53 protein-coding genes and 1 pseudogene (1 of these 54 only partly in view) are annotated in these 57,671 nt (G+C 39.7%); 41 read left to right on the plus strand and 13 right to left on the minus strand.

The features are described from left to right. The 15 genes and pseudogenes from L1611_RS12975 to L1611_RS13045 all read left to right on the plus strand — a co-directional run. Positions 1-728, plus strand: the 3' portion of a protein-coding gene (locus tag L1611_RS12975) for a helix-turn-helix domain-containing protein (protein ID WP_236313824.1). It extends 190 nt beyond the left edge of the window; the window shows 728 of its 918 coding nt (coding positions 191-918); its start codon lies off the left edge, out of view; its stop codon occupies positions 726-728. Positions 729-907: 179 nt separating this feature from the next. After that, positions 908-1,486 carry a CDP-diacylglycerol--glycerol-3-phosphate 3-phosphatidyltransferase gene (pgsA, locus tag L1611_RS12980; protein ID WP_236313825.1) on the plus strand — a complete coding sequence of 193 codons (579 nt, stop codon included), beginning with the start codon at positions 908-910 and terminating at the stop codon, positions 1,484-1,486. A gap of 70 nt (positions 1,487-1,556) precedes the next feature. Next, the gene (locus L1611_RS12985) at positions 1,557-2,819 is read left to right on the plus strand and encodes a competence/damage-inducible protein A (protein WP_236313826.1); all 1,263 of its coding nucleotides are present in this window, start codon (positions 1,557-1,559) and stop codon (positions 2,817-2,819) included. Between the two features lie 74 nt (positions 2,820-2,893). Then, a pseudogene (recA, locus tag L1611_RS12990) lies at positions 2,894-3,502 on the plus strand (recombinase RecA); the annotation flags it as partial. Between the two features lie 327 nt (positions 3,503-3,829). Continuing rightward, on the plus strand, positions 3,830-4,261 hold the full coding sequence (locus tag L1611_RS12995) for a recombinase RecA family protein (protein ID WP_407681730.1): 432 nt from the start codon (positions 3,830-3,832) through the stop codon (positions 4,259-4,261). A 275-nt stretch (positions 4,262-4,536) separates the two neighbouring features. Next, a complete protein-coding gene (rny, locus tag L1611_RS13000) occupies positions 4,537-6,105 on the plus strand; it encodes a ribonuclease Y (protein ID WP_236313827.1) in 1,569 nt (522 codons plus the stop codon). Between the two features lie 336 nt (positions 6,106-6,441). Next, the gene (locus tag L1611_RS13005; protein ID WP_236313828.1) at positions 6,442-7,236 is read left to right on the plus strand and encodes a TIGR00282 family metallophosphoesterase; all 795 of its coding nucleotides are present in this window, start codon (positions 6,442-6,444) and stop codon (positions 7,234-7,236) included. An 87-nt stretch (positions 7,237-7,323) separates the two neighbouring features. Beyond that, on the plus strand, positions 7,324-7,584 hold the full coding sequence (gene spoVS, locus L1611_RS13010) for a stage V sporulation protein SpoVS (RefSeq protein ID WP_104848942.1): 261 nt from the start codon (positions 7,324-7,326) through the stop codon (positions 7,582-7,584). Between the two features lie 630 nt (positions 7,585-8,214). Continuing rightward, a complete protein-coding gene (locus L1611_RS13015) occupies positions 8,215-9,138 on the plus strand; it encodes a dipeptidase (protein ID WP_236313829.1) in 924 nt (307 codons plus the stop codon). Positions 9,139-9,338: 200 nt separating this feature from the next. Then, entirely contained in the window at positions 9,339-11,075 is a 1,737-nt protein-coding gene (locus L1611_RS13020; RefSeq protein ID WP_322972551.1) for a 2-oxoacid:acceptor oxidoreductase subunit alpha, read from the plus strand. Next, complete coding sequence (locus tag L1611_RS13025; protein WP_236313831.1) at positions 11,076-11,942, plus strand: 2-oxoacid:ferredoxin oxidoreductase subunit beta; 867 nt, start codon at positions 11,076-11,078, stop codon at positions 11,940-11,942. 385 nt (positions 11,943-12,327) lie between these two features. Further along, positions 12,328-13,368: an L-threonine 3-dehydrogenase gene (gene tdh / locus L1611_RS13030; RefSeq protein ID WP_236313832.1), complete on the plus strand. Its 1,041-nt coding sequence runs from the start codon at positions 12,328-12,330 to the stop codon at positions 13,366-13,368. 54 nt (positions 13,369-13,422) lie between these two features. After that, entirely contained in the window at positions 13,423-14,598 is a 1,176-nt protein-coding gene (locus L1611_RS13035; protein WP_236313833.1) for a glycine C-acetyltransferase, read from the plus strand. Between the two features lie 387 nt (positions 14,599-14,985). Continuing rightward, positions 14,986-16,506, plus strand: coding sequence for a tRNA (N6-isopentenyl adenosine(37)-C2)-methylthiotransferase MiaB (gene miaB, locus L1611_RS13040; protein WP_265738447.1), 1,521 nt, complete (start codon positions 14,986-14,988; stop codon positions 16,504-16,506). Next, complete coding sequence (locus tag L1611_RS13045) at positions 16,506-16,925, plus strand: YlbF/YmcA family competence regulator (protein ID WP_236313840.1); 420 nt, start codon at positions 16,506-16,508, stop codon at positions 16,923-16,925. Before miaB ends, L1611_RS13045 begins: the two co-directional genes overlap by 1 nt. A 390-nt stretch (positions 16,926-17,315) precedes the next feature. Here L1611_RS13045 and L1611_RS13050 read toward each other — a convergent pair whose 3' ends face one another. The 5 genes from L1611_RS13050 to L1611_RS13070 are packed head-to-tail and all read right to left on the minus strand — an operon-like array spanning position 17,316 to position 22,030. Continuing rightward, entirely contained in the window at positions 17,316-17,786 is a 471-nt protein-coding gene (locus L1611_RS13050; RefSeq protein WP_236313850.1) for a CBO0543 family protein, read from the minus strand. Between the two features lie 23 nt (positions 17,787-17,809). Further along, positions 17,810-18,307: a CBO0543 family protein gene (locus tag L1611_RS13055; RefSeq protein WP_236313851.1), complete on the minus strand. Its 498-nt coding sequence runs from the start codon at positions 18,305-18,307 to the stop codon at positions 17,810-17,812. Positions 18,308-18,341: 34 nt separating this feature from the next. Further along, positions 18,342-19,427, minus strand: coding sequence for a Ger(x)C family spore germination protein (locus tag L1611_RS13060; RefSeq protein WP_236313852.1), 1,086 nt, complete (start codon positions 19,425-19,427; stop codon positions 18,342-18,344). Then, positions 19,420-20,532 (minus strand): GerAB/ArcD/ProY family transporter, encoded by a 1,113-nt coding sequence (locus tag L1611_RS13065; protein WP_236313853.1) that lies wholly within the window; start codon positions 20,530-20,532, stop codon positions 19,420-19,422. The genes L1611_RS13060 and L1611_RS13065 overlap by 8 nt, the downstream gene beginning before the upstream one ends. After that, positions 20,525-22,030, minus strand: a complete 1,506-nt coding sequence (locus L1611_RS13070; RefSeq protein WP_236313855.1) for a spore germination protein — start codon at positions 22,028-22,030, stop codon at positions 20,525-20,527. Before L1611_RS13070 ends, L1611_RS13065 begins: the two co-directional genes overlap by 8 nt. A gap of 130 nt (positions 22,031-22,160) precedes the next feature. Between L1611_RS13070 and L1611_RS13075 the strand changes: the two genes are divergently transcribed. Next, positions 22,161-22,370, plus strand: coding sequence for a hypothetical protein (locus L1611_RS13075; protein WP_236313857.1), 210 nt, complete (start codon positions 22,161-22,163; stop codon positions 22,368-22,370). A gap of 121 nt (positions 22,371-22,491) precedes the next feature. Here the strand turns inward: L1611_RS13075 and thpD are convergent, their stop codons facing one another. Further along, entirely contained in the window at positions 22,492-23,382 is an 891-nt protein-coding gene (gene thpD / locus L1611_RS13080; protein ID WP_236313859.1) for an ectoine hydroxylase, read from the minus strand. 279 nt (positions 23,383-23,661) lie between these two features. Here thpD and L1611_RS13085 point away from each other — a divergent pair, with 279 nt between their 5' ends. The 5 genes from L1611_RS13085 (at position 23,662) to hfq (ending at position 30,230) form a co-directional block, all read left to right on the plus strand. Further along, positions 23,662-24,228 carry an outer spore coat protein CotE gene (locus L1611_RS13085; RefSeq protein ID WP_225065533.1) on the plus strand — a complete coding sequence of 189 codons (567 nt, stop codon included), beginning with the start codon at positions 23,662-23,664 and terminating at the stop codon, positions 24,226-24,228. Positions 24,229-24,513: 285 nt separating this feature from the next. Beyond that, positions 24,514-27,141: a DNA mismatch repair protein MutS gene (gene mutS, locus L1611_RS13090; RefSeq protein WP_236313862.1), complete on the plus strand. Its 2,628-nt coding sequence runs from the start codon at positions 24,514-24,516 to the stop codon at positions 27,139-27,141. After that, on the plus strand, positions 27,120-28,997 hold the full coding sequence (gene mutL, locus L1611_RS13095) for a DNA mismatch repair endonuclease MutL (RefSeq protein ID WP_236313864.1): 1,878 nt from the start codon (positions 27,120-27,122) through the stop codon (positions 28,995-28,997). The genes mutS and mutL overlap by 22 nt, the downstream gene beginning before the upstream one ends. Positions 28,998-29,015: 18 nt before the next feature. Next, positions 29,016-29,954, plus strand: a complete 939-nt coding sequence (gene miaA / locus L1611_RS13100) for a tRNA (adenosine(37)-N6)-dimethylallyltransferase MiaA (RefSeq protein WP_236313866.1) — start codon at positions 29,016-29,018, stop codon at positions 29,952-29,954. Positions 29,955-29,987: 33 nt separating this feature from the next. Further along, complete coding sequence (hfq, locus tag L1611_RS13105) at positions 29,988-30,230, plus strand: RNA chaperone Hfq (RefSeq protein ID WP_236313874.1); 243 nt, start codon at positions 29,988-29,990, stop codon at positions 30,228-30,230. Between the two features lie 83 nt (positions 30,231-30,313). On the opposite strand, the gene L1611_RS13110 is transcribed toward hfq, so the two are convergent. After that, positions 30,314-31,291, minus strand: coding sequence for a tyrosine-type recombinase/integrase (locus L1611_RS13110; protein ID WP_236313951.1), 978 nt, complete (start codon positions 31,289-31,291; stop codon positions 30,314-30,316). Positions 31,292-31,411: 120 nt separating this feature from the next. Here L1611_RS13110 and L1611_RS13115 point away from each other — a divergent pair, with 120 nt between their 5' ends. The 11 genes from L1611_RS13115 to L1611_RS20950 all read left to right on the plus strand — a co-directional run bounded on the left by L1611_RS13115 (position 31,412) and on the right by L1611_RS20950 (position 42,766). Further along, on the plus strand, positions 31,412-31,987 hold the full coding sequence (locus L1611_RS13115; protein WP_236313875.1) for a YhcN/YlaJ family sporulation lipoprotein: 576 nt from the start codon (positions 31,412-31,414) through the stop codon (positions 31,985-31,987). Positions 31,988-32,200: 213 nt separating this feature from the next. Next, the gene (treP, locus tag L1611_RS13120; RefSeq protein WP_236313881.1) at positions 32,201-33,613 is read left to right on the plus strand and encodes a PTS system trehalose-specific EIIBC component; all 1,413 of its coding nucleotides are present in this window, start codon (positions 32,201-32,203) and stop codon (positions 33,611-33,613) included. A 76-nt stretch (positions 33,614-33,689) separates the two neighbouring features. After that, positions 33,690-35,378 carry an alpha,alpha-phosphotrehalase gene (gene treC, locus L1611_RS13125; RefSeq protein ID WP_236313883.1) on the plus strand — a complete coding sequence of 563 codons (1,689 nt, stop codon included), beginning with the start codon at positions 33,690-33,692 and terminating at the stop codon, positions 35,376-35,378. 20 nt (positions 35,379-35,398) lie between these two features. Continuing rightward, positions 35,399-36,118 carry a trehalose operon repressor gene (treR, locus tag L1611_RS13130; protein ID WP_236313885.1) on the plus strand — a complete coding sequence of 240 codons (720 nt, stop codon included), beginning with the start codon at positions 35,399-35,401 and terminating at the stop codon, positions 36,116-36,118. 232 nt (positions 36,119-36,350) lie between these two features. Continuing rightward, positions 36,351-37,289: a stage V sporulation protein K gene (gene spoVK / locus L1611_RS13135; protein WP_225065524.1), complete on the plus strand. Its 939-nt coding sequence runs from the start codon at positions 36,351-36,353 to the stop codon at positions 37,287-37,289. A 97-nt stretch (positions 37,290-37,386) separates the two neighbouring features. Beyond that, positions 37,387-38,640: a GTPase HflX gene (gene hflX, locus L1611_RS13140; RefSeq protein WP_236313888.1), complete on the plus strand. Its 1,254-nt coding sequence runs from the start codon at positions 37,387-37,389 to the stop codon at positions 38,638-38,640. A 16-nt stretch (positions 38,641-38,656) separates the two neighbouring features. Beyond that, positions 38,657-39,925: a methionine gamma-lyase family protein gene (locus tag L1611_RS13145; protein WP_236313896.1), complete on the plus strand. Its 1,269-nt coding sequence runs from the start codon at positions 38,657-38,659 to the stop codon at positions 39,923-39,925. A 139-nt stretch (positions 39,926-40,064) separates the two neighbouring features. Next, positions 40,065-40,454 (plus strand): MerR family transcriptional regulator, encoded by a 390-nt coding sequence (locus L1611_RS13150; RefSeq protein ID WP_236313898.1) that lies wholly within the window; start codon positions 40,065-40,067, stop codon positions 40,452-40,454. A gap of 84 nt (positions 40,455-40,538) precedes the next feature. After that, complete coding sequence (gene glnA / locus L1611_RS13155; protein ID WP_225065520.1) at positions 40,539-41,876, plus strand: type I glutamate--ammonia ligase; 1,338 nt, start codon at positions 40,539-40,541, stop codon at positions 41,874-41,876. A gap of 373 nt (positions 41,877-42,249) precedes the next feature. Next, positions 42,250-42,462, plus strand: coding sequence for a hypothetical protein (locus L1611_RS13160; RefSeq protein ID WP_236313900.1), 213 nt, complete (start codon positions 42,250-42,252; stop codon positions 42,460-42,462). After that, entirely contained in the window at positions 42,428-42,766 is a 339-nt protein-coding gene (locus tag L1611_RS20950; protein ID WP_407681731.1) for a GNAT family N-acetyltransferase, read from the plus strand. The genes L1611_RS13160 and L1611_RS20950 overlap by 35 nt, the downstream gene beginning before the upstream one ends. Before the next feature lie 63 nt (positions 42,767-42,829). On the opposite strand, the gene L1611_RS13165 is transcribed toward L1611_RS20950, so the two are convergent. Beyond that, positions 42,830-44,593, minus strand: a complete 1,764-nt coding sequence (locus tag L1611_RS13165) for an ATP-dependent nuclease (RefSeq protein ID WP_236313902.1) — start codon at positions 44,591-44,593, stop codon at positions 42,830-42,832. A 322-nt stretch (positions 44,594-44,915) separates the two neighbouring features. Here L1611_RS13165 and L1611_RS13170 point away from each other — a divergent pair, with 322 nt between their 5' ends. From L1611_RS13170 to L1611_RS13190, 5 genes are all read left to right on the plus strand, one after another. Continuing rightward, entirely contained in the window at positions 44,916-45,596 is a 681-nt protein-coding gene (locus tag L1611_RS13170; protein WP_236313904.1) for a hypothetical protein, read from the plus strand. Between the two features lie 245 nt (positions 45,597-45,841). Further along, positions 45,842-46,333: a mismatch-specific DNA-glycosylase gene (locus L1611_RS13175; RefSeq protein ID WP_236313905.1), complete on the plus strand. Its 492-nt coding sequence runs from the start codon at positions 45,842-45,844 to the stop codon at positions 46,331-46,333. Positions 46,334-46,631: 298 nt separating this feature from the next. Continuing rightward, positions 46,632-47,075: a JAB domain-containing protein gene (locus L1611_RS13180; protein WP_236313907.1), complete on the plus strand. Its 444-nt coding sequence runs from the start codon at positions 46,632-46,634 to the stop codon at positions 47,073-47,075. A gap of 716 nt (positions 47,076-47,791) precedes the next feature. Then, positions 47,792-48,043, plus strand: a complete 252-nt coding sequence (locus tag L1611_RS13185) for a hypothetical protein (RefSeq protein ID WP_236313908.1) — start codon at positions 47,792-47,794, stop codon at positions 48,041-48,043. Between the two features lie 170 nt (positions 48,044-48,213). Beyond that, entirely contained in the window at positions 48,214-48,714 is a 501-nt protein-coding gene (locus tag L1611_RS13190) for a hypothetical protein (RefSeq protein ID WP_236313909.1), read from the plus strand. Positions 48,715-49,457: 743 nt separating this feature from the next. On the opposite strand, the gene L1611_RS13195 is transcribed toward L1611_RS13190, so the two are convergent. From L1611_RS13195 to L1611_RS13210, 5 genes are all read right to left on the minus strand, one after another. After that, the gene (locus tag L1611_RS13195) at positions 49,458-49,838 is read right to left on the minus strand and encodes a DUF6262 family protein (protein ID WP_236313910.1); all 381 of its coding nucleotides are present in this window, start codon (positions 49,836-49,838) and stop codon (positions 49,458-49,460) included. Continuing rightward, positions 49,831-51,171 carry a tyrosine-type recombinase/integrase gene (locus tag L1611_RS20825; protein ID WP_322972552.1) on the minus strand — a complete coding sequence of 447 codons (1,341 nt, stop codon included), beginning with the start codon at positions 51,169-51,171 and terminating at the stop codon, positions 49,831-49,833. The genes L1611_RS13195 and L1611_RS20825 overlap by 8 nt, the downstream gene beginning before the upstream one ends. Before the next feature lie 34 nt (positions 51,172-51,205). Continuing rightward, the gene (locus tag L1611_RS20830) at positions 51,206-51,961 is read right to left on the minus strand and encodes a hypothetical protein (RefSeq protein WP_322972553.1); all 756 of its coding nucleotides are present in this window, start codon (positions 51,959-51,961) and stop codon (positions 51,206-51,208) included. Continuing rightward, complete coding sequence (locus L1611_RS13205) at positions 51,954-53,093, minus strand: tyrosine-type recombinase/integrase (protein WP_236313911.1); 1,140 nt, start codon at positions 53,091-53,093, stop codon at positions 51,954-51,956. The genes L1611_RS20830 and L1611_RS13205 overlap by 8 nt, the downstream gene beginning before the upstream one ends. 204 nt (positions 53,094-53,297) lie before the next feature. Then, on the minus strand, positions 53,298-54,092 hold the full coding sequence (locus L1611_RS13210; RefSeq protein WP_322972554.1) for an ATP-dependent DNA ligase: 795 nt from the start codon (positions 54,090-54,092) through the stop codon (positions 53,298-53,300). Positions 54,093-55,060: 968 nt separating this feature from the next. Here L1611_RS13210 and L1611_RS13215 point away from each other — a divergent pair. From L1611_RS13215 to L1611_RS13230, 4 genes are all read left to right on the plus strand, one after another. Next, positions 55,061-55,699 carry a Yip1 family protein gene (locus L1611_RS13215; protein WP_236313913.1) on the plus strand — a complete coding sequence of 213 codons (639 nt, stop codon included), beginning with the start codon at positions 55,061-55,063 and terminating at the stop codon, positions 55,697-55,699. Positions 55,700-55,879: 180 nt separating this feature from the next. Continuing rightward, positions 55,880-56,473, plus strand: a complete 594-nt coding sequence (locus L1611_RS13220; RefSeq protein WP_236313915.1) for a hypothetical protein — start codon at positions 55,880-55,882, stop codon at positions 56,471-56,473. A 94-nt stretch (positions 56,474-56,567) separates the two neighbouring features. After that, entirely contained in the window at positions 56,568-57,011 is a 444-nt protein-coding gene (locus tag L1611_RS13225; protein WP_236313917.1) for a hypothetical protein, read from the plus strand. Positions 57,012-57,183: 172 nt separating this feature from the next. After that, complete coding sequence (locus L1611_RS13230; protein WP_236313918.1) at positions 57,184-57,441, plus strand: PDDEXK family nuclease; 258 nt, start codon at positions 57,184-57,186, stop codon at positions 57,439-57,441. The last annotated feature ends 230 nt before the right edge of the window (positions 57,442-57,671 follow it).

Raw genomic sequence — 57,671 nt, forward strand, 5'->3', positions numbered from 1 at the left:
ATCCAGAAGTGCTTTTTGAAGAACATGCAAGTGAATTGCCCGTAACAAATGAAGAACCGTCGGAATTCACACCTCGATCTTCAAAAACCAAAACGAACGTCCCGAAGGACAACAAGGTGGCAAAGGTGTTTCCAGTATTCCTGACAGTCGTTTTACTAGCCGCTCTATTATTGGCCTTTTACTGGGTGATACAAAACAACGCAGGTAACAACAGCTCTGAACCGAACACCGAAAATGTAGACAAGTATGAAAGTTCTGAAGGTGATAAGCCAGAAGAGTCTACGGAGACATCCGAGGATACAGGTGGGAATGACGGCAACAGCGACACTTCTGAAGAAGAAGACACTACAGAAACTGAATCTGAGCCTGAAAAAGAATCACAAGAGCAAAAGGTGGAAGAACTCTCTTCGGAAGGGAGCATCAAATCCTATTCGCTATCCGGCACAGAGGAATTCACGGTCGAATTGAAGATGACCGGAGATGCCTATGTCGATGTGAAGGATGAATCAGGTCAATACATCGAACCTGGAAGAAAAGTTTTCAAAGAAGGCGACACACAGCAATATGATCTTGCGGATAAAACTCAGGTGACATTCAACATCGGTGCAAGCCAGCATGTCGAAGTCACTGTCAATGGTGAACCACTCACATACGCGATGGAACCTTCCAAAAGACCACATCAGAAAATCGTCATCCAATATCAAAAAGGAAACGAAGAAGCCGATTAATCCATGGATTGGCTCAGCATGCATTTTAACAAGCAGTTGAGCTGGTCCTCTTTTTATTCGTTCTATCAAGTCCTGTTCAATATCCGCATCATACTTTCTAATAAGGCTACAGTGTTTGTTTTGTGACTGATTGTGGTAAAATATACATGTTTGAGCCTGATAACCGACAGGAGGAAGTTATGAACTTACCAAATAAAATCACGTTTTCCAGAGTAATGTTGATCCCTATTTTCATGGTATTTCTCCTTGTTCCATTCAACTGGGGAAGCCTTGAATTATGGAATGGGGTAATACCTATCCACCATTTCATCGCAGCACTAATTTTCATCATTGCATCATGTACAGATTGGATTGACGGCTATTACGCAAGAAAATTGAACCTGGTTACCAATTTCGGGAAATTTTTGGATCCACTGGCTGACAAGCTTTTGATCACAGCGGCACTTGTCGGACTCGTTGAGCTCCAACTTGCGCCAGCATGGATGGTCATTTTGATTTTGAGCCGTGAATTTGCGGTGACAGGACTGCGTCTGATTGCAGCTGGTGACGGAGATGTCATTGCCGCCAGCAATATGGGGAAATTGAAAACATGGATCCAAATCGTCGCGATAGCAGCATTGTTGCTTCATAATGTTCCATTCACCTTCATTTCATTCCCTTTTGCTGACATAGCCTTATGGGCAGCGACACTCATCACTGTCTATTCTGGATGGGATTATTTTACGAAAAACAAGCACATTATGCTAAAGTCAAAATAACGACAATGGAAGAGCTGACTCAAATCCGATGGAAAGTCAGCCCTTTTATTTCGGAGGAAGAGGTGAGTTTATGAACGCAGAAATCATTGCAATAGGCTCGGAGTTGCTATTAGGCCAAATCGCAAATACGAATGGCCAATTCATTTCTAAACAGCTGGCCGATCAAGGGATCAATGTGTTCCATCATTCGGTCGTCGGAGATAACAAACAACGACTTATTTCAACGATCCAGATCGCTGAAGAACGCGCTGACCTATTGATTTTCACTGGCGGGCTTGGTCCTACAAAAGATGACCTCACGAAAGAAACGATTGCAGAGCACCTTGGTCTCCCGCTGATCGAGAATAAAGAAGCGATGGATTTCATTGAAGGATATTACGAGAAAATTCAACAACCGATGTCAGAGAACAACCGCAGGCAAGCCCTTGTATTTGAAGGAGCTGCTGTACTGCCGAATAACTATGGGATGGCTCCGGGGATCGCTTTGCAAAAAGAGAACAAGACGTATGTTCTTTTGCCTGGGCCGCCGAAGGAAATGAAGCCGATGTTCACCGATTTCGCGATTCCATACATACAGCAATGGAGAGGGGAAGATGTAGAGCTTATTCTCTCACGTGTCCTCCGTTTCTATGGTATCGGTGAATCGGCACTTGAAACGAAATTGCTGGACCTCATCGAAGGACAGACGAACCCGACGATTGCACCTCTAGCGGGCAATTACGAGGTGACCTTGAGATTGACTGCCAAGTGTCAGACCGAGGATCAAGGTAAAAGAATGATAAGTGAACTCGAAAAGGAAATTTTTGATCGAGTCGGCCGATTTTTTTATGGCTATGATGACACTACACTTTCCTCCGAAGTCTTCAATACATTGCAAAATAATAAGCTAACAGTTTCTTGTGCTGAAAGTTTGACAGGGGGGTTTTTCGGACATGAACTGACGAAGCAGCCTGGGGCAGGGCAGATTTTACAGGGCGGCATCATATGCTATCAGAATGAGATCAAAAAGAATCAATTGAAGATCCCCGAAAAAGTGTTGGATGAAGATGGCGCGGTAAGTGAATTGTGTGCGAAACTGATGGCGGAAAATGTACGGGAATTATTTAAAAGTGATTATGGCGTCAGTTTCACTGGTGTGGCAGGTCCGAATGAAATGGAAGGAAAGCCTCCCGGCACAGTATATGTCGGAATCGCCTCCCCACAGGAAACGAAGGTATATCCGCTTAAGCTTGCTGGTGGCCGAAATGCAGTAAGGACCCGTACAGTCAACTATGGATTGTTTTATTTATTGAAACAACTTACAGGACAGCAGATTTCACAAAAAGGCGAATAAATGTTCGTAAAAAGTATTGGCAAAAGGTATAAAAAAAGGTATGATGAAGTTAGTTAATTTTAAGGAGTGATTGCATGAGTGATCGTAAAGCTGCATTAGATATGGCTTTAAGACAAATAGAAAAGCAATTTGGTAAAGGATCTGTCATGAAGTTGGGAGAACAGACGGAAAGTCGTGTTTCCACAACTTCAAGCGGATCACTCGCTGTGGATATCGCACTAGGTGTAGGTGGTTATCCGCGCGGCAGGATCATTGAAGTCTACGGACCTGAATCTTCAGGTAAAACAACTGTAGCCCTGCACGCGATTGCAGAATCACAACGGAATGGCGGACAGGCAGCATTCATCGATGCTGAACATGCTCTTGACCCGGTTTATGCTGAAAAGCTTGGTGTGGATATCAATGAACTGTTGTTATCTCAACCAGATACAGGGGAGCAGGCGTTAGAAATTGCTGAAGCCCTTGTACGTAGTGGAGCTGTAGACATCCTGGTCATCGACTCTGTCGCTGCCCTGGTACCGAAAGCTGAAATCGAAGGGGAGATGGGTGACTCGCACGTCGGACTTCAGGCTCGTTTGATGTCACAGGCGCTTCGAAAACTATCGGGAGCGATCAGCAAATCAAAAACAACAGCAATCTTCATCAACCAGATTCGTGAGAAGGTCGGCGTCATGTTCGGAAATCAACGATTAGTTGCTTGATCCGTAAAGGATTGAGGGAGTTTACTATGGGTTTCCCATGCTAGTGATAGCATGTTTAAAAAACCTTGTGAACCTTATTGCCTAAGGGTGTGGCATTTTAATGCTGCTAACGGTGAAGCCCTCCAATAGATGGGTAATACCGTGCCAAGCCTATTATAGGAAGGTGTAGAGACTACCGAAAAGGGCTCTCCGAAGAGTTAACTTAGTAGGGTACGGCAGAAGATAGGCTACTGCTGGAAGTGCAAGGCTCTCAGGTAAGATTGAGATGAAGAGATAGTCCACACTATAGAGATGGAAAATCTATAGAGAATGCCAGAAACAACTCCTGGGGGACGTGCCCTCAAATTCTATTCTTCTGTACGTCTAGAAGTACGTAGAGCAGAAACCTTGAAGCAAGGCAACGACATGGTCGGAAACAAGACACGTATCAAAGTCGTCAAAAACAAGGTTGCGCCTCCGTTCAAAACAGCAGAAGTAGATATCATGTACGGCGAAGGGATTTCAAGACAGGGTGAAATCCTCGATATCGGGTCTGAAATCGATGTGGTACAGAAGAGTGGGGCTTGGTACTCCTTCAATGGCGACAGGCTCGGTCAAGGACGCGAGAACGCAAAGCAATTCTTGAAGGAAAACGAAGCGATCGGAAATGAAATCTATCAACAGATCCGCTCTTATTATCAATTGAACACTGAAACGGCTGCAGCCAAAGAAGACGCAGGAGAGCAAGATTCTCTAGTATAATATATTTTGATGCAAGATGATCCGTTGATCGAATTCCGGGTCATCTTTTTTATGCTGTGAGCTCGTCATAAAGGACATAATACGTTTTTCCTGCCAAGTAAACTCTGTATTGTAAGCTCTTGACATTAAAAATAGACAACTATACAATTGATGTATATTGTTTGATTACTTTTACAATTGTTAAACAATGAAACAGCTGTATGTGAATAGCTAGCTTGATGAAAAACTATTCAATTTTACAACCAACAATTAGATAGCAAGAGGAGGTGAAAGGTATGTATATAGAATTTATCGTCCTCATCTCCATTTTGCTTGTCTCTGCAATCGTATTTGCAGTTGTTGGATATCTTGTTCGTAAATCAATTGCTGAAGCGAAAATTTCTAGTGCCGAGCATGCGGCAAAACAGATTATCGAAGATGGAAAACGAGAAGCTGAAGCTAGCAAAAAAGAGGCTTTGCTTGAAGCGAAAGATGAGATTCATCAGCAACGGGTAGAAGCCGAAAATGAAATTCGCGAACGCAGATCAGAACTTCAAAAACAAGAACATCGATTGGTACAAAAAGAAGAGGTCCTTGACCGCAAAAGTGAAACCTTAGATAAGAAAGAGGAATCATTAGAAAAAAGGGAGGATACTCTCACCAAAAAACAACAACAAATTGAAGAGATGGAAAGCAAAGTGGAGCAGGTGTTGCAGCAACAGCAACAGGAACTCGAACGTCTGTCTGGAGTTTCACGCGATGAAGCGAAGCAGTTAATCATGGATCAAGCCCAGTCGGAAATCGGCCATGAGCTTGCAGCTATGATTAAGGATCGTGAAAACCGCGCGAAGGAAGAAGCAGACAAGAAGGCGAAGGAGATTTTATCCTTAGCCATCCAACGTTGTGCTGCTGACCATGTAGCGGAAACGACTGTTTCTGTTGTCAATCTGCCGAACGATGAGATGAAAGGTAGAATCATCGGGCGTGAAGGACGTAATATACGTACCCTTGAAACATTGACGGGGATCGATCTGATAATCGATGATACACCTGAAGCGGTCATTCTTTCGGGATTTGACCCGATCAGGAGAGAAATTGCAAGAATTGCTCTTGATAAACTCGTTTCTGATGGAAGGATCCATCCAGCCCGTATTGAAGAGATGGTGGATAAATCCAGAAGGGAAGTTGATGAGTATATCAGGGAAATCGGTGAACAGACTACCTTTGAAATCGGAGTGCATGGCTTGCATCCTGACTTGATCAAAGTATTAGGTCGCTTGAAGTACCGTACAAGTTACGGTCAGAATGTACTCAAACATTCAATGGAGGTCGCACACTTGACCGGCTTGATGGCTGCAGAACTTGGGGAAGACGTCACAGTGGCTCGCAGGGCTGGACTGCTTCATGATATCGGTAAAGCAATCGATCACGAAGTGGAAGGAAGCCACGTTGAAATTGGAGTTGAACTTGCTCAGAAATACAAGGAACATCCGATTGTCATCAACAGTATCGCTTCACACCATGGAGATACTGAACCAACGTCAATCATTGCAGTCCTTGTCGCTGCTGCAGATGCTTTATCTGCTGCTAGACCTGGTGCTCGGAGAGAAACACTTGAGACATATATCAAAAGGCTTGAGAAGCTTGAAGAGATTTCCGAATCCTTCGATGGGGTCGAAAAATCATTTGCAATCCAAGCTGGACGTGAAATCCGGATCATGGTACGACCTGACATGGTGGATGATGTTGCGTCCCACCGTTTGGCTCGTGACATCACCAAGAAAATTGAAGATGAACTCGATTATCCTGGCCATATTAAAGTTACAGTCATTCGAGAGACAAGAGCAGTTGAATATGCGAAATAAAGCGGCGTAACACGCCGCTTTATTTTTTTTCATAAGATGAGATAATATATAATTTTGGTTGTGTGTATCCAGCTCCATCGCCTAACCATTTGGATCACTTCAGCCTTCCTGCGGTGGTCGACACATTGATTAACATCAAGTGTGGGGAGCCCACACAGAACCAAACTTTGTTTGGTTCGAGCCTCCTCGTCGGACTTCCAGTGACCTTCATGGTTGAGCAGGGCGATTCCGCTTTTCTTTGATTGGACACTGTTCGCATAAAATGGCATAGTTATGGGAAGAAGCAGAATAGGTGAAAATTATAGATATACTTACATAGATAGGGGTAAAAACAATATGAGAATTTTATTTATTGGTGATATTGTCGGGTCGCCTGGAAGGTCGATGGTTGAAACGTATCTCCCAAAATTGAAAAGTAAATATCAACCTACGTTGACTATTATCAACGGCGAAAACGCTGCACATGGACGTGGGATAACGGAAAAGATCACCAAAAACTTGAAGCAATGGGGTGCTCATGCGATCACTATGGGAAACCATACTTGGGACAACAAGGAGATCTTTACATTTATTGATGATGTTCCCCAGATGGTCCGTCCCGCAAATTTTCCAGAAGGTACACCTGGCAAGGGGTACACATTTGTAAAAATCAATGAGATTGAGGTAGCTGTCATAAATCTTCAAGGGCGTACATTCATGCCGCCTCTGGATTGTCCTTTCCGAAAAGCAGATGAGATTCTTGAAATAGTGAAGAATAGAACACCTTTCATATTTGTTGATTTCCATGCAGAGGCGACAAGTGAGAAGCAAGCGCTAGCATGGTATCTAGACGGTAGGGTGTCCGCATTAGTAGGGACACATACACACGTGCAAACTTCTGATAATCGTGTTCTCCCTGGAGGTACAGCTTATATTTCTGATGCTGGGATGACTGGTCCTTATGATGGAATTCTCGGGATGAGCAAGGAAGCGGTACTCAAAAAATTCCTGACAAATTTACCAGTTAGGTTTGAAGTGGAAAATGGTCGGGAACAGTTAAGTGGAGTCATAATCGATCTTGATCGGGTAACTGGACTAGCCAAATCGATTAAACGAATCCAGATCAACGATGATCATCCTTTCACGGAATAGTCTTCGCGAGGTTATGATTTAGAGGAATACAAGCTCACATCGTGAATATAGTAAAAGTGGTAGGATATCAATAAGGAGGTACAAATCATGGAAATATTAAAAGTTTCAGCAAAGTCCAATCCAAATTCTGTAGCTGGCGCGTTAGCTGGAGTCCTCCGTGAACGAGGTGCAGCCGAAATACAGGCAATCGGCGCTGGCGCTTTGAATCAAGCTGTGAAAGCAGTAGCTATTGCACGAGGATTTGTAGCACCTAGTGGAGTTGACCTCATTTGTATCCCTGCATTTACAGATATCTTGATTGAAGGAGAAGAAAGAACCGCCATCAAGTTGATTATTGAACCAAGATAATGATGTGTGTAAGCCTGTTTGTTCATTTGAGCAAGCAGGTTTTTATTTTGGAGTTGTTATCTAAAGGTTAATGGTGAATACTTGAAATTCGCGAGACTCCTATCGGAAAAACGAACAAGAAGAGACCCCACAGCGACCTACAATTTAAGGATCTTCGACTAAAGTCTACCACGTCCTGTGGGGAACGTTAAAGCCAGCATATCCTGTGAAGAATTAGACTAAGCCTGTAAAAAAGGCTGAGAAGTGATGTCCAGCTCCATCGCCAAACCACTTGGATCACTAGCGGCGACATTGATTTACATCTATTGTATGAGACCACACAGAACCGAAAGTTGTTTGGTTCGTTTGGTTCGAGCTTCCTCGTCAGTCTTTTAGTGGCCTTGGTGACCACCACTTCCGCTTTTATTTAGCCCGCGGAAGGGAGTGAATTTCACAACTATCCAACAATGGAATATAACAGATTGGGCTAGCATAGAAGTTAAGCTATTTTAAGTATATCATTATATGTAGTAGGAACCCTGTCCAAAATGGAATGAAGGAACATACTTCGCACCTGATCAGGGGATTTGACCAGGTTATTTATCGGTTCTTGGATAGGTTCATAACTTACTGTAGAGAGGGGGGTCTTAAATGCAAGTATTCGATGCTCATTGTGATGCTTTATTGAAGCTATGGCGGGATTCCGCTTTAACATTTGACGATACTGAATACCTCCAAGTCTCTTATCCTGGTTTGAAAGCTGCAGGGGGGAAGGTGCAGTGTTTTGCTGTCTATGTTCCAGATGATATTTTCGGAGACGCAAGATTCCAAGCAGCCATTGAAATGATCGATATATTCTATGAAAAAATCCTAAAACCCTATCCAGATCTAAAGGTGATCCAAACGAAAGAAGATATCGACTTTCTAAGTGAAGGGGATATCGGTGTCATGCTTACCTTGGAAGGGTGCGGACCGATTGCGAATGATTTATCCAGATTAAGGACATTGATCCAGCTTGGTGTGCGTTCTGTCGGGCTCACTTGGAATTTTGCCAACGACCTCGCGGACGGTGTACTCGAAAAAAGACAAGCTGGTTTATCCAACTTAGGAAAAGAAGCTGTGAGATTTTTAAATGAAAATAAAATCTGGACAGATGTCTCTCACTTAAGTGAAGCGGGATTTTGGGATGTGATGGAATTGACTGACCATGTCATCGCTTCCCATTCAAACGTGAAGAGATTGTGCAACCACCCAAGGAATCTCAATGATCGGCAAATCAAAGCATTGATTGAAAAAGATGCGGTGATGGGGATTACATTCGTCCCTTATTTCCTCAATAAGCGATCTCCAGTCCGGATAACTGAAATCCTAAAGCATATCGATCATGTCGCTTCCCTGGGCGGAGTCTACAATATCGGTTTCGGTTCTGACTTCGATGGAATTTCAGAAACAGTGATCGGACTGGATTCCTATTTCGGTTATGATCGATTACGAAACGAATTGCACAAACACTTTTCAGAAGAATATGTAAAAGGCTTTTGCTTTGATAATTTCTATAAAAGAATAAATTTTTAGATTTAGATACAATAGATGACTGAATATAGGAAATTTTCCTAAGAGAATACTTGCATTTTTATAGTGTTAGGTCTATTATTGTAGACGTTATAAATCATTTTTCTTCCTTAACCAAAGGGTTTTCTGACTCGGATGGTTCGGATGAAAAAATAACATACAATTGAAATTTTGATTGGAACAATAAAGGGGTGGAGTTCGAAATGGTAGATCAACTTTCATGGAAAGTTGGCGGACAACAGGGTGAAGGAATCGACAGCACTGGTGAAGTTTTTTCACTTGCTCAAAACCGATTAGGTTATTATCTCTATACATACCGTCACTTTTCTTCTCGTATTAAGGGAGGGCACACGAATAACAAAATCCGTGTTTCCACAAAGGAAATAGGTGCGGTTTCGGATGACTTGGATATCTTGGTGGCATTCGATCAGGAAACGATCGATGTAAACTACCACGAGTTGCACGAAGAAGGATTGATCATTGCAGACGCAAAGTTCAACCCGACTGCTCCAGAGGACTGTAAAGCAAAGTTGTATGCGGTTCCTTTTACCGAAATTGCGAATGAATTAGGGACCTCATTAATGAAGAACATGGTTGCAATTGGTGCGACAAGTGCGATACTTGGCCAATCGACAGAAGATTACCGTGAAATCGTTCAAGAAGTTTATGGTCGTAAAGGTGAAAAAGTGGTCGAGAAGAATATGGAGGCACTCCGTCAAGGTGCTGAGTATTTCAACGAGCAAGCAGGCGGTCCGATTGAGCGTCTTCAGCTGGAAAAAGCTGATGGTAAAAAGCGTATGTTCATAATCGGGAACGATGCAATATCCCTCGGTTTCTTAGTCGGTGGTGTACGTTTCATGTCTGCTTACCCGATTACCCCAGCATCTGAAATCATGGAATACATGATCAAACACCTTCCTAAGTATGGCGGAACCGTCATCCAGACAGAGGATGAAATTGCAGCAGCGACGATGGCGATCGGGGCGAATTACGCAGGAGTCCGTACGATCACTGCATCTGCTGGGCCTGGTCTATCCCTTATGATGGAAGCGATCGGCCTTTCAGGTATCACTGAAACTCCACTCGTAATTGTTGATACCCAACGTGGCGGTCCTTCTACGGGATTACCGACAAAACAAGAGCAATCTGATTTGATGGCGATGATCTATGGTACACATGGCGAGATTCCGAAAGTGGTTATCGCACCAAGTACTGCAGAAGAAGCGTTCTATGATGCTGTAGAAGCTTTGAACATTGCCGAGGAATATCAATGTCCTGTCATCGTGTTGTCAGACTTGCAGCTTTCATTAGGTAAGCAAACAGTCCAACCGCTTGATTACAGCAAGACAGAGATCCGCCGTGGGAAGCTCCAGGGTGATGAATTACCTGAGCTTGAAGCGAAAGAATACTTCAAACGTTATGAAGTGACTGAAGATGGGATTTCCCCTCGTGTCCTGCCTGGTACGAAGAATGGAATTTACCATGTGACAGGGGTGGAGCATGACCAAACGGGTAAACCATCTGAAGTAGCAGCTAACCGCCAGGATCAGATGGACAAACGGAACAGGAAACTTCAAAATTTGAAGTTCAAAAACCCAATATTCAAAAATGATAAGCATGATGAGGCTGATGTCCTTGTCGTCGGTTTCAATTCAACCCGCGGAGCGATTGAAGAAATGATGCCGCGTTTAGAGGACGACGGAATCAAAGTCAATCACGCACACGTACGCTTAGTGCACCCGTTCCCTGCAAAAGAAATGCAGGAAATGGTCGATTCTGCAAAGAAAGTCATCGTCGTTGAGAATAATTCAACCGGTCAACTTGCAAATATCATGAAGATGAACATTGGGAATCTTGATAAAATCAACAATGTGCTGAAATACAACGGGAATCCATTCCTGCCTTCAGAAATCTACACAAAATGCAAGGAGTTGTTATAGATGGCAACATTCAAAGATTTTCGTAACCAAGTAAAACCGAACTGGTGCCCAGGTTGTGGAGATTTCTCTGTTCAGGCGGCAATCCAGCGCGCTGCTGCGAATATCGGCTTAGAACCAGATGATTTGGCTGTTGTTTCTGGAATCGGATGTTCCGGACGTATTTCAGGCTATATCAATTCTTATGGATTCCATGGTATTCATGGACGATCATTGCCGATCGCCCAAGGAGTTAAAATGGCGAATCGCGATCTGACTGTCATCGCATCCGGCGGTGATGGAGATGGATTCGCAATTGGTATGGGACATACGATCCATGCAATCCGTCGCAACATCGATGTGACATACATCGTCATGGACAACCAGATCTATGGTTTGACGAAGGGTCAGACATCTCCTCGTTCTGATTTCGGATTCAAAACGAAGAGTACCCCGGAAGGGTCTGTGGAATCGTCGATTTCGATCATGGAAACAGCATTGACCGCTGGAGCGACATTCGTTGCCCAAAGCTTTTCCAGTGATTTGAAAGAATTGACCTCGTTGATTGAACAGGGGATCCAGCATAAAGGGTTCTCACTCATCAACGTGTTCAGCCCTTGTGTAACCTACAATAAGGTGAATACGTATGATTGGTTCAAAGAAAATCTAGTCAGCTTAGCTGATATAGAGAGCTATGATTCTTCAAACCGTATGATTGCAATGCAAACATTGATGGAAAACAATGGCCTTGTCAAAGGTTTGATTTATCAGGATAAAAATAAGAAGTCATATCAAGATCTTGCCCATGGATACAGTGAAACGGCATTATCCAAAGCGGATCTAAGCATTGATGACGAACAATTTAATGAACTTATTTCCGAGTTCATGTAACCTAACCGTTTACTAAAAACCTCATCTTTAACCGGATGGGGTTTTTTGAATGTTGTTTTCTAACGCCTGCGGCACCCCGACAGCCTCCTCTTCGGAATCTAGTTAAGCGCGGGTCGCTTCCGCTTTTGTTTAACCCGCTGAAAGCGAGTTATGTACGAAAACTTTCTTTTTGAATAAATCAACGATAATCAAAATAAAAGTAAAAAAACGAAATATAAACAAAATAAGGTATAGTTTAAGGGGAGTAATTGCAAAATGATATAGAGTGTCCTTCCATCAGTGATAACCGTATGTCCGCTCTATAAGGACACACCTTTACTGCTTAATGTTGTCATGATACAATTTCAGAGGGTAGTCTATTGTGGAATTAAAAGGAGTGTACACCGTGGAAGGAAAAATGAAAGCGATTATTAAGCACCATCGCGATAAAGGCGCTAAGCTCAAGATGGTAGATATCCCTCAAATAAAAAAAGATGAAGCATTGATCAAAGTAAAGGCCACTTCCATTTGTGGTACAGACGTACATATTTATGCCTGGGACGAATGGTCAGCAAGCAGAGTTCATCCCCCTTATATATTTGGTCATGAGTTTGCAGGAGAAGTCGTAGAAGTTGGGGCTGAAGTTACCAACGTCAAAATTGGTGACTCCGTTTCTGCAGAGACCCATATCGTTTGTGGGGAATGCCCGCAATGCTTGACCGGGAATGCCCACATATGCCGGAATACAAAAATCATTGGTGTAGACATCGATGGATGTTTTGCAGAATACGTCGCACTTCCAGCTAAAAATTTATGGGTAAATGACCCTGACCTGCCTATGGCTGTCGGTTCAGTGCAGGAACCAATGGGAAATGCTGTCCATACTATACTCGCTGGTGATGTTGCAGGCAGAACGGTAGCGGTTATCGGGTGCGGGCCGATTGGACTTATGGCTGTCGGTGTCGCAAAGGCTGCCGGTGCCTCCCAGGTGATCGCATATGATCTGAATGAATACCGCTTGAATCTTGCAAAAGAAATGGGTGCGACGACGACAGTCAATTCAAAAGAACAAGACCCTGTTGAAGTCACTATGAGACTGACAGATGGAAACGGTGTCGAGGTTGTCTGTGAAATGTCTGGACATCCAGCAGCGATCGATCAGGGATTCAAGATGCTTACCAATGGTGGACGTATGTCGATTTTGAGTCTGCCTGTCAAACCTGTAGAAGTCGACATTACGAATGATATCGTGTTCAAGGGAATTACAGTCCAAGGGATCACAGGACGAAAAATGTTCGAAACGTGGCGCCAGGTAGCGGGACTCCTGGGGTCAGGGCAGGTGGATGTTGAAAAGATGATTACACATGAATTCCCGCTAGAAGATTTTGAAAAGGGCTTTGAATTGATGCTGCAAGGAAAATGTGGAAAAGTGGTATTGAAGCCTTAATAAGAGGTTTTCCATGAATTATTGCAATCATTATCATGATAGGAGGAATGAGTAGTGAAAGGTTTTGAGTATCTGCAAAACGAACTTGATCAAATGAAGTCTGAAGGTGTATTCCGCGAATTGATCCCTTTAGAATCTGAACAAGGAGCAAGGGTCGTTATCAAAGGAAAAGAAGTCATCCAGTTATCATCCAACAACTATTTTGGCCTTACCGACCATCCGCGGATGAAGGAGGCTGCCATGGAAGCCGTTGAAAATTACGGAGTAGGGACAGGATCTGTCCGTACGATTGCGGGTACGTTAGCGATGCATGAAGAATATGAGAAAAAGCTCGCAGAATTCAAGCATACTGAAGCGGCTCTCGTTTTCCAATCCGGGTTCACGACGAACCAGGGTGTTCTATCATCCATCTTGACGAAGGAAGATGTCGTCATTTCAGATGAATTGAACCATGCTTCGATCATCGATGGAATCCGTCTGACCAAAGCTGATAGAAAAATCTACAATCATGTCGATGTTGAAGATCTTGAGCGTGCCTTAAAAGAATCTTCCGATTACCGTGTCCGTCTCGTCGTAACAGATGGAGTGTTCTCTATGGACGGAAACATCGCACCGCTTCCTGAAATCGTGGAGCTTTGTGAAAAATATGATGCGATCCTTATGGTGGATGATGCGCATTCAAGTGGTGTCCTTGGTCGAAACGGCCGTGGATCGATCGATCACTTTGACTTGAATGGGCGTGTACATATCCAAGTCGGAACGCTCAGCAAGGCAATTGGAGTATTAGGCGGATATGTTGCAAGCACACAAGCATTAAGAGATTATCTCGTTCATAAAGGACGTCCATTCTTATTCAGCACATCCCATCCTCCAGCAGTGACAGCAGCATGCTCAGCCGCGATAGATGTCCTTTTAGAAGAACCAGAATTGATCGAAAAGCTATGGGAGAACGCAAAATTCTTCAAAGACGGTCTGAGGCAGCTTGGGTTTGATACTGGTAAAAGTGAAACACCGATCACCCCTGTTGTTGTAGGTGACGCGGCACTGGCTCATAAGCTTTCTGATAAACTATTCGAGTATGGCGTATTTGCCCAGGGGATCGGCTTCCCGACTGTAGCAAAAGGATCAGCTCGAGTACGTACTATCGTGACTGCACAGCATAGTAGGGAAGACTTGCAAGAAGCGCTTGACGCATTTGAAAAGGCTGGTAAAGAACTGAATATCATTTAATATTGGAAAACAAAAGGGCTGTCCCAAAACAATCGTGTCACACAACACCAATACAGCATTTTTATCAATACCACGCTTCCTCAAAATGTTGTTCAAAAAAGGTGAAGTCAGACACTTATGGGACTGCCCCTTTTTCAGTATAAGTCCATCCAAAGCTCAAACCTGGTTGTGCAAGTTTTTTTCATGTGACTTGACTTTTCTGGCATCAATATCTTCTTTCAAATTCTCACCCATTTTCCTTGTAGTATACACTAATTGTATATTCGACTACTGATCTTCATGGTCAAGCGTACCTGAATTTGTTATAATAAACTAGTTAACTACACAGATTATTAGGACCTTAAAGCGTTTATATAGAATTAGATTTTGAAGTAAGGAGTGAGAAGATTGAAAAAGGATACCTCCGTAATCGAATCACCGGAACATAAGAAAGAAGCAAAAGATTACTCGAAGTATTTTCAAACAACGTATCAGCCTCCATCCCTGAAGGATGCGAAACGCCGGGGAAAGGAAAAGATCCAGTTTCATAAAGACTTTACGATAGATGATGACTTCAAAAATATCGGACAGGGGAAAAAGTTCTTGATCCGTACGTATGGTTGTCAAATGAATGAACATGATACTGAAGTCATGGCAGGGATATTGACGGATATGGGATTCGAATCGACTACAGACACAAAGGATGCGGATGTCATCCTGCTCAATACGTGTGCAATTCGAGAAAATGCTGAAAACAAAGTATTTGGGGAGATCGGCCACTTGAAGCCGCTCAAGCTTGAAAAACCCGGCCTGATCCTCGGGATATGTGGTTGTATGTCCCAGGAAGAGTCTGTCGTCAATAAAATCATGCAAAAGCACCAGCATATCGATTTGATTTTCGGTACGCACAATATCCACCGACTTCCACAATTAATTAAAAATGCTGTCTTCAGTAAAGAGATGGTCATTGAAGTATGGTCGAAGGAAGGAGATATCGTTGAGAATCTTCCCAGAGTGCGTAAGGGGAATATCAAAGGATGGGTCAATATCATGTATGGCTGCGATAAATTCTGTACCTATTGTATCGTCCCTTATACAAGAGGTAAGGAACGGAGCCGCCAGCCAGAAGATATCATTGAAGAAGTACGACATCTTGCAAGAAACGGTTACCAAGAAATCACTTTGCTTGGGCAGAATGTCAATGCATATGGAAAAGATTTTGATGATATGGAGTATGGGCTTGGAGACTTGATGGATGAGATACGTAAGATCGACATCCCGCGTGTCCGTTTCACAACAAGCCATCCACGGGATTTTGACGATCATCTTATTGATGTCCTGACAAAAGGCGGGAACCTTGTCGAGCATATCCATTTGCCTGTCCAACATGGAAGTTCTGATGTGTTGAAGTTGATGGCGCGTAAATATACAAGGGAACACTATATGGAGCTTGTACAAAAGATCAAGAACAAGATTCCACAAGCTGTCTTTACGACAGATATCATCGTTGGGTTCCCGAACGAAACCGAAGAACAATTTGAAGAAACCTTGTCGCTTGTGAGAGAAGTTGAATACGATATGGCCTTCACATTTATCTATTCACCAAGGGACGGTACTCCTGCTGCGAAGATGGAGGACAATGTACCGATGGAAGTGAAAAAAGAACGTCTTCAACGACTGAACAGCGTCATGAATGAAATCTTCCTTAAGAAGAACAAGGCATTGGATGGTCAGGTCGTGGAAGTATTGGTTGAAGGGGAAAGTAAAAAAGACCCTGATGTGCTGGCTGGTTATACCAGAACGAATAAACTGGTGCATTTCCGGGGACCGAAATCGTTGATTGGTAAACTTGTCAATGTGAAAGTGACAGATCCTAAAACATGGAGTCTCAATGGTGAGCTTGTAGAAACGGCAGAGGTGAGGGTATAATGGCACACTATACTAGGAAACAGGTTATTGAAAAAGCAGAAGAGCTGGCGAAAATGATCTCTTCGACAGAAGAAGTGGACTTCTTCAAAAAAGCGGAAGAAAAAATAAACGAAAATGATAAAGTACAAAAGTTGATCGGTAAAATCAAAATGTATCAACAGGAAGCGGTCAACCTTCAGCACTATCAAAAGCACGAGGCGCTGAAAAGAGTGGAAGACAAGCTTGCGAGCCTTCATGCTGAAGTGGACGCCATTCCGATCGTAATGGAATTCAAGCAATCACAAACAGATGTGAACGACCTTTTACAGTTGATCACCTCCACGATTTCGAATACTGTAACGAATGAAATCATTCGTGAAACAGGCGGTGATCAGTTGAAGGGGATGACAGGATCAGCAGTCAAACATAAACGATATTAATACACGGAGCTGTCCCAAAGCAATCGTGTCAGACACACCAACACAACATTTTGTATTCATCACGATTTTTTACAAAATGTTGTTCGGAATGGTGAAGTCAGACACTTATGGGACAGCCCTTTCTTTTGATTCTAAAAAATCGTTGCTAATTGAATGCTGATAAGGAAATGAAAGCTGGAAATATTTAGACCGCATCAGTCCTCTGTTGCGGTCGATACATTGATTTACATCTAATGTATGAGCCCACGAAGAACCGAACTTTGTTTGGGTCGATCCCCTCGTCAGCCTACCATTAACCTAGTGACTAGGCGGGTGTTTCTGCTTTTCTTTCGTCCGCGGAAAGCCAAATTTGTAAAGCAACAATCTATACGAGATTACTTTCCAGAAAATTCATGAAGCAGCATTGATGGACTGCTTCAATCGTTCAAACAGAAATTTCAAGACGACTGCCATCAGAAAATAGATGATAAAAGAATACATATGGCTCCAATTCAGCTGCTCATAAAATCCCAAATGGATGAAAAGCGGTTCAATGATGAACGCCCCTGTTCCAGAGAGCAGGGAAGCAGCCAGAATGTAGCGCTTCCATGTATGGACCATTTGATAGGTGATCATATAGCCGACTGGGAGAGCGGCATAATCCATCGGGACAAAATGGGGCACTTGATCGAACAATTTTTCATGGTATACCCACCATCCGTTATGGACTCCCATCGTATCGATGAAAATAGCAATGATCGAGACGAGTGATCCAAAAGTTAAGACTTCAAATATACGGGTTCGATCAAAAACTTTCCACCATATTAACCAAGGAAGAATGAACAATAGCAAACTGATCAACTTTTGTATAAGGATATTCATAAGATAAGCTCACCTTCTGCTTGTCAGGATAGGGAAATATTTAAAGAAAATATTAAAATGATAATAATGAAGAGTGAAATCAAATAGGAAAGTAGAGGCTTGACATAATGGAGCCGTAGCATCGGAAACATCATACAAAGGAAGAGGAACGAGTAAAATAAATTCCAACCACGGAAGTATTCGATTTTTCCGAATGCATTTCCTAGGGCTTCAAATCCGATATAAATACCAACCCATTTTAAAATACGCAAAACCTTCCGGACTGTGGTCGTTGGATAGTTGCTTAAGTATAGAAGGACGGTGGCTGGGAAAATGACGAATAAATACAGCAACTCAGTTACGACGTAGGATATACCCATATCCGGTACGATCCGCCATAACAATTGATCCTTACAAAGGAAAAAATAGAGCAAATTCATGCTGATTAGATAAAGGATCGTGGCATGATATTGACTCCAGTTCTTCCATTTTCCCTGTTTCCAGGTTGCAAATATGGATAGCAAAACCAGTGAGACATGCATGAAAAGCCCCCCTTATTACAAATCGTATTAACCATCATGAAGTGATACCGGTTTCAAGGATTTCTACATTAACGTCAACCTCAATATCGGCTGATGGATAAATTTCTTTCCAGTGATCATAATCAAACCCGCGTACTCTGCTTTTTAGAACATTACCAAATCCGATCGGATCAATGTTCTTTTCCTTAAATTCTTCAAGCATATTCAAACAATCTTCTTCCAGATCTTTTTCTAGCTTACCTTCAAGCTTTGTCAGGAATTTAGGATCCTGAGGTAATTTGAATCTTGTTGTTTCATTCAATATTCCATCCAGGTTTATTTCAACTCGGAACTTTGGATCTTCCATTTTTCTAACGACATGATATTTAACCCCCGATCCGATGTTTTCAATGATGTAATCATGGTTTTCATACTCGATCTTCCGATTCCCGCGTTTCATGTTTTCTTTCATGATTTTGAACACAAAACTATCCGAAAAAGGGACGGTATGGACAAATCTACCTTTTTTAAAAAAAGCGATCCCCTGGATGTCTATATGATCACTGTATCTCTTCAGCAACGGGAGAAAGCCGTCCATCCCTTCCGCATTATAAGCATATGAAAAGTCATGCAGATTTGTTGTCGGGAAATTTTCCTCTATATTATTTTTTATTATCCCGTTGATATACCTTGCAGTCCGTTCACTTTCAGAGTACTCGGTTTCGATCATATTTTTTGAAGAACCATCGACTACAGCCAAATAGACCTCTCTTCCGATACTTGCATCTCTCAACAAATTGTCGAGTAGAAAGGAGATGTCATTTTCGGCAAGTTCTTCATTATAGAGATTAACTGTGACCTTTCCATGGATCAACGGTTTAGAGGACTTCCCTTGTAACTTGGCATGTATCTCTTTTAACGTTTCACCTGTAGCGGTAAAATACTTTTCTGATGTAGTGGAACCCGTTTCAAATCGACTGAACTCTGGCACTGAAACCGTTCCTCTGAACTTTTCCTCATCGATATAATCATATCCGGCAATTTGTATGATCGCTACATCCTCTATGCTATTTATTTCACAGCCTGCAAGTACACAGATTGAGATATAGATAGGGACGAACCGGTAGATAATCTTAAGCATGTCGTTTCCTCGCTTTTTTCATAGCTTTTTGAATAATGAACAAGATGGGAATATACAAAAGGACATAGAAGCCAATTTTACCAGTCCAATCGTTCAACGTATCGATCATCTCTCTGTCTTTCAACAATCCGGATGCGATATAAAGGATAATGAAATAGAGAATGAGAACCCACCGCTGTCTGAAATGGAACACTCGCCGGGGAATTCTGCTTGCAGCCCATAAAGCCAAACATATATTGGGTAAAATTACATAAACCCACAGGGCTATACCAACATATTCAAACCTTTCCACAAAAGGAAGCTCGACGATTTTCCATAAGGAAATGGTCGGCCAGATGACACTCTGAATCCCTTTTTCGCTGTAATAGATGAAGGATACAAGTGCTGTTACAAGGTAAAGAAGAGTAGTGAAAAAAACACCATGGTGCGCCCATTTTTTTGAGGAAACAGGTTTTTTGATGAACGGATAATAGATCAATAACAATTCAATTCCCAAATAACTCAAGGTTACTGTTTTGGTTGCTGCTAAAATTTCAATGAGGGTATGGTCGATTACCGGGAATAGGTTTTCCAAATGTGCGTATTGAATAGGATAGAATTTCAATGCAAGGATAGGCAAACCAAGGATGACACTGAACAGACACATACCGGTAACAATACGGAAGCCACCTGCTGCAAAATAATAGGCCAATAAAAGGAAAAGGAACGTAAATACCCAAACATTCAGACGTGGGAAGATCCACACCTGGACAACTTCGACAAAGGTTCGGATAACAGTCAGTGTGAGCAACAGATAATAGAAGCTGAAGATGATACTGAATAATCCACCGAGAAACTTACCGAAGATATCGTTGTGGACAGAAACAAGGTCTCCGTCACTATCTTCAAGGATATGATAGATCATCCATAGTAGAATATGCATGATCACGCCCCCGATTAGTATCGAGACCCATGCATCATAACCCGCATCTTTTACGATATAACGTTCAAATCCTAAAATACCGATACCTACTTGCATGGAGTGAATCAAAAAAAAGACAAGAGTCGGTGAAACCTTCACATTTTCCGAGAGAGCCTGTGTGCCTGATTGTTTGGGTCTAATCATCGATATCTCTCTTTTCCTGGACACGATTTGGGTTAAAACGTGTTGAATCATCAGCCCGCGTCTGCATTGGCCTTTTCGACTGTAAACTGAAAGGCAAGCGGATGAAAGCATCCTTCAAATCCCTGAACCGCAGTGGATAGAGCGGTGCAAAAAATGGCCTTCCAATTGATTGGAGTCGAATCAGGTGACCGATGAAAAAGGCCATGCACATCGATATTCCCACCAACCCCCAAAGTTGTGCGGAAAGTAGAAAAGGGAATCGGATAAGCCGGATTGTATTACCGATTTGATAAACAGGTGTTGTGAAAGATGCTAACGCTGCAAGTGCAGTGATGATCAACAGCACATTACTTGTCAAACCTGCTTCGACTGCTGCTGTCCCGATGACGATACCGCCAACGATACCGATCGTCTGGCCGACCTTTGCAGGTAGTCGAGCTCCTGCTTCCCGAAGCAACTCGATGGTCAACTCTAATACGAGAACTTCCATGATCGGTGGAAAGGGTATATCTGCCCGAGAAGAAACAATAGTCGCCATCATATCCTCAGGTATCATTTCTTGATGGTGCGTCAAGACTGCCACATATAAAGAAGTGCTCAACACGGAAAATATGACAGCGAATAAACGGATCAGACGAAATGCAGACGCCAGGTGCCAGGGCAAGAAGTAATCATCTGATGCAGAAAAGAATTCGACGATGGTCGTAGGGCATGTCAAAGCATGGGGAGACCCATCGACGATGATGGCGATCTTTCCTTCCACTAATACCTCAGTCACTCGGTCCGGTCGTTCCGTATCTAAAAATTGTGGGAAAGGTGAGTTTGAATTGTCTGACATCATTTGTGTAAGGAACGAACTATCGATGATCTGGTCATATTCGATTGCATTCAAACGTTGAAGGACAGTATTAAGGTTCTCTTTATTTGCGATCCCCTCAATGGATATGACGGCCACCCGGGTTTTCGTCAGTTTGCCGATCATCACTTCACGAATGGTCAATTGCGGTAATGTCAGGCGTTTTCTCAAAAGGTTTATGTTCGTATCCAGCGACTCGACGAACGCTTCCTTCGGACCGACAACACTAAACTCCACTTCAGGAATACTGACTTTTCTTGTCTCGACTGTAGTTGCCGGAATTAAAAGCGCCCGGTCATCGGTTTCTTTCATCCGGATCATGATATCTCCTTGCATGATTCTTATCCGGATTTCCTCTAAATCATCGGTGATCTTGATGTTGTTGACTGGAACATGATCTTTAATTTCTTCTAAATCTTTCAATTGTTGCGATTTAAGTACTGGTAAAATTGATTTATGTAGGAATTTCGGTTCGATTATGGTCTTTATGTAAGAAACGATACAATCCGTCGGACCCGTAAGGGGATCAGATGTAAAGTCCTTCGATTGTTTAAGAGTCTCGATCAAAGAATGGATGGAGTCATTTTGTTGAACTTGTGGATCTTTTGGAAATCTTTTTTTATTCTTCCACCATTTCAACATCTCATTTCCCCCTACTGAATGTAAATAAGCCCTAACCTGATAATGAATGGTTGTTCTTATCATTTTTTACTGTAGGCTTATTATTTATACTTCATTAGGAAAAGATAGGGAAGGAAAGGTGGAGGTTTACATGATATTAGGTTATATCGTTCCAGTGTTGTTCGTAATCGGTTTTTTTGTCTCGGCCTACTTTCTTATGAGTGGGGTTGCAAAGATCTTTTTGGTCCTATTTATTTTATACCTGATGGTTCTCCCTTTTCTCCTTCTATATAAACAGGAGGTCAAGGAATTCCGGGAAGATACAGATAAAATTTTGAATGAAGAAGAGAGCGGTGCATGATCAGCACCGCTCTCAAGCTTTTTTTCACTTAAAGAAAGTATAAAATACTTTCTTCAGTATAAGTACAACTATGACTCAGCCTACACCTAAGGCTTGGCAAAGCCCGAGTTTTCTTTAACTATTATACTTTGATTTCTTCCTCTCTTCTGTTTGCAATGAAATCGGGTCTTGGTTTGCCACCGGAAAATGGTTGGACAAGTCGATTGTGGACACTGTTATAGACGAGGAAAAGATTGTTTCTGTCATATGGGGTGATATTACTATTCGAACCGTGCATCGTATTGGATTCGAATATGATCAATGATCCAGCTTTTCCAGTCGGTACCTCGATTCCACCACCATCGACAAGCCATTTCATATGGTCATGGTCTGGAACACCCAATTCCTGACGCTTAAGGGATTGTTTGAAATGGTCTTCAGGTGTTTCACCGGCGCAGGAAATATAATAGTGGTGTGAACCTGGTACGAGCATGAGCGGTCCATTGAAAGAGTAGTTGTCAGACAATGCAATCGATACACTTAAACCTCGCATCCGTGGCATCCCATCCTCCACATGCCAGGTTTCAAAATCCGAATGCCAGTAGAACTCTTTTCCTGTGAAACCAGGTTTATAATTGACCCGTGATTGATGGATATACACATCATCGCCTAACAAATGGTTGACGATGTTGATTAATTCAGGGGTTCTTGTCAATTCGTCCAAGCAGGAATTGCTTTTATGGAAATCGAATATGGACCTGATTCCATCACTTTCCGGTTCCCTGATGATTTTTGGGGACTCTGTTTCTTGGTTCTCATCACGCAAATTGAAAATTTCATTCTGTAATTTTTTAACTTCTTCTTTATTAAAGAAGTTTTCCAACATGATGAACCCGTTTTCTTCATAGTAGGAAAGCTGTTGATCCGATAAAGGGCAATCCTTCCTTGTACGGACATCTCCATGGATGACCGGATCCTTTCTCTGGAGAACTTCAAATTGATCATTGTTCCTTGACGGATATAAATCTTCCATATTAACACTCCTTCGATTAGAAATGGTCATTTATTGTTGTACCCCCAAGCTATTTAACTAAACCTAATTTTTTAAAAAAGAAGAAAATTCATTTAAAATTTCACGTACCGTAATGAAGAGATAAATTTAAAAAATAGAAAAAAATGAACAATAATTTCGTAAGAATCTCATAGACTGAACTAACGGGACATTATGAACGAGTTTATAAAATTTTTAGCACACTAGTCATTCGCCCTGCATAGGATGAATTGAAGATTGGAAGAGGAGGGATTGAGTTACATGGCCAATAACGATTTCAGTTACAGAGAAATTATAACTAAAGCGGTTTGCGGTAAGGGGAGAAAGTTCTCACAGGCCACCCACACGGTTACACCTGCTCATAAACCATCCAGTATTCTCGGTTGCTGGATCATTAACCACAATTATAAGGCAGTAGAGAACGGCAATGCAGTTGATGTTGAAGGCAGCTATGATATTAATGTATGGTACTCCTACAATAACAATACAAAGACAGAGGTCGTAACTGAGACGATCAAGTATAAAGATAGCTGTAATCTTTCAAAAAGAGATGAAAACTCATTGGGAGCACATACTCAAGTGAATGCCAGAGCTATTCAGGAACCTAATACATTAGAAGCGACAATTTCTCCAAACGGCAACAAAATACTTGTGCAAGTTGAGCGGGAATTCATTGCTGAAGTAATCGGAGAAACGAAAGTTTGGGTCCATGTAAACCAAGATGGTGTTGAAGAAGAATTTGAAGACGATTCTTGGGAAGATGAAGTAGATGGAGAAGAATTTGAAGATCTAGATCCGAATTTCCTTCTAGGTGATTTAGAGGAGTAGGTAAACAAGGAAGAAGAAAACTTCTTCCTTGTTTTTTGATTCATCTGATCAGAAGTTGAAGCATTGTGTAACCAATATTGAAACCATCAAGAAAAGGCCAAGAGATTTATGTAATCACGCCGTTTTCACAGAAATCGTGCGGATAATCGAAATACACGCCAAATAGGGCCGATGTACTACTAAACCTCGTGCAAATTTATAATTGAATTAAGCCTCATCCCTCCAATCAGAAAACCGAATTATGCTATAATGGGGTGTAGAAAATATGTAAGACGGAGGGCTAAAATGGCTGAATACACTCCAATGATCCAGCAATATCTATCGATTAAGGCAAAATATGAGGATGCCTTTTTATTTTTTCGTTTAGGAGACTTTTATGAATTGTTCTTTGATGATGCACTTAAAGCATCCCAGGAACTTGAAATAACTTTGACTAGCCGTGATGGTGGAAAGGGTAACCGTATCCCGATGTGTGGAGTCCCTCATCATTCCTCACAAAATTATATTGTGCAGCTGATTGAAAAAGGATTTAAAGTCGCGGTATGTGAGCAAGTCGAAGATCCGAAAGTGGCCAAGGGCGTAGTAAAGAGGGATGTTGTCCAAGTCATCACCCCTGGTACGGTGATGGAAGGGGCTTTATTGGATGAAAAGGCGAACAACTTCATTGCATCCGTTACACCTTTTGAGGATGGATATGGTGTTGCGACCAGTGATCTTTCCACGGGTCAGAATGCGGTGAAGTTCCTTCAAGAGGACTGGAAAGCCGTTTGTCTTGAACTGCAATCGATTTCTGCAAAAGAGATCATCGTCCCATCCAATATAGCAGAAGACGAGCTGAAACTCTTAAAGGATGTGTATCAATTTACGGTTTCGTTCGAAGACGATAACGAAGTGCCGGAACATTTACATAGCATAACAAGTAAACTGCAAAGTGAAGAACTGCAACATACTGCCAACCAATTGATCGCTTATCTTGTCCGTACCCAAAAACGATCACTCGACCATCTTCAGAAATTCCAGTATGTTGAAACGACAGCGTATATGAAAATCGATCCGAATTCGAAACGTAATCTTGAACTGGTGGAAACACTTCGTCAAAAACAGAAGAAGGGCTCTTTGCTCTGGCTTTTGGACAAGACGGTAACTGCGATGGGCGGTAGGATGTTGAAACAGTGGATCGAACATCCATTGCTTGATCGGAAAGCAATTGAAGAGAGGCTATCGATTGTCGAAACATTTATGAAGCAATTTTTCAATCGCGAACAGATCCGCGAACAATTGACCGAAGTATATGATCTTGAACGGTTGGCCGGCAAAGTCGCTTATGGAAATGTGAATGCAAGGGATCTTATCCAGTTGAAGCGCTCCCTTCAAAAGATCCCTTCTCTGAAAGATGCGTTGCTTGATATGGATTATCCAAGTCTAGTCGAGCGGTCAGAAAACATGGATCCTTGTATGGAACTTGCGGAGTTGTTGGAGTGTGCGATTCATGAAGAGGCACCCCTTTCAATCAAAGAAGGGAATATCATAAAGAATGGCTATCATGATGGTTTGGATGAATACCGGGATGCAAGTGTCAATGGAAAAGCATGGATTGCTTCCCTTGAGCAGTCCGAACGTGAAAAAACCGGCATCAAATCATTGAAAATCAGGTATAACCGGGTGTTTGGATATTACATCGAAGTGACGAAGAGCAACCTTCATTTGATAGACGAAGAAAGATATGAACGTAAGCAGACACTGGCGAATGCTGAACGGTTCATTACTCCGGAATTGAAGGAAAAGGAAGACATCATTCTCGAAGCTGAAGAGAAGTCGATTGAGCTGGAGTACGACCTTTTCATCAATATCCGTGAAGAAGTGAAAACGTTCATCCCTCAACTGCAAGTACTGGCGAAACAAATCAGTGAAATCGATGTATTACAATCGTTTGCAGTAGTGAGTGAGGACGGGCAGTACTGCAAGCCTCGGATTGTGGAGGATGGAACTATCCATATTGAAGCTGGTCGTCATCCGGTTGTCGAACAAATGATGGACCGTCAGGATTACGTTTCCAACAATGTCCATATGGATCATGAACGTGAAGTCCTTTTGATCACGGGTCCGAATATGGCTGGTAAAAGTACGTACATGCGACAAGTTGCCCTTTCCTCGGTCCTATTACAGGTGGGATGCTTTGTTCCAGCTGAAAGTGCAACATTGCCGATTTTTGATCAGATTTTCACTCGTATTGGTGCAGCCGACGACCTGGCTGGCGGTCAGAGTACGTTCATGGTCGAGATGATGGAGACGCAATATGCATTGACACATGCAACGGACAGGAGCCTCTTGTTGCTGGATGAAATCGGCCGTGGTACTTCAACATATGACGGGATGTCGCTTGCTCAATCCATTATTGAGTATATTCATGAAAATATTGGCGCCAAAACGTTATTTTCCACACATTATCATGAACTGACGGTTCTTGAGGATCATCTTGAACGATTGCAAAATATCCATGTGAAGGCGATAGAGGAGAATGGGAAGGTCGTATTTCTCCATCGTGTTGAGAATGGAAAGGCTGATCGCAGTTATGGGATCCATGTTGCTGAATTGGCACAGCTACCGGCTGAATTGATCAAGCGGGCAAATGAATTATTGACAGACTTCGAATCTTCAAAAAATGCAAAAAACAATGCTGATAAACCAGTAAAGGAAGATGAAGGGCAGTTGTCCTTTTTTGAGCCATATAGTGAGTCCAAAAGAAAGATTCGGAAATCAAGTGAACAACTACACCCTGCTTTAGAAAAATTGAAAGGTTTGGAATTGCTTGCCATGACACCTCTTGAAGCGATGAATACTCTCTATGAACTTCAAATGTCGATTAAAAAGGAGAGGCAGGAGGGATCGAAATGGGTAAAATCCAACAGTTAGATGATCTTTTATCCAATAAGATTGCAGCCGGTGAAGTTGTTGAACGCCCTGCATCTATTGTAAAGGAACTAGTTGAGAATTCGATTGATGCGAACAGTTCACGTATCGATATTGAAGTTGATGAGGGCGGCTTATCCAGAATCGAAATCATCGATAACGGGGATGGGATCGAAAGTGATGATCTGCTGACGGCTTTTCAACGTCATGCTACAAGCAAGATCAAGCATGAAAACGATTTGTTCCACATAAGAACACTTGGATTCCGAGGGGAAGCACTGCCGAGTATCGCGTCCGTTTCAAAAGTCGAGGTGAAAACGTGTACGGGAGCAGGAGCCGGTGACGAGCTGTCGATCCAATTCGGAAAGGTCATCGATCAAAAGAAATCGGACAGCCGGAAAGGGACGTCGATTGAAGTGACACAACTGTTCCATAATACACCGGCACGGTTAAAGCATTTGAAAACGGTCCATACTGAATTAGGGAATATCACAGATGTGGTCAACCGCCAGGCTATGGCACATCCTGATGTCGCTTTCCACCTGAAGCATAACGGGAAAACCGTATTGCGTACTGCAGGGAACGGTGATCTTCTGCAAGTCATCGCTGGTATTTATGGAATGTCAGTTGCGAAAAAGATGCTGAAAGTTAAAAAAGATACACTGGATTACTCGATCAGCGGATTTACGGCCAAGCCCGAAATCACTAGAGCCTCCCGTCAATATGTTTCATTGTTCATCAATGGCAGGTACATCAAGAATTTCGCAATCTATAAAGCAATCGAACGAGCTTACCACACATTGCTTCCGATTGGACGTCATCCGATCGTGATCCTCTCCATCGAGCTTGACCCGATCCTTGTCGATGTCAATGTCCATCCAGGCAAGTTGGAAGCGCGGTTCAGTAAAGAACAAGAACTGACGAAAGCGGTTGAAGACGGGGTTGCTGAAGTGTTAAGACATACGGAACTGATTCCCTCTGCATTGAATCCGAAACAGCAATCGATCCAGAAGCTGAAGTCCGAACAACCAAGCTTTCAGTTTGCCTCTTATCTACCAGAGACGGATAACAAGATGAAGTTAGATGAGAAAAACGGTAGTACAGGAAGAGATCCGATCGAACATGTAGAAGAGCCCAGAACCGGGAATACAGTCCAATCGTCAAATGAACCGACCCATACAAAAGATCGATATGAATATCGGCAGGAAAAACAACCTGAACAGCAAGAACCAGAACTGGCACCTGACTTGGATCCAAAAGAAGGGGCACCTTCTTCACGCGTTCCGCCGATGTATCCCGTTGGGCAAGTGCACGGCACTTACATAGTCGCCCAAAATGAACAGGGGATGTACATCATCGATCAGCATGCAGCCCAAGAACGGATCAAATATGAGTTTTACCGTGAGAAGGTTGGTGAGTTTGAGCATGAAGTACAGGAATTGTTAGTTCCTTTGACGTTCGAATTCACCCATACAGAAGCACAGGTGATTGAAGCCCATCAGGATGAGCTTGCGTCAATCGGAATCTTTTTAGAACCTTTCGGAGGCAATACATTCATCGTCCGGTCTCATCCACAATGGTTCCCGAGCGGAGAAGAACAGGAAACGATCCAGGAGATTATCGATCAGATCCTTTCAGAAAAAAAGACCGATTTGAAAAAACTCCGTGAAGACGCAGCCATCATGATGTCTTGTAAAGGATCGATCAAAGCGAACCGGCATTTAAAAAATGATGAAATGATAGCTCTGATCGAAACATTGAGAAAAGCCGGTGATCCTTTTACCTGTCCACATGGCAGGCCGATCATCATCAAATTCACGACTTATGAGATGGAGAAAATGTTCAAAAGGGTCATGTAACATACTTGGAGGTAATCGATGAAACCAGCATTAGTCGTCATCGTCGGCCCGACAGCGGTCGGTAAAACGAAAACAAGCATCGAGATTGCTAAAGCGTTTGACGGAGAAATCATCAACAGTGATTCGATGCAAGTATACAAAGGGCTCGATATAGGTACGGCTAAAATCAAAGAACATGAAAAAGAAGGAATACCGCACCATCTCTTTGATATCAGGACACCCTTCGAAGATTATTCTGCGGCAGATTTTCAAATAGATGCCCAGCTGAAAATCAAACAATTACATGAAAAAGGGAGTCTTCCGATCATGGTTGGCGGTACTGGCCTTTATATCCGGTCGGTCACTCACGATTATGAGTTCACGGATGTGGGCGCAGATCCCGAATACCGGGGAATGCTGGAAGACTACGTGGAAGAATATGGTCCCGAAGCATTACATGCACGTCTGTTAAAAATTGATCCTGGACGCGCTTCCCAAATCCATCCGAACAACATCCGTCGTGTCATCAGAGCATTGGAAATTCATCATGCGACAGGTAGCTTGGAAACCGCGCCTGCCCATCGCAGAGCAGAAACTCTATTCAATCTTATCACGATCGGATTGACGATGGACCGTGAGCAATTATATGAACGAATCAACCTTAGAGTCGACCTTATGATGGACGAAGGTTTACTCGAAGAAGTTCAGTCCCTTTTTGACGCAGGAGTCCGGAATACCCAAGCCGTACAAGCGATCGGCTATAAAGAGCTTTATGCATATCTTGAGGGTGAATGCAGCTTAGAAGAAGCCGTTGAGACCTTAAAGAGGAACTCGAGAAGGTATGCTAAAAGACAGTTGACCTGGTTTCGCCATCAGATGGACGTGGAATGGTTCGATGTTACAAATGGTTCAATAAATGAAAAAATTCCATCAATTTTGCGTTTTGTGGCAGGAAAGCTCAATTCTGAATCGAATTAGTGTTATGAACGTTTATTGAGGAGGCCTATACACATGAAGCAATCCATTAATATTCAAGATCAATTCCTGAACACCTTAAGAAAAGAAAACATCTTCGTAACAGTATATTTATTAAATGGTTTCCAGCTTAAAGGGCTGGTTAAAGGATTTGATAATTTTACCGTTGTATTGGAATCGGACGGTAAGCAGCAGCTTATCTACAAACATGCGATTTCAACTTTCACACCACAGCGTCCTGTTGATTTTTCTTCTGAAAACAATAACCAGAACGGTTAAATCAATAGCGGGTGTGATTTATCCCATAACCAAATATAAAAGCCCTGGACAATGGGAACTTCCTGTCCAGGGCTTTCGTATGCTTATAAAGAAGAGACAGATCGTCCTTCCGCGTAATTCAGATAACGGTTTAATGTAAGAGGGGTTTTCATGCCAAAATGATATTGGATCTGTTCGGTATCTCTTCTGTCGAGAATGGCTCTGAGGATTGCGGTCCTTCTGAAATGCTGTGCGGAAATTCCTTTTCGGAGCCCTGCCCTTTTGATTTCTTGCCGGATCATTTTTTGGATAGCGATTTCAGTTAGCCTTTTCGGCCGATCTTCTTCATAACTCCATCTATAGGTCAACCTTTGGAAATCAAAGGCGACGAAAAACGGATCCGCACTGTATTGTGCAGGACGTACAGCTTCCGGAATCGACCGGAAATACTCGAATAGAATTTCATTTTCCTTAGAAGAGAGTTCGATGATCCGTTTGGCTGTTTGTTCAGTAGTCGGTATGATCAACTCTTTTTTTATAAATGATAGATGACGTGCTTCAATCGCACTGACCTCATGCAAGGTCACACCATGATCTGCCATAAGGGTAATGATGCCAAGATTTCTTTTTGATAAAAGCTCATGAGCCTTCAACTGATTTTCAGTCAATCCATCCTCAGAAGGTATGACTTCCAATAGGCTGCCTAATTCCTCATCGGTTATGAACATATCTTCAGTAAAGGAATCTTCCTTATCATTAAGTAACTCAATCGATGAAAGCGGATTATCAGATATGATTTTTTTGTGAATGAGGAAACGGTGATATTGGTTCAATACACTATAAACCCGTTTCAATGTACGGAATGAATAGGACCGTTCATTGATCAGAAAGTCAAAGTAAGTTTGGACGAACAGCTCTGTGAATGTTTCTCGTTCATGATAGGACATCTCGTTTACACGGATCCATGCGAGGTAATCCTCAAGATCATATTGATATCTTTTGACCGTAGAAGGTCGTCTCCCCCTTTTTTCAAGATCAAGGATGAAATCGATCGCAGCCTGAGGTGTTTCATTGTTTTCCATGATCACTTCCACACCACCTTACATACCTTTGGGTTGATTATATCATGGTTTTTCTGTCAGTATGTATAACCGCTATTGAATAATCAAACGCTATACAAAAAATAGCGTGAGGTGGTATGTGTGTATAAGAAAGTCATTGCTGTCCTTTTTATCGCCAGTGTTCTCGCTGCATGTAACAATGGGGATGAAGCACTTGATCAGGCTTGGGAAGAAAACTATACGAATCCTGGTAAAACGAGGATAAGTCAAAATGAAAGCGGGTTAGAACATAGTCCTCTTGTAAAAGAACGGGACGGGGAGAGTGAACAGGCTGAAGATCTTGTCAAAATGACTGAACAAGTGGAAGGAGTAGAGAGTGCTGATGCAATCGTAACGGGGATCTATTCAATCGTCGGTGCGAAGTTAGAAAAAGGTGCAGATGAAAATGCGACAGTAGATCTGATATATGCTTCATTAGATGATCTCAGCCAGGGGGCTAATGCTATGGTGACGACAGACCCGGCTCATTTGAAAAAAATGAAGGAATGGGGAAAAGAACTTGAACACCGCAGACTTAATCATGGAATATATAACGAAGTAGGGACGATGATCGGACAGATTAAAGCGAAAAACAATAGGGAAATAGATGAATCCAATCCTTCAAAAATGGACGTGGATCGAGAACAGATCAAACATTTACCGAATACTCCAAGATAACTCTCATCAAGAGGGTTATTTTTTATAATGGGTTTTATCCTTCCATATATTTCTCCATTGACAGACATGTATATACAAGTATAAAATGTTCACTAACATGTATATACAAGTAATTGAAAGCGGTTTTAAATATATGGGAATAGAACTGGGGATCTAGATCGTCGTCTATTCCGCTATATGTAACCGTTTTCGTATGAGGAGGAGAAACAGATCATGAGTGTTAGTCATGAAGTAGTAGAGGAAATAGTGGCTGCCCTTGGGGGTAGAAAAAACATTCATACTGCAACACATTGTGTGACGCGTCTTAGACTTGTCTTGAATGATGAAGGGAAGGTAGATCACGATAAGCTGAATAGAATAGACCTTGTCAAAGGATCATTCTCAACAAATGGCCAGTTCCAGGTCGTTATCGGTCAAGGAACGGTAGATGAAGTCTATAAAAAAATGGTAGAGATCACTGGTATCGGTGAAGCGTCGAAGGACGATGTGAAAAGTGCCGCTGCAGAAAGGCTGAATCCGCTTCAAAAAGCGGTGAAAGTACTCGCGGATATATTCATCCCGATTCTTCCAGCCATCGTTACGGCTGGTTTGTTGATGGGGCTTAACAATATTCTTACTGGTCCCGGAATCTTTTATGACGGTAAATCGGTGATCGATGTGCATCCACAATGGGCAGATCTTGCAGACATCATCAACCTTATTGCGAACACCGCATTCGTATTCTTGCCTGCATTGATCGGTTGGTCGGCAGTCAAACGTTTTGAAGGAAGTCCGTTACTAGGGATCGTGCTTGGACTGATGCTCGTCCATCCAGACCTGTTGAACGCCTGGGATTATGGAAAGGTAGTTGAAGAAGGCGGAAAAATTCCCGCATGGAATTTATTCGGAATGGATGTTGAAAAAGTAGGTTACCAGGGTCAAGTATTGCCTGTGCTTGTGGCTGCTTATGTGCTGGCCAGAATCGAAAGGTTCATGAATTCCAAAATCCCTGATGCTTTCAAACTATTGATCGTTGCACCGATTACGCTTTTAGTCACAGGATTCTTAGCATTTATCGCGATCGGACCTATTACTTTTGCAATCGGGAACCTGATCACCGATGGATTTGTAAGCATTTTTGATAATTTTGCAGCTTTAGGCGGAATCATCTACGGTGGTCTTTATTCATTGCTTGTCATCACCGGAATGCATCATACCTTCCTCGCAGTGGATTTACAGTTGATCTCTTCTACTGGCGGAACGTTCCTCTGGCCGATGCTTGCACTATCGAACATCGCCCAGGGTTCAGCAGCACTTGCCATGGCTTATGTGTCCAAGGATGAAAAATTGAAAGGGTTATCCTATACGTCTGCAGTTTCAGCATTTCTTGGCATTACTGAACCCGCGATGTTCGGGGTGAATATCCGTTTCAAGTACCCGTTCATCGCCGCGATGATCAGCTCAGCGATTGCAGGACTGATTGTAATGTTGAATGGAGTAAAGGCTAACTCGATCGGTGTTGGAGGTTTGCCAGGATTCTTATCAATCGCGGAAGGATACTGGGGAGCATTCTTCGTTGGAATGGGAGTGGTTTTGATACTGCCATTTGTCCTCACATATTTATACGGTAAATTGAAAAAGCAATGACCATTCAGGGATGGAGTTTTTTTACAGCTCCCTCCCTTTCATCCTTATAATCTACATCTATGGAAGGAAGTCGTCTATGAATACAGATTGGTGGAAGAAATCAGTTGTATATCAAATTTATCCGAAAAGCTTCAATGATACGACCGGAAATGGAGTAGGGGATCTCCAAGGAATAGTAGCGAAATTGAATTATTTAAAAACACTTGGGATAGATGTTATCTGGCTTACCCCGGTATATGATTCTCCACAAAAGGATAATGGCTATGATATTCGGGATTATTATAAAATCCATGAAGAATATGGCACCATGGAGGATTTTGAATACTTGTTGAAAGAAGCACATGCTCGAGGAATCAAGGTGATCATGGACCTTGTTGTTAACCATACCTCAACGGAACATGAATGGTTCAAGCAGGCCCTTGCAGATCCTGATGGTAAATTTCGGGACTATTATATATGGAAAGATGGCGGGGACAACAAGCCGCCGAACAATTGGCAATCGAAATTCGGGGGTTCTGCTTGGGAGCATGATCCTGAATCCGGTCAATATTACTTACATCTTTTTGATGTTACGCAAGCTGATTTGAATTGGGAAAATGAAGAGCTCCGCCAAGAAGTTTATGATATGATGCATTTTTGGTTCGAAAAGGGTATCGATGGATTCAGGCTTGATGTTATCAACCTCATTTCCAAAGATCGACGTTTCTTAGATGATGACGGAAGTGTATCCCCAGGAGACGGAAGGAAGTTTTATACGGATGGTCCCAGAGTTCATGAATATCTGAATGAGATGAACGAAAAGGTTTTATCTGACTATAACGTCATGACAGTCGGTGAAATGTCTTCAACGACTGTAGACCACTGTATCAAATATTCGAAGACAGAACGGAAGGAATTGAACATGACCTTCAACTTCCATCATTTGAAGGTTGATTACGCGAACGGCGAGAAATGGACGAGATCTGATTTCGATTTCATCCAATTGAAAAAAGTCCTATCAAAATGGCAGGTCGATATGTTCGAAGGAGGGGGCTGGAACGCATTGTTCTGGTGTAACCATGATCAGCCGCGAATCGTATCCCGATTTGGTGATGAAGGAAAATACCGGAACGAATCAGCAAAAATGCTTGCCACGACGATCCATATGATGCATGGCACACCCTACATTTACCAGGGTGAAGAGATCGGGATGACCAACCCTGGATTTGAAGAAATTGGATCATATCGTGATGTGGAGTCGATCAATGCGTTTGAAAAGATGAAAAATGAGGGGAAGTCTGTAAAAGAAATCCTTGAAATCCTCAAGCAGAAATCGAGGGATAATTCCCGTACACCGATGCAATGGAATGCAGAAAAGAATACCGGCTTCACTGAAGGGGAACCATGGATCGATGTAGCAGCCAACTACAGGGAAGTCAACACGGAAAAAGCATTGTTGGATTCAGATTCAGTTTTTTACCATTATAAAAGGCTGATCGAACTCCGGAAGGAATATGACATCATCACGAATGGTGACTATCAATTGATTCATAAAGATGATCCGCAAATATTTTCATACTTGCGAAATCAGGAGGACGAAAAACTTCTTGTGGTCAATAACTTTTATGAGAAAGAAACAGAATTCAGATTACCGGAACAAATCGGGTTAACGGATCGCCAGTCGACTGTATTGCTTTCAAATTATCCCGAACTGAAGGGAAATCATGAACGGTTTAAATTGCGCCCGTATGAATCCGTCGTTTTTTACTTTGCAAAATCATGCTAAACTGGTAATGGTGATGAAAGATGCAAAATAATAAATATTTACCGATCTATCAAGACCTTCAAGAAAAAATCGAGAATAACACATATCCACCTGGATCCAAGCTGCCATCGGAAAATGAACTGACGGAGATCTACAACACCTCTAGGGAAACGGCTCGCAAAGCATTACATCTTTTAGCTCAAAATGGCTATATCCAGAAGGTGAAAGGGAAAGGGTCGATCGTATTACCCTTTGATAAATTCAACTTCCCGGTTTCAGGGCTTGTCAGCTTTAAAGAGGTCTCACAGAAGGTGGGGAAGAAAGTAGCCACACATGTTCATGAACTTTCACTGTGTGAAGCGGATGATTTTATTAGGAACCAATTGAATGCAAAATCAGGCGAGAAAGCATGGAAACTTATTCGATCGAGGGAAATTGATGGTGAACGGATCATACTCGATAAGGATTACCTGCTACAGGAAAAGGTCCCCACTCTGACAAAAGAGATTGCCCAGAATTCGATCTACGAATATATCGAAGGGGAGCTCGGGCTTTCGATCAGTTTTGCAAAAAAAGAAATCACCGTGGAAGAAGTCGGGGAAGAAGATGTCGAGTTGCTTGATCTCGATGGGCATACCCATATTGTCGTCGTCAAAAACTATGTCTACTTGGAAGATACGAGTATTTTCCAATACACGGAATCGAGGCACCGGCTTGATAAGTTCAGGTTTGTAGACTTCGCCCGAAGAGCACATTTATAACTGACAAGCTACCACAGACAAGGGCTGTGGTAGCTTTTTGGTTTGTCGCGCTAATTATTGTACCTGGTTTTCCATCCAAATTTTATCATGCCGTCTTGTTTTTCTCTTGAAGAGTTCGAAACATGAATAAATTGGGCAGCTTCCCTCCCATGGAACAGTAATATAGGCATTTGTCACACTTCATGATCCTGGGCGTATAATATCGAAGAATCTGAAAGTGAGGTGAAGGTTCTTGCAACAGGCGATAAATCGAAACTCTAAAAGCCAGATCAACGTCGTTCTCAACTCGGGCTCTCCTTCATCTGCAACGAGAGACGACTGGCTTTTGGATTCGAAAGAGCGCGAGAAGCATGCGCCTCTGAAAAAAATCCAAAAAGAATTAGCTACTTTAGTCGGAATGGAGGAATTAAAAGAATTAATCAATGAAATCTATGCGTGGTTATATATAAATAAATGCAGAGAGTCAGCGAATTTGAAAACCAATAAGCAAGTACTCCATATGATGTTCAAAGGGAATCCTGGAACAGGTAAAACAACCGTTGCACGAATGATCGGAAAGCTGTTTCATGAAATGAATGTCTTGTCTAAAGGCCATCTGATCGAAGCCGAGCGAGCGGATCTTGTTGGGGAATACATTGGTCATACCGCGCAAAAAACAAGGGACCTTGTGAAAAAAGCACTCGGCGGAGTCTTGTTCGTTGATGAAGCATACTCGCTCGCCCGAGGCGGAGAGAAGGATTTCGGAAAAGAAGCGATCGATACACTCGTGAAAGCGATGGAAGACCAGCAAAATGATTTTATCCTGATTCTTGCCGGGTATTCAAAAGAAATGGAAAACTTCCTTACCCTGAACCCAGGTCTACCTTCACGTTTTCCAGTGGTTGTCAGCTTCCCGGATTATACCGTCGATCAATTGATGGATATCGCCAGACGGATGATAAAAGACAGAGAATACAAATTATCCTATGATGCTGAAAGAAAACTGAAAACACACCTTCAACAGGTTCGTTCAAGGGAAGGCAGTACGTTTTCGAACGGGCGTTACATCAGGAATTTACTTGAAAAATCAATGCGCAAACAATCAATGCGATTATTAAAAGAGGGGAAAGAAGATCGAGACTGCCTCTTATTGATTACTGAAAGGGACCTCCATCTAGCAGAAACCCCCTGAATTTGTTAAGATGTAGGCAGGATTTATGACGAATAGGAAAAGGCTCAAAAACGTTATTAGATAAAGTATGAGCCAATTAAAAAGGCAGGGGAATAGATTGGCAGCACCATCAAATATTAAAGAACAGACGTTACTGATAGGGTGTCAATTGCCAGACCGGAATGACACCCTTTTTGAATCTTCGATGAGTGAACTGGCTGCATTGACACAAACGGCACAGGGTGAACCAGTAATGGAAGTGACACAGAAACGTGAACGGTATCACTCCGCAACATTGATTGGAAAAGGGAAAGTCGAGGAAGTTCAAGTACTGCTTGAAGAAATAGACGTCGATTTGGTCGTTGTGAATCATGAGTTGACACCAAGTCAGATCAGGAATCTGACAGAAGCCTTGCAGGTGAAAGTCATTGATCGTACGCAACTGATCCTGGATATTTTCGCTCAGAGGGCACAGTCACGAGAAGGTAAGCTTCAGGTCGAGCTTGCCCAATTAGAATACCTTCTTCCTCGTCTTTCTGGACAAGGTACGCAGCTATCACGGCTCGGTGGTGGAATCGGAACGAGAGGACCAGGGGAAACGAAGCTGGAGACAGACCGCCGGCACATTCGGAACCGAATCACCGATATTAAGAATCAGCTGAAAAATGTCGCCTCACATCGCCGGCGATACCGTGAAAGACGGAAAGCGAACCAGGTTTTTCAAATTGCCTTGGTAGGCTACACGAATGCCGGGAAATCAACCTGGTTCAACACATTGACAGATGCAGATGCTTATCAAGAAGATTTATTGTTTGCGACACTCGACCCGATGACAAGAAAAATGAAACTTCCTGCTGGTATGATGACTTTATTAACCGATACAGTAGGATTCATCCAAGACCTTCCTACCGGATTGGTCGCTGCATTCCGTTCAACTCTCGAAGAAGTGACAGAAGCTGATTTGATCATTCATATGGTGGATGCATCAGATCCTAATCGGGACAAGCATCAAGAAACGGTCATGGCATTGTTGAAGGATTTGGGTGCTGAAAAGATCCCTGTCTTGACCGTCTACAATAAAACAGATCGCAATCATGTCCCGCTGCCAAACTATCAAGCCCTTTCCGTATCTGCTTTCAAAAAAGAGGATCGAAGACGGATGCTTGAAGCCATTGAAAAGCAGATCAAGACATCGATGGAGTCGTATAAAATCCGTGTACCTTCTGGTGAAGGGAAGTTTTTAAGTGATTTACAAAGATTGACGATCCTTGAAAAGAGACAATGGGATGAAGAATACGGGAAATACATTTGCGAAGGCTATGTACATCCGGCTTTGCCAATCCAAGATAGAATCCAAACAATGAACGACTAGGAGATTATGAAACAGAATGAATGTTTTTAACCATGACGAGAAACTAGTAGAGCTTTCTAAGAAAATAGAAAAAAAAATCACCCATGTCCATGCGGAAATCGATGTGGTTGAAGCGCACAATCAACAGAAAGTATTGTCCGCTTTCCGGAATAATCAGGTAAGCGATTTCCATTTCACTCCATCGACCGGGTATGGTTACGACGATACAGGTAGAGATGTACTTGAAAAAGTATATGCAGAAGTGTTCGGTACAGAAGCAGCAATCGTCCGACCGCATATCATATCAGGTACTCACGCGATTTCCGTTGCACTCTCCGGCATCCTGCGACCGAAAGATGAACTTTTGTATATCACGGGCAAGCCTTACGATACCCTTGAAAAAATCGTCGGGATACGTGGAGATGGGAAAGGCTCGTTGAAAGAGTTTGATATTTCATACCAATCTGTCGATCTCCTCAAAGACGGGGAAATTGATTATGAAACAGTCAGGACAAAAATAAACAGCTGTACTAAAATGATCGGCATCCAACGTTCAAAAGGATATTCAGACCGGTCCTCTTTTACGATTCCTCAGATTAAAAAAATGATAAAGTTCGTCAAAAGCATTAGACCAGATGTCGTCGTTTTTGTCGACAATTGCTATGGTGAGTTTGTCGAAAAAGAAGAACCGACAGATGTCGGAGCCGACTTGATCGCCGGGTCTCTTATTAAAAATCCAGGCGGAGGACTTGCGAAAATCGGTGGATATTTAGCAGGACGGGAAGATTTGATAGAACTATGTGCTTATCGATTGACATCACCTGGTCTAGGGAGGGAAGCTGGTGCCTCTTTAGATACACTTTTGGACATGTACCAGGGGTTTTTCCTTGCACCGCATGTCGTCAGTCAGTCTTTGAAAGGTGCAGTTTTTACCGCAGCATTTTTAGATGAACTAGGATTTGATACTTCTCCGCGATGGGACAGTGATCGCACTGACCTTGTCCAATCGATCAAATTCCATGATGCCAGCTATATGATCCGGTTCTGCCAAGCGATCCAAAAAGCCTCTCCTGTCAATGCGCATGTCATACCTTATCCGAGCTATATGCCTGGTTATGAGGACGATGTGATCATGGCTGCAGGAACATTCATCCAAGGAGCGAGCATTGAATTGTCCGCTGACGGCCCGATACGTCCTCCTTTTGAAGCGTATGTTCAAGGGGGCTTGACGTATATGCACGTCAAGCTTGCCATCTTAACAGCTGTCCAAGAATTGAAAAATTCAGGTTTAACATTAAAAGTATGAGGGAATGGAGTAAAGAGAGTGTGTGTCACTCTCTTTTTTATAATGTCGAAAAATAAATGTAAGGATTCCTAACATTTATTTGACACGAAAACTCACATTTCATATACTATAAGTAGTTCATAAGAGAGGAGGCATTCGATTGGGAGATCAAGTGAGAAGAAATATGCCCTTATTTCCCATGGGGATTGTAATGCAACTGACCGAGTTATCGGCACGGCAGATTCGATATTACGAAGAAAACAAGCTGATAACGCCAGCCCGTTCAGAAGGGAATCGCAGATTGTTCTCTTTCAACGACGTTGACCGGTTGCTTGAAATCAAGTCTCTTCTAGAACGTGGAGTCAATTTAGCTGGAATCCGAGAGGTCTTTGAAATGAGAGAAAGGGGTATGCAGCCTCTGCACCCTTACTATAGAAAAGAACCTACTGAAGCAGAGCTCCACAATCATTTGAAAAAAGAACTTTATCAAGCAGGTCGTTATGGAAAGGCATCATTGATTCAAGGGGAGTTGTCTCGATTCTTTAATTGAAATCAACATCGCATTGAATCACTAGAAGATGTAAGTAGTAATCTGGTAGTTATGTAGTTTTAGATCAAATAGGGAGGAAACAAAATGAGCTCGAAGTATTCGAAGGATCAAATTTTTAAAATGGTGAAAGAAGAAAATGTAAGATTCATCCGACTGCAATTCACGGATCTCCTTGGTACCATCAAAAACGTTGAGATTCCTACAAGTCAGTTGGAAAAAGCCCTCGATAACAAAATGATGTTTGACGGGTCATCTATTGAAGGTTTTGTTCGAATCGAAGAATCTGATATGTATCTCTACCCTGATTTGGATACATTTGTCGTATTCCCATGGACATCTGAAAAAGGGAAAGTTGCACGTTTGATTTGTGACATTTATAATCCTGACGGTACTCCATTTGAAGGAGACCCTCGTGCAAACTTGAAGCGTATACTTAAGGAAATGGAAGATCTCGGTTTTACTGACTTCAATATCGGACCTGAACCGGAATTCTTCTTATTCAAGAATGATGAAAAAGGCGAACCTACCCTTGAATTGAACGATAAAGGTGGTTACTTTGACCTTGCCCCAACAGACTTAGGTGAAAACTGTCGTCGTGACATCGTTTTGGAACTTGAAGACATGGGCTTTGAAATTGAAGCTTCTCACCATGAGGTTGCCCCTGGTCAGCACGAAATCGACTTTAAGTATGCGGATGCCGTCACGACATGTGACAATATCCAAACATTCAAACTTGTGGTCAAAACAATCGCTCGTAAGCATGGATTACATGCGACCTTCATGCCAAAGCCGTTATTCGGTGTAAACGGATCCGGAATGCATGCAAATATGTCATTGTTTAAAGGTAAGGACAATGCTTTTTATGATCCGAACACAGAAACACAATTGAGTGAGACTGCAATGCAATTCTTGTCAGGTATCGTAAAGCATGCAGAATCCTTCACTGCAGTCACAAATCCGACTGTAAACTCTTATAAGCGTCTGGTGCCTGGATATGAAGCACCATGTTACGTTGCATGGTCAATGCGCAACCGTAGTCCATTGATCCGTATTCCAGCATCACGAGGCATCAGTACTCGTATCGAAGTACGAAGTGTTGACCCATCAGCTAATCCTTATCTAGCAATGACAGCAATGCTTGCAGCAGGACTTGATGGAATCAAGAACAAAATGGAAGCACCGAAGCCTGTAGATCGCAACATCTACTCTATGGATAAAGCAGAACGTGAACAAGCAGGTATCCGTGATCTTCCAGCAACATTGAAGGATGCCCTGGAAAACTTCAAATCAAATGAAGTTATGACTGCAGCCCTCGGTGGGCACGCAACAGAACACTTCATTGAACTTAAAGAAATCGAATGGGATATGTTCCGCACACAAGTACATCCTTGGGAACGCGAACAATATATCCAACTATACTAAACTCTTAAACCCTTGGCACCATTGGTGTCAGGGGTTTTTCTTTTTTTGGTCAAATTAATAAATTCCTTCGTAAGTAATGATTGACCAAAATATGACCAAAAAATTTAATGATTTTGGTTAAAAAAATGTTGATCAAATTGAAAGCCTATAAATAAACGATTACTCAAATCATGAAATTTTTAAATAATTGGTATTTAGATAAAGGGCAGTTTTGCGGGATAAGAGGTTCCTATGTTTAATCCATAAAAGGGCCATATTCTTGAATAACGCATTGTGCAAATGATGGGAATTTGACATAATTATTATTGAGTTAAAAGGCAGGAGTGTAGAAGAAGAGTCGGGAAGATTCAGAATTTACGGGGGGGGTATGGTCATGAATCCTATTCTTCTTGATATACCGGAACAGTTTGAAACCGAACGACTTTTATTGCGAGCACCTCAGAATGGCGATGGAGCCATGGTTAATGAGGCAATAAGAGAGTCTTATGAATTTCTGCATGAGTGGATGAAATGGGCTAACCATATTCCAGAAACCGAAGAGACTGAAGCAAATGCACGTACATCGAGTGAATTTTTTATTGCGTGACGAATTCACTTTTTACATACTAGATAAACTTTCCGGAGCGTTCATAGGTACTTGCAGCCTAGTAAGGGTAGATTGGCAAGTGCGCCGATTTGAAATTGGTTACTGGATTAGGCAATCTGCTTCTAGACAGGGATTTATGAGTGAAGCCGTGGACGGAGTGACTCAATTTGCTTTTAAGAATCTTCAAGCCAATCGTATCGAAATACGGTGTGACACTAGAAATAGTGCCAGTTGTAGGGTTGCGGAGCTCTGTGGAGGTGTAGTAGTTGATTTTAAAGTATTTCAAAATCATATAGGAGTTTAAAAGAAAAATTCCCTCTAAATTAAGAGGGGTAAACTGATATAATCTAAATGTATTTCAAAAAAATTATCTTGAAGTGGCGTAGAAGAATTCTAAATCCCACAATTCATTATCATGTAAATCGTTTTCAACAATATGTTTTTCTACCCTTTTCACAATACACTCCATGTCAGAATATTCATTAGCACATGAGGTAACAAATTCTTTTTTTGTAATATACCGAATAAGGTCAACAAACCTAGTTGTGTTGTAGTTCTCTTCTTGAAAATATTTCCATGCTTCATAGGGTTTTGAATTTCCTTTAATCCCATCTAAGAATTCGCCTTCAAAATTTGGGATCGAGACAAAAGTTTTTATTTCTATTCCCTTATCTCTACCTTTCATTACTTCCTCAATTATTTTTTCATTATTTGTCCAGGCACCGTTTCTTACTTTATTTCCTTTTCTCATTATTGTTGGATTATCTGAATCATGTAGTATTGAGTAGGGAACAGAAAAATGATTTAGGATCTTAGATACAGTAACAATATTTCCTTTTCCTAGGCAATTTAAAATATGTAATGTGGAATCTATTTTCTTATTTTTAATCAGTGATCTAACTACCGAATATTCAGTTTCACCTTCTACTAATAAATTCTGTTTAGCGAAAAAGAATTCATTGATATAAGGATTACAATAGTTCATCATTTTTAAGTTTTCCTTATCATCTGGTGTGAAGCCAACTTCCTCTGTAGAGAAAGTTTTTACTGTTCTATTGGTGTTATCATCTTTCTCTATACGTATGATAGTAGTATGATCTTTTGTTAAATCAATGAACATTGGTGAGTGTGTGGTGGTCATTACTTGCCAATTTTCTAGTTCTGCTATTGCATAGAGTGCTTCTCGGGCCTCCCTAATGGCTGATGGATGTAGAAAAGCTTCTGGTTCCTCAATTAGTAAAATCTTTGATTTGTTGGAGTCTAATGCATTTCTACCAATTTTATGCCAACCAGTATCAGCTAACATCTTTAAAGCTGACCAAAGAAAGGTTCTTTGTAAGCCTGTACCATGGTGTGAAAGCGGAACATGATGTGATTCATCATCACTATCAGAAGGTTTCCTTCCTATTCTAATAAAACTCCCCGAGTTAATAAGTTTTTCAGGTTCTATCTTTCCAGATTTAACATCTAACTCAACGTAGTCAAGATCAGGAAAAATTTTTGCCAAATCATCTGCAATTTTTTTAGTGGATTGTACGATGTCATCTTCAATTTCTGCTTTAACAGTCTTACCTAACTCTTCAATCTGGTCTAATAGGTCATTTATTTTGGAATCATCTTTTTTTATGTTAGATTTTATTGCTTCAGTTAAAATTGATAGAATATTACTTTCTAATTCGGTAGGATTATCTAAGGGTGAAATCTTTAGAGGGGTAGGAATTTTACTTGTTAAGATACTGTCAAATCCACCTGTACCATTTTTTGTGAATTCATTTTTTTCAGGATCGTACGAATATTTCTCTCTCATACCACCAGGAACTTTCCAACGATATTGAACTTTTATACAGTTCTTATACCCTAATTCATCATCATATATCCATTTTTGTGCGACCTCATTTGGAGTGACATTTTCAAAAATTCCTGTAATAATAGGAGTGTTTTTTTCTTTCTCTTGATAAAAGTCTTTTTTAGTTAATTTATAGGAAGATGTAGCAAATGCTTCATAAGCACTTAAAATAGTAGTCTTACCTACGTTATTATTACCAATCAAGACAATAATATCATCAATTTTAATACTTACAGGATCACCAATTCCCCTAAAATTTTCAATTACAATCTCTGAAAGTTTCACATTCTCAACCTCCTAAATATATAAAGGTAAAAAACCCCTTTAAATATTTATTTTACCATATAACTAAAACAGTATCGAATTAAGATTTTATTTATCAGATAATTCATACCTCTAGTAAGACATAAATAAACAGGAAAGTGCGACTTACCTCTTACATATCCACCAAGGGCAAGGGTATATTTCACAAGTACTTTGAATTTTCTAAAAAATACTGTAGAAGTTCTCCGTAAATGTTAAATTTATCTTAAGGATGTTATTGTTAAAAGGGGTTTTTTAATGGGGACTACTAAGAAGAACAGGTATGATAAAATGGAGGTACTATATGACTTTAAGGGAAGTGTTTTTTAGTATTTTTACTAGAATACATAGTTTTATTAAATGGTTCGATAAGGAAAATAGGCATGGTCATAGTAAATCATTAAGTATTTTATTGATTTTATTCTTCTTTAATGTAATTGCCATAATATTATTCAAGAATATTAAGCTTTTCGCAATTTGGTTTTGTTTTATAATATTTATAATGCTAATTAAATTAATGGATAATAATCTAAAATATTTACCTAAAAAAATAAAAGGGAACTCCAATAATTTTAGAGATTTGTTAAACACATTCAATACTCGTGCATATCTAGTAGGAATTATTTTATTTTCTTTCTATTTTATTTTATTATTGTATATTCTTATTCAATTCCCATTACTATTTTTTTTAGATTATAGTTTACTTATTAATATTGAAAACCTGTATTTTCCTAGCATTACTATATTTACAATCTATTATTTTATGTATCATGTAGTTATTAAAAAACAATCAACAAAATTAGCACGTTCTCTGATACACTTATATGTTGCAATAAGCATTTCAATTTCCTTATTATTTTTTGTAGTATCTTTAGATAATGTGTTCACTCCGATGATAACATGGTTAGGAGTAGGATATGCTTGGTTAAATTATTTTTTAGCTAGAATCGATAATGAAGATGAATTGAATAAAGGAAATTTCTAAAAAGATATGTCCACTTTAAGTAAGGTCAAAATGGACGCTTTTAGGACTATTGGTTAATATGGGGTTGAAGCGTCCAAAATACAAGTCCAAAAAAGAGGTGTCTATTATGACCAAATATGGTTATGCAAGAGTCTCATCAACAGGACAAAATCTTGAAGGACACAAATTTCTCAACTTGAAGAATATGGTTATAGCAGTTGTATGTTTATCATAAAGCTGAGGATATAACCTAAAAGGTGGATAATATGTTGACGGATCTTTTAAAAAATGATTTGAAGGTTGTATTTTGTGGTACTGCAGTCGGCTTAGAATCTTCGAAGAAAAAGCTTTATTACGCTAATCCAACAAATAAATTTTGGTCTATTCTTTATAGAACCCAACTTACTCCAACTAAGTTTAGTCCTAATGAATATCAAAAACTTTTAAACTATGGAATTGGATTAACGGACCTAGTTAAAGGTTGGAGTAGGAATGATAAAGATATTAGTAAAGAGCAATATGATATTAATAGATTAAATACGGTTATTAATAAAAATAAACCAGCAATTTTATGTTTTAATGGGAAACAAGCAGCAAAACAATACTTAAATAAAAAAATTATTCATTATGGATTGCAAAAAGAAAAAATTAATACTACTAAGATTTTTGTTGCACCTTCTACTTCGGGAGCAGCAAGTGGTTATTGGGATGAACGTTATTGGTTTGAGTTAGCAAAACTAGTTCAAAGTAATAAATAAGAATTATCGAGACTTCTTTGTTAATTTCAACCGCGCCTTACTGTCTCCTACCTTCCTTTGTTCTCCTCATTATAATTATTTGCGCATCACTCGGTAAAGGATCTGCGTGTTCGAACGGCCACAACCAAAACCAAGTCGGCTAAGCCAGCGTAAAAAATCCGAGAACGCTGGCTAAGTCATTGGGTTTTGCATATGTCCGTAACTTTCCACTTGATGCTTACACATACTTTCGTATCCTTCTACACTCGTTTTCGCAAAAATTCCTTTCTTCTCAAACAAAGAAAGGAGCTGTTTCAAGATGGAAACAATTTATGAGATTCAACGGATCAGACAGGTGATTTCAGAGGTAGAAGGAGGGCAAACATACATTATACGTTCTCCAGAAGATGGTGCAAGAGTGGCTGCTGGATTTATCGGTGAGGATGATCGCGAAGTGTTTTTTGTCATGTGTCTTAATACGAAAAATAAAGTTGTTGCGGTTCATCGTTGCCATGTAGGTTCAATCAATGCAAGTATTGTTCATCCAAGAGAAGTATTCAAAAGCGCAATTCTGAATAACAGTGCAGCCATCATCCTTTGTCACCAGCATCCTTCACAGGACACTGCCCCATCTAGAGAGGATATCGAAGTGACAAAGCGTCTTATTGAGGTTGGTAAATTGATAGGTATTGAGGTTTTAGATCATCTGATTGTCAATGCGGAAGCTGAATATACCAGCTTAAAAGAAAAGGGATATGTATAAATTATTAGGAAGGAGCTAGTCTCCTTCCTGTCTTTTTAGTTTTCCAATGGAGAATTAAATGAGGTTTTTCACTGATAAGCTTTGTTGTTTAGAGAGGTGTTCTAAAGTTATATAATAAACTTTTCAAATACAGGAGTTCTTAGCTTATCAAGACCTAAATTATAAAAAACCTAAAATAAAAAGGAGAAAACATATTAGACATATCTAATATGTTTTCTCCTTTTTATTCAATTAGTCGAGTAGAAGGGAAATGTAGCTTTCTGTAGCGCTTAAAGCATCAGCCCTCTCGATTTACAATCATTATGGAGTTCAATCCCTTCTACCAGTTGGCTTTCGGCCTATAACCTAAATGTCTATGCTTAAAGACTAAAGTTACCTTTAGGCCTCCAAGACTCACTACGAGCGAATGGCTAGTTCTTACTCGACGGGAATCCCACCCGTTATATGATACGACCTAAGCTTGGCCGAACAAGTTTTGAAGATCGGTTTTACACTAATCTTCATCAGCTTTATTTCTTATGGAATAACTTATGATATCTCAATATTATCAGAATATTCCGTTATATAATGGTACATTCTCCGCAATTGTTTAATTAGTATAATATTTCATGTGTAAAAAAATGATTATATTGTATGAGTTTTCCATATATGGGTTTAAATATTAAGAATTGTCTGATAACGTTAAGTTGAAAATAATAAATGGAGGGATGATATGGATGTCAAAAAAAGTTTTGTTTTTAACTATTAGTGCTTTGTTAATGTTTGGTGGGACGGTATTTGCTACTCATCAATCTATTCTAGAAAACAGAGCAGGGTATGATAATAGTTTCTTTTTTACAGGCTACTCCGATACCCATGAAAAAGAAAAAGTGGGTAGCAGTGTTAGTGTTATTAAAGCAGAAGTTCTTGTTTATGAAAACGATCTAGCACAGGTTTCTAATACCGATTATGGATACGGTACAACTTAAGTTGAGACTTCAGCAGAAGATACAGGTGGTTATGATGCATGTAGTGGAATTTATGAAGTTTATTCTTATGGAGAAGCTTCTTTTAATGATGGTACTCCAAACAGCTATGATAGTGGATACATATCTTATGAATACTATTGTACCTTAACAGGGAAGGAGATGGGAAATAAATGAACAGAAAAATAGTAACAGTAGGCATTACAGGAGTATTGTCTCTTGGACTAGTTTTTGCTAGTACATCTGATATCTTGGCCGATAGTAATGGAATCTCATTTTTTAAAACACCACAAACTGAAGAACAAAAACAGAGTGCTGAAAAAGTAAATAAGAATATGAATGAGTTTAGAAATGATGTATTTAGTGAGTTTTATAGTAATTTCAATTTACCAAAGAGAAATTTCACCAGAAAAACTATGGAGAATATATATAACAACAAGGATGAAAAATATAAGTCATTGGGTTTAGTGGTGCGTTCTATAATGATTAAACAAACTCCTGGAGATATAAAACCTTATGTGTTTATTAATGAAAAATCTGGGAAGGGATATATCTTAGAAAAAAAATCTGATGGTCAAAACAAAGTTTATTTTATTGAACTCAAATCCCAAAAATGGCAAATTACAGAAACAAAAAAGGGAAATGGGACTAAAATGGAACCAGATTTGAAATAAATAATGATTAGAAAACACCTGTAATTTTACTGGTGACAGCTTGTAGATAAATAAACCCAGGAGGGATTATTTATCTACAAGCTTTTTTTGTAAAAAATTTGGAGGTATTGTGAGGGATTTTTCAACATAGTTTATCACATTACATAATAAGGTTTTTTGAACAAATCTTTTAAAAGAGGTAATGACAAAGAATTAGTTGACCCCTCCATAGTAAATTGTTGTAATTAAGTCAGTAGCTTAATGATAGAGTAATAATATAGGAGGTGATTAACATACATTTATTACTATCTTTTCTTGTGTCGTTTAATCTAAGTTTTAATGAAGAAATTCCTATTACACAGTCATTATTAGAAAATGAAAATAGGGTATATGAATCATCTAATGAAATTTCCAAAATAAAAGATGCAGACAGAATTTATAAATCCAAACAAGATCCTAAAAACGATTTATTACCTATACCTAAAAAAAAGAAGCATACAATAAGCCCGCTACCTTTGCCAGGTGATAAAATAATTATTTATGAACCTCTTAAATGAGAACTAGAAAGTTATAAAAGTATTGTCCATCACTAATTAAGTAATCTAGTTTATAGGGAAACCTTTAAGGGTTTTTACCGTTGTAAAAACCCTTTATTACTGAGTTAAGGTGAATTGAAAGATAATTCTAAAAAACTCTTTAATAATTTTGTGACTTACTCCAGAATATGTCCCTTAAACTGAATAAGAAAGGGAAGGCGCCTTAGCTTATATCTTCTTATAGACTTCCGCATACGCTACCTTTAATTGCTCTCTAAGGCGTTTGTTATCATTTTCAAGTTTCTTAATCTTCCGTTTTAGTGATTCAATAAGGGCATCCTTATTGCTATCATTAATTTCTCGCTTCACTTGTTTTGGTGTAGGTTCTTTTGATTGTTGCTGCCTTAATGCTTCAATCCTTTCACGAATATTGACATTGTTGTACAGCGTTGCTTTTGATACATTTGATACATTTGATACACTGTTAAAATTAATACTCTCATTAGCTCGTATTAGCCGGTTAATTGCCTCATCTACCTTTTGGTATGTATTTGCTTTTCGTTGGGCGTGTATACTCTTCAAATGGGCTGAACGGTCATATTTAGCCATTCGTTACACCTTGCTTTCGTTTTGCACGGTCTAATCGTCCAAAGATAATATTACCTTGTTTAATAGTGTTATAGATATCTTCCAATCGTTCAAGATTTTTCTGATTTTTCTCTGCAATTTCTTTACGACCATAATGATTCGCAGCTTTAATCATCTTGGATGTTGATTGGATATGAATCTCATATTTTGCTACATCCATTTCTGATAAACCAACAGCCAAATCTTTACATGGACTACCTCCATTACATGTTAAACACGGAGGTTCTTCTGCATAGGGACAGTTTCCATTTAATCTTGCTCGACAAGAACCATAAGGATTATCAATGGCAGTTAATTTCTGATCTCGCCACAACATCTCTATAACATTTTGTGGTATTTCTTCTTTCTCTGATATCTCATATACTTTCCCGTTTAAATCAAAACTAAAAATTCCTTGTTTTACTGCGTTTTCAAATGCTTCACGCTTTGTATTATCTAATAAACGTGCGTATCGAAGGGTCATTTCGGGTGAAGCATGTGCTAATAATTCTTGAACGGTTAAAATATCAGCACCACCGTTTAACATTTTTACCGCGTAAGTGTGGCGAAATTGATGATTCTTAAAATGAAACAGATTGCCGTTCTCATCTTTGATATTTCTTTCTCTTGCCAATATGTTCAATTTTTTTTGTATCCAAGCGCTAGTATAAGGTTTACCTTTTCTTTTTCCACGATAGCTTACAAAAATATACTTTTCCGGATTATTATCTTGATTTCCTTTTTTTTTAACTTTATTTATTAAGACAGCTACCATGTCAGCCAATTCATCATCAACTGGAATTGAATGACCTTTTATATAAGTCTTCTCAATATCAGTTACGATTTGATATTTTTCATTTAATTTTACCAAACAATTTTGTGTTAACCCTAATGTATCAGAAATACGCAATCCGGTTTTAAACGCAATCCATATAATTGTCTGTAATTCAGATGGAAGGTAATTTATGTTTTCAAATAATTGTTCCAGAACATAATCCGGAATATAATCTATTTGATCGTATGGTTTTTTATCTTGCTTAGGTATATCCGATCGAAAAAATAGTATTCTCACATTTTTTTCTGGGGCAATGCTATAATCAAAGTTTTGTATATCTTCTAAAAATTTTCTAGTTATAATGATTGCTGTTTTAATATACTTCTTAGGATTTGCGTTCTTTTGCTTTAAATTTTCTCGTGAATATCTATAAAGCCATGCTATATATTTTTCTATGTGTTCCCTTGTAAGGTTATATAAAGTATTCCCCTTCGGTTCAAGAGAAATTACAAAGTTAATAAACCCTGGGATATATTTCATGTAATTTACTGCCGTTGACCATTTGAGATTTTGGTTACTTAGAAAGACGTTGTTTTAAATATTTTTTTGTTTCAATTCTGATATTTAGATTTTGAATTTTTTTGAAATCAATATGGTGAGGATCTGATGATTTGTTGTACTTAATTCCAAACTTATCTTGTAGTTTCCTTACATCCCAAATATCTTTTTCCCATTCTTCACGAGGGTCTGTTTGTTTTAAAAGATATGTGTACATTAGACTAAGAAAGTTTGCTAGATCCTTTTTTGCAGTATACATCTTACCTGTTTCTTTATGAATAACTGTTTGATTTGTTGAATAACCTTTTTGCTCAAGCCAATTTACCCACTTTTCTTCAGCTTTTTTTAAATCTAAATCCAATAAAGAAGACAGGCTTGGATATATTTCATTAATAAATTTAGATAACTTTTTTTGGTAACTTGATACTTTAGAAATATAGTTTAGACCCCATTCGCCATTAAACATTTGTTGAAAGAAAACATATTTTATTTCTAAATTAATAGACGGATTAACAAAAGCAAAAGTAAAGTTCTTAACAACATTTTTCGGAGTATTTATGTACTTAATATATTCTTTTTTAAAGTTTTCAATAGAACCAATAAAATTTATATTCCACGTATCCTTGATTAAAAAGTATGGATCATTAATGACAAACTCTGAAACTGAACCATTTTCATGTACCTTCTTTTCTGTATAAGAAGATAATTCGCTCTGAATTCTTACCCAATATTCGACTTGTTCTGTATTGTAATTTTGACTATTTTCATACATCTAATTGTCCTCTTTTCAACTTTTCCAATTGAAACGCAGGTTGTGCTTTTTCCCAATCTTCACGAATTTCTTCCTTTGAAGGGTGAAGGTATAGATTCATCGTCGTTTGGATTTGAGAATGTCCTAAGCGTTCTTGAACCTGCTTAATATCTTTCGTTTTCTGATAGAACATCGTTGCGTGTGTATGGCGAAAAAGGTGCGGGTGGATGCTTATTCCTGTCTTCTTCTTTAAACGTTTAAAGAGGGCTCCTACGTCTCCATAGGTCATAGGTTTTCCTGCGTTATTCCCCCGTAGTTTCACAAAAACAAAGTTTGTATCTATATCTAATTCATCCACAACTTCATACAAATAATCATCATACAAGTCCATTAAAGCTGAAGATACAAAAATCTCGCGTTCTCCTGTTTTTAACTTTGCCCGATTTTCTAATTCTCCTCGATCCACCAATCGAATCCGATGACCTTTTTGGTGATCTACCTTAAAATCTTCCATGAAAAGAGAAAGAACTTCTCCAATTCGCAAACCTGTTTCAAATAACACTTGAATTAGAAATGTATCTCGTATATTCGTTGTGGCCTTAACCACTTGTTGTACTTGTTCTTTCGTTAATGTTTCCACTCTCTTACGAGGTTCTTTTAGTTTTAGTACATTTCGTACGAAAGGCTTGTCTTTGTTTACATGATGCAAGAAACTCTTGTAACGTGATCTTCCCCCAGTGAAGATTTGTTTCATTAACTTTTCAACCATGTCATTTTGTAGTTCTTCATTTCTGTACAAGTAATCATAAAGATTTGTAACAGCCGTAACCGTCAGGTTAATTGTCTTTTCCGTTTTCTTTGCTTTAATTGGTTTAAGAGAAGTAACTTTTGTACTTTCGTATGGGCTTCTTAGCCAAGCAACAAATTCCACTAAGTCCTCTAACCGTATATACTTATAATCCTTATTTGTTTCTTCTAAGTAAGTAAAATACTGTTTCAATGAGTAACAGTAGGTCTTTTGTGTATTAATACTCTTCCCTGTTGTATCTAAATATTTCATGTACTTTAATACAGATAGAACAGGAATCCCATTACGATCTACAATCATATATCTTTTGTCTCCATTCTCTAATAGAACTTCTTGAACCTTCATTCTTTCGCTTCCCCTCATAAGCATAATCTCTTACTCATATATCCCTTTATATATAAGACATTTAATACTAGGAATTAATAATATGTTAAGCAATTATAGTATGTAAAAAAATAGTGGATCTCTATGTCATATTGAACATAGTATCCACTATTCATTATAGTACAGTTAACCTTAGTAACCCCTTTTTGGTCCAATTCCGGAACTTCACTTTTTCGCTCGGATGGCGGGGTCCAGATAAACCCTTTGTCGATCCTCATGTGTAATCAGTGATTTGGAAACATGATAAAAAGCCTTACGCTCATTAGGTGAAGCTCCATATTCAATTACACCAACTGGTTTCATTCGATGGCCTTCTTCAATTGATGCAAGCCACCCGGTTTGATCTTTTTTATATCCAGTTATAAAGACATCGGTGTACTGCCAATTGATAACCTTTAACCAGTGGCTGGATCGTATCGGTTGGTAGACACTGTTTTTGTATTTGGCGACCATTCCTTCAATGTTCGCTTTTTTTATAACTTCAAAATAAGACTCGCCGTCTCCCTCAATATACCTGATCTTGGAGAAGGTTTGGTTATCCTTTATCACTTCATCTAAAATGGCTTTTCGTTCCATCAAAGGGAGATTTCGAAGATCCTTACCCTTATAAAATAAGATATCAAATACGACGTAGTTAACTGGCTGAGCTATAGCTCTTTGTGTGATTCTCTGTTTGTTTTTTGTCAGGAAGCGTTCCATAACCCCTTCAAAGTCTACCTGTTTTGTTAGAGGATTGAAACAAACGACCTCTCCATCAAGGACGATATCTTCCTTGATAGGGACATTCAAAAATTCAGGGAACCGATCTGTCACAATGTTATTGTGACGTGTATATAAAGTAGTGGTTCCGTTCATTTGACTGAAGATACCTCGAAAACCATCCAATTTCATTTCATAGATGTAATCAGGATCATTAAATGCTTTTTTACTTGTTTGTAGAAGCATTGGGGTAATATACATGGCGTCTCACCTAAGCTAAGTTTAGCAGAGTACTCATAAAAGTTGTTAGTAAATTGGTGTTGGTAATTTTAGGGGTGAGTTATATTAAAGCTTGATTCTTTAAAATCATAATCATACGAATCTAATTCCGTTTATGTGTTCGGATCCACATAAAAAGTGTATCTTCTTTTCCTTTCAAACATGTTGTAAACATTTCACAAACTGAATACAAGCGAACAAAACCACATTGTTCACAACTTTCACACGCATGGACTATGTAATGAATCTCCCAACTTTTCTCTTTCCTAATCTGGAATAAACAAGAGGTGTTATTAACCATACAAATAAATGATAAATGATACGGTTTCCCATCAAAATTACGCTCTACACGCATCGACTCCCATTCAAATTTTGAGAACTTCAAATTTAACCCCCCCATGTATCCAGTATTATCTTATATTATAAGAACATAAGTTCTTTATTCGCAAGTGAGTTCTTTATCAAAAAGGTCATATTGTTGAGTTAGGAAGGTTTTAAAGGGGGCATAATAAATTTTTAGTTTATTCCAGAAAAGGGCAGTTTAATGGAATAAGAGGTTCCTATATTTAATTAACAAAAAACATCAGATTGTGGAATAAGACTTCCAAACAAAGCTGGCTTTCCATGTTTAAATCGTTTAAAGTTTACAATATCGTAACGTTAATATTTAACAAAATTGGCACCTTGGTAGGCTGCCTTTTTCATTTCGATAACTCGGTCTATCCATGGAAAATACACGAGAGTGGTGTAAAAGTCGATTTCAAGGAGTTACTAAAGTAGCTCCTTTTTTTCTGTTGTATAACGGACAGGATAATTTATCAATGAGTTTTAGTTCCAATAATTACCTCCTTAGATGATCGGTTATGTATGTTTTAATATTTAATATGTACATAACAGAGTAAACTCGCTATATTTATTCAAATTGCTTGAAGGAAAGGGGATATTTTTATATGGAAACTATTGAAAAACAACATAAAAGTACATTGAATCCTTGGTTTTCTATCTGGATAAAACCGAGGGAAACAATGAAAGAAATTTTTATATTCAACGCTGGGAATGTGTTTTTGCTCATTTTAATAGGCTCATTTGTACAGTTTTTGGACCGGGCTTCTTTTAAAAGTGCAGCGGATTCATTAAGCAGTCCATCTGCCCTGATCCCTGTAGGAATATCTAACACCTTAATCGGCACTTTAATTTATTATTTTCTTATTCCCGTTTTGTTGAACTGGGTAGGAAGAAAACTTGGCGGGCAAGGTACCATTGAAAAGATACGTTACTCTGTTGCCTATTCTTTTATTCCTTTCGTTTATTCACTTGTCATCGTTTGGGTGCCATCATTTTTCTTGTTTGGTATAGAAAACTTTACGACTGAGACACCAAGACTTGATAGCAGTATAACTTTAATAATTTTGATCATTATCTTTGGAATAATTGAAACCATTATTGGTATTTGGACAATCTTTATATTCTTAAAATGCTTAGGGGAAGCACACCAATTTTCAGCATGGAAAGCTTTATTGACAACAGTTTTGTCATTTATGGTGATCATTCTTCCGTTGATCATCATAGTATTCCTTGTCGCAGTTTAGAAACCCTTTAATTTTCCATTTATGAATGAAGAGTGCTTCAGCACTCCATTTTTATGGAAAAGCTTGCTTTATGTTTAGGGATTTTTTCGATATTACACAATAAAAAAACAGTATACCCAATGATAATAGGAAGTATAAAACAAAATGTCTACAATCTTAATTTATGTCAGGAGCGATATGATGAGAGGAAGCATATCATTTTTCATGATTTTTATTTTTTCTATTCTTACAATTTCTTGTTCCAACTCACTGGATAGTAACTCGCAAACTATTGACAAACAGGAAAAGGTGAATCAAGTAGCCAAAGCCGATATCACAATTGATGATAAAACCCAAATTAAACTTAATCTTGAAGGGTGGAATTATAGTACAAAAAGGGAAGATATGCCGCCAGAAGCACAGAAAGTTGCAGATATGGTCAGTGATTATGGCGGGGAACTCATACTTTTTGGTTTATCTCCTAATGGCACTTCAGGTGTAAGAATTATTGCAGAACCAGTAGATATGGAAACCACTGAATATTTTGAAACGATTAGGGATGTAAACAAACCTTCTTTAATCGAATCGAGTGAAGGTAAAAATACAACATTCGGAAATATAAAAGGGATTGTTTGGAATTATTCAGGCAATAAAAAGAACACTACATTTAAATATCTTGAGTGTATAACAAAAAAAGATAAATACAACTTAAGAATCACAATGTGGACGACCAATGAGTTATTCGATAAAAATGAAGCTGATTTTAATAAGGTTATAAAGAGCATTGAATTATAAGATTTAATAAATAGATCTTGTTGTTAACATCGCCCAAAACTCCGGGTAAGTTTGCCTCCCGGAAATTTATGATTTAATAAGGAGGAGTTCAATCATGAAAAAGCCAGGTATTGTAAAATTTATTCAAGTGATCCAATACATTCATCTAGGAGGAATTATTCTTTTATTAGCCGCATTCTGGTTCTTTCTTGTTTTCAAGGGAGTTCCGGGAGGTTATTTTTATGATTTCAGGGCTGGTTTTTTAAGTAGTGTCGAGATTAACCATGAAAATTATACCTCTAGAGATTTCGGTTATTTAACAGGTCTATTTTCCATTCCACTGATTTTAAACATATTGGTCCTCATCTTTCTTCAAAAGCGCAAATACAAATCATTAATCGCTGTTTTCATTCTGAATATTCTTATAGGATTTAGCAATCTATCTCTCTTTTTCATTATAGATCTAGGTTTTCTTCTTTTAATCTTATTAAACAAGAATGCGAAACAGTATTTAAAGAGAGATAGCAAAGTTCATGACCAGATGACCCCTTCAATTTAGTATTCCCCTTGACCTCCAAGTGTATCTTAATCCGGTCATCTTATGATAAACCGTATTTTTATCTATAGTGGTCAGCTAGCCCTGATTAATATTTATATTTTATTTAGTGTCTGCCCTTCCTATAGGTTTTTTATCAAGGAAACATCAAAGGAGAGATCATCAATGATGGTTATTGGTAAGCACGCATAAGAAAAATATTCAGTTTAAAAAACCGCTTATTATGGTTGATGAAGATAGGTATCTTCCAGATTTTATCCTGGACAAAAACCTACCACATATCATTATTGAAGTTGCTGGTTTATTAAATGATGATGAATACAAAAGTCACCTTGAATTAAAAGAAAAGCATTATAGAGAAAAGGGATATCAATATGTAGAATGGGATCCACGTAAGGATCTCAGAGAAATTTTTAACAAAGTGGAATTTTAATATAATAGATCTAACAAGGATTGTTCGTTAAAAGATGAAATAATTTATGAACAAAGAAATGTAGATCATACTGAATTAAGGGAATTAAAAAGTAGTTTACAAGCTAATATAGAGTACGACTATTAAAATTTCACGTACCGTACTTATTGTAAATAGAAGAAAAAATGATTATACATAAGGTTATATAGTTAACCAAAAGTCCAACCTTGATGTTATCGCCATACAATCAT

Origin of the sequence: Pseudalkalibacillus salsuginis (assembly GCF_021646685.1) — a bacterium.
GTDB classification, from domain to species: domain Bacteria; phylum Bacillota; class Bacilli; order Bacillales; family Fictibacillaceae; genus Pseudalkalibacillus; species Pseudalkalibacillus salsuginis.

Excerpts from the sequence above, each read along its gene's own strand:
- pgsA (WP_236313825.1), top strand. The coding sequence starts at position 908 with ATGAACTTACCAAATAAAATCACGTTTTCCAGAGTAATGTTGATCCCT.
- L1611_RS12985 (WP_236313826.1), top strand. The coding sequence starts at position 1,557 with ATGAACGCAGAAATCATTGCAATAGGCTCGGAGTTGCTATTAGGCCAA.
- L1611_RS12995 (WP_407681730.1), top strand. The coding sequence starts at position 3,830 with ATGCCAGAAACAACTCCTGGGGGACGTGCCCTCAAATTCTATTCTTCT.
- rny (WP_236313827.1), top strand. The coding sequence starts at position 4,537 with ATGTATATAGAATTTATCGTCCTCATCTCCATTTTGCTTGTCTCTGCA.
- L1611_RS13005 (WP_236313828.1), top strand. The coding sequence starts at position 6,442 with ATGAGAATTTTATTTATTGGTGATATTGTCGGGTCGCCTGGAAGGTCG.
- spoVS (WP_104848942.1), top strand. The coding sequence starts at position 7,324 with ATGGAAATATTAAAAGTTTCAGCAAAGTCCAATCCAAATTCTGTAGCT.
- L1611_RS13015 (WP_236313829.1), top strand. The coding sequence starts at position 8,215 with ATGCAAGTATTCGATGCTCATTGTGATGCTTTATTGAAGCTATGGCGG.
- L1611_RS13020 (WP_322972551.1), top strand. The coding sequence starts at position 9,339 with ATGGTAGATCAACTTTCATGGAAAGTTGGCGGACAACAGGGTGAAGGA.
- L1611_RS13025 (WP_236313831.1), top strand. The coding sequence starts at position 11,076 with ATGGCAACATTCAAAGATTTTCGTAACCAAGTAAAACCGAACTGGTGC.
- L1611_RS13045 (WP_236313840.1), top strand. The coding sequence starts at position 16,506 with ATGGCACACTATACTAGGAAACAGGTTATTGAAAAAGCAGAAGAGCTG.
- L1611_RS13050 (WP_236313850.1), bottom strand. The coding sequence starts at position 17,786 with ATGAATATCCTTATACAAAAGTTGATCAGTTTGCTATTGTTCATTCTT.
- L1611_RS13055 (WP_236313851.1), bottom strand. The coding sequence starts at position 18,307 with ATGCATGTCTCACTGGTTTTGCTATCCATATTTGCAACCTGGAAACAG.
- L1611_RS13060 (WP_236313852.1), bottom strand. The coding sequence starts at position 19,427 with ATGCTTAAGATTATCTACCGGTTCGTCCCTATCTATATCTCAATCTGT.
- L1611_RS13065 (WP_236313853.1), bottom strand. The coding sequence starts at position 20,532 with ATGATTAGACCCAAACAATCAGGCACACAGGCTCTCTCGGAAAATGTG.
- L1611_RS13070 (WP_236313855.1), bottom strand. The coding sequence starts at position 22,030 with ATGTTGAAATGGTGGAAGAATAAAAAAAGATTTCCAAAAGATCCACAA.
- L1611_RS13075 (WP_236313857.1), top strand. The coding sequence starts at position 22,161 with ATGATATTAGGTTATATCGTTCCAGTGTTGTTCGTAATCGGTTTTTTT.
- thpD (WP_236313859.1), bottom strand. The coding sequence starts at position 23,382 with ATGGAAGATTTATATCCGTCAAGGAACAATGATCAATTTGAAGTTCTC.
- L1611_RS13085 (WP_225065533.1), top strand. The coding sequence starts at position 23,662 with ATGGCCAATAACGATTTCAGTTACAGAGAAATTATAACTAAAGCGGTT.
- mutS (WP_236313862.1), top strand. The coding sequence starts at position 24,514 with ATGGCTGAATACACTCCAATGATCCAGCAATATCTATCGATTAAGGCA.
- mutL (WP_236313864.1), top strand. The coding sequence starts at position 27,120 with ATGGGTAAAATCCAACAGTTAGATGATCTTTTATCCAATAAGATTGCA.
- miaA (WP_236313866.1), top strand. The coding sequence starts at position 29,016 with ATGAAACCAGCATTAGTCGTCATCGTCGGCCCGACAGCGGTCGGTAAA.
- hfq (WP_236313874.1), top strand. The coding sequence starts at position 29,988 with ATGAAGCAATCCATTAATATTCAAGATCAATTCCTGAACACCTTAAGA.
- L1611_RS13110 (WP_236313951.1), bottom strand. The coding sequence starts at position 31,291 with ATGGAAAACAATGAAACACCTCAGGCTGCGATCGATTTCATCCTTGAT.
- treP (WP_236313881.1), top strand. The coding sequence starts at position 32,201 with ATGAGTGTTAGTCATGAAGTAGTAGAGGAAATAGTGGCTGCCCTTGGG.
- treC (WP_236313883.1), top strand. The coding sequence starts at position 33,690 with ATGAATACAGATTGGTGGAAGAAATCAGTTGTATATCAAATTTATCCG.
- treR (WP_236313885.1), top strand. The coding sequence starts at position 35,399 with ATGCAAAATAATAAATATTTACCGATCTATCAAGACCTTCAAGAAAAA.
- L1611_RS13145 (WP_236313896.1), top strand. The coding sequence starts at position 38,657 with ATGAATGTTTTTAACCATGACGAGAAACTAGTAGAGCTTTCTAAGAAA.
- glnA (WP_225065520.1), top strand. The coding sequence starts at position 40,539 with ATGAGCTCGAAGTATTCGAAGGATCAAATTTTTAAAATGGTGAAAGAA.
- L1611_RS13160 (WP_236313900.1), top strand. The coding sequence starts at position 42,250 with ATGAATCCTATTCTTCTTGATATACCGGAACAGTTTGAAACCGAACGA.
- L1611_RS20950 (WP_407681731.1), top strand. The coding sequence starts at position 42,428 with ATGCACGTACATCGAGTGAATTTTTTATTGCGTGACGAATTCACTTTT.
- L1611_RS13170 (WP_236313904.1), top strand. The coding sequence starts at position 44,916 with ATGACTTTAAGGGAAGTGTTTTTTAGTATTTTTACTAGAATACATAGT.
- L1611_RS13175 (WP_236313905.1), top strand. The coding sequence starts at position 45,842 with ATGTTGACGGATCTTTTAAAAAATGATTTGAAGGTTGTATTTTGTGGT.
- L1611_RS13180 (WP_236313907.1), top strand. The coding sequence starts at position 46,632 with ATGGAAACAATTTATGAGATTCAACGGATCAGACAGGTGATTTCAGAG.
- L1611_RS13185 (WP_236313908.1), top strand. The coding sequence starts at position 47,792 with ATGTCAAAAAAAGTTTTGTTTTTAACTATTAGTGCTTTGTTAATGTTT.
- L1611_RS13190 (WP_236313909.1), top strand. The coding sequence starts at position 48,214 with ATGAACAGAAAAATAGTAACAGTAGGCATTACAGGAGTATTGTCTCTT.
- L1611_RS13195 (WP_236313910.1), bottom strand. The coding sequence starts at position 49,838 with ATGGCTAAATATGACCGTTCAGCCCATTTGAAGAGTATACACGCCCAA.
- L1611_RS20825 (WP_322972552.1), bottom strand. The coding sequence starts at position 51,171 with ATGAAATATATCCCAGGGTTTATTAACTTTGTAATTTCTCTTGAACCG.
- L1611_RS20830 (WP_322972553.1), bottom strand. The coding sequence starts at position 51,961 with ATGTATGAAAATAGTCAAAATTACAATACAGAACAAGTCGAATATTGG.
- L1611_RS13205 (WP_236313911.1), bottom strand. The coding sequence starts at position 53,093 with ATGAAGGTTCAAGAAGTTCTATTAGAGAATGGAGACAAAAGATATATG.
- L1611_RS13210 (WP_322972554.1), bottom strand. The coding sequence starts at position 54,092 with ATGTATATTACCCCAATGCTTCTACAAACAAGTAAAAAAGCATTTAAT.
- L1611_RS13215 (WP_236313913.1), top strand. The coding sequence starts at position 55,061 with ATGGAAACTATTGAAAAACAACATAAAAGTACATTGAATCCTTGGTTT.
- L1611_RS13220 (WP_236313915.1), top strand. The coding sequence starts at position 55,880 with ATGAGAGGAAGCATATCATTTTTCATGATTTTTATTTTTTCTATTCTT.
- L1611_RS13225 (WP_236313917.1), top strand. The coding sequence starts at position 56,568 with ATGAAAAAGCCAGGTATTGTAAAATTTATTCAAGTGATCCAATACATT.